The 57671-nt window shown below is 52.3% G+C and carries 48 protein-coding genes (2 of these 48 cut by a window edge); 2 read left to right on the top strand and 46 right to left on the bottom strand.

Annotated elements, in window-relative coordinates:
- The 33 genes from JWJ90_RS03330 to recN form a co-directional block, all read right to left on the bottom strand.
- On the bottom strand, window positions 1–161 hold the beginning of the coding sequence (locus tag JWJ90_RS03330; protein ID WP_205225775.1) for a glycosyltransferase family protein. It extends 916 nt beyond the left edge of the window; 161 of the gene's 1077 nt are visible here — the first part of the coding sequence; it begins with the start codon at window positions 159–161; its stop codon lies beyond the left edge, outside the window.
- Between the two features lie 66 nt (window positions 162–227).
- On the bottom strand, window positions 228–1850 hold the full coding sequence (locus tag JWJ90_RS03325; protein WP_205225774.1) for a sensor histidine kinase: 1623 nt from the start codon (window positions 1848–1850) through the stop codon (window positions 228–230).
- Window positions 1847–3589, bottom strand: a complete 1743-nt coding sequence (locus JWJ90_RS03320; protein ID WP_338032279.1) for a radical SAM protein — start codon at window positions 3587–3589, stop codon at window positions 1847–1849. Before JWJ90_RS03320 ends, JWJ90_RS03325 begins: the two co-directional genes overlap by 4 nt.
- Before the next feature lie 428 nt (window positions 3590–4017).
- Window positions 4018–5226, bottom strand: a complete 1209-nt coding sequence (gene ftsZ / locus JWJ90_RS03315; RefSeq protein WP_205225772.1) for a cell division protein FtsZ — start codon at window positions 5224–5226, stop codon at window positions 4018–4020.
- A 182-nt stretch (window positions 5227–5408) separates the two neighbouring features.
- A complete protein-coding gene (gene ftsA / locus JWJ90_RS03310; protein WP_205225771.1) occupies window positions 5409–6677 on the bottom strand; it encodes a cell division protein FtsA in 1269 nt (422 codons plus the stop codon).
- Window positions 6637–7575, bottom strand: a complete 939-nt coding sequence (locus tag JWJ90_RS03305; protein WP_205225770.1) for a cell division protein FtsQ/DivIB — start codon at window positions 7573–7575, stop codon at window positions 6637–6639. The genes ftsA and JWJ90_RS03305 overlap by 41 nt, the downstream gene beginning before the upstream one ends.
- An 18-nt stretch (window positions 7576–7593) precedes the next feature.
- Window positions 7594–8514, bottom strand: coding sequence for a UDP-N-acetylmuramate dehydrogenase (murB, locus tag JWJ90_RS03300; protein WP_205225769.1), 921 nt, complete (start codon window positions 8512–8514; stop codon window positions 7594–7596).
- 2 nt (window positions 8515–8516) lie between these two features.
- Window positions 8517–9905 (bottom strand): UDP-N-acetylmuramate--L-alanine ligase, encoded by a 1389-nt coding sequence (gene murC / locus JWJ90_RS03295; RefSeq protein WP_205225768.1) that lies wholly within the window; start codon window positions 9903–9905, stop codon window positions 8517–8519.
- A 33-nt stretch (window positions 9906–9938) separates the two neighbouring features.
- Window positions 9939–11024, bottom strand: coding sequence for an undecaprenyldiphospho-muramoylpentapeptide beta-N-acetylglucosaminyltransferase (gene murG / locus JWJ90_RS03290; RefSeq protein WP_205225767.1), 1086 nt, complete (start codon window positions 11022–11024; stop codon window positions 9939–9941).
- Window positions 11015–11248, bottom strand: coding sequence for a hypothetical protein (locus JWJ90_RS03285; RefSeq protein ID WP_205225766.1), 234 nt, complete (start codon window positions 11246–11248; stop codon window positions 11015–11017). Before JWJ90_RS03285 ends, murG begins: the two co-directional genes overlap by 10 nt.
- 10 nt (window positions 11249–11258) lie before the next feature.
- Entirely contained in the window at window positions 11259–12635 is a 1377-nt protein-coding gene (murD, locus tag JWJ90_RS03280) for a UDP-N-acetylmuramoyl-L-alanine--D-glutamate ligase (RefSeq protein WP_205225765.1), read from the bottom strand.
- Window positions 12635–13714 (bottom strand): phospho-N-acetylmuramoyl-pentapeptide-transferase, encoded by a 1080-nt coding sequence (gene mraY / locus JWJ90_RS03275; protein ID WP_205225764.1) that lies wholly within the window; start codon window positions 13712–13714, stop codon window positions 12635–12637. Before mraY ends, murD begins: the two co-directional genes overlap by 1 nt.
- Window positions 13715–13732: 18 nt before the next feature.
- Window positions 13733–16735 (bottom strand): UDP-N-acetylmuramoyl-L-alanyl-D-glutamate--2,6-diaminopimelate ligase, encoded by a 3003-nt coding sequence (locus tag JWJ90_RS03270; protein WP_205225763.1) that lies wholly within the window; start codon window positions 16733–16735, stop codon window positions 13733–13735.
- Between the two features lie 10 nt (window positions 16736–16745).
- Window positions 16746–18560 (bottom strand): hypothetical protein, encoded by a 1815-nt coding sequence (locus JWJ90_RS03265; protein WP_205225762.1) that lies wholly within the window; start codon window positions 18558–18560, stop codon window positions 16746–16748.
- Between the two features lie 7 nt (window positions 18561–18567).
- Window positions 18568–18930, bottom strand: coding sequence for a hypothetical protein (locus JWJ90_RS03260; protein ID WP_205225761.1), 363 nt, complete (start codon window positions 18928–18930; stop codon window positions 18568–18570).
- Window positions 18931–18968: 38 nt separating this feature from the next.
- Complete coding sequence (gene rsmH, locus JWJ90_RS03255; protein WP_205225760.1) at window positions 18969–19856, bottom strand: 16S rRNA (cytosine(1402)-N(4))-methyltransferase RsmH; 888 nt, start codon at window positions 19854–19856, stop codon at window positions 18969–18971.
- A gap of 14 nt (window positions 19857–19870) precedes the next feature.
- Complete coding sequence (gene mraZ, locus JWJ90_RS03250; RefSeq protein WP_205225759.1) at window positions 19871–20320, bottom strand: division/cell wall cluster transcriptional repressor MraZ; 450 nt, start codon at window positions 20318–20320, stop codon at window positions 19871–19873.
- A gap of 435 nt (window positions 20321–20755) precedes the next feature.
- Window positions 20756–23035: a hypothetical protein gene (locus tag JWJ90_RS03245; RefSeq protein ID WP_205225758.1), complete on the bottom strand. Its 2280-nt coding sequence runs from the start codon at window positions 23033–23035 to the stop codon at window positions 20756–20758.
- 195 nt (window positions 23036–23230) lie between these two features.
- Window positions 23231–25042: an ABC transporter permease gene (locus JWJ90_RS03240; protein WP_205225757.1), complete on the bottom strand. Its 1812-nt coding sequence runs from the start codon at window positions 25040–25042 to the stop codon at window positions 23231–23233.
- Window positions 25039–25785, bottom strand: a complete 747-nt coding sequence (locus JWJ90_RS03235) for an ABC transporter ATP-binding protein (protein ID WP_205225756.1) — start codon at window positions 25783–25785, stop codon at window positions 25039–25041. The genes JWJ90_RS03240 and JWJ90_RS03235 overlap by 4 nt, the downstream gene beginning before the upstream one ends.
- A gap of 5 nt (window positions 25786–25790) precedes the next feature.
- The gene (locus JWJ90_RS03230; RefSeq protein WP_240194723.1) at window positions 25791–27989 is read right to left on the bottom strand and encodes a vWA domain-containing protein; all 2199 of its coding nucleotides are present in this window, start codon (window positions 27987–27989) and stop codon (window positions 25791–25793) included.
- Window positions 27990–28005: 16 nt separating this feature from the next.
- The gene (locus JWJ90_RS03225; RefSeq protein ID WP_205225755.1) at window positions 28006–29115 is read right to left on the bottom strand and encodes a S41 family peptidase; all 1110 of its coding nucleotides are present in this window, start codon (window positions 29113–29115) and stop codon (window positions 28006–28008) included.
- 75 nt (window positions 29116–29190) lie between these two features.
- A complete protein-coding gene (locus tag JWJ90_RS03220; RefSeq protein WP_205225754.1) occupies window positions 29191–29685 on the bottom strand; it encodes a hypothetical protein in 495 nt (164 codons plus the stop codon).
- Between the two features lie 11 nt (window positions 29686–29696).
- Window positions 29697–30368 carry a glycine zipper domain-containing protein gene (locus JWJ90_RS03215; RefSeq protein WP_205225753.1) on the bottom strand — a complete coding sequence of 224 codons (672 nt, stop codon included), beginning with the start codon at window positions 30366–30368 and terminating at the stop codon, window positions 29697–29699.
- An 88-nt stretch (window positions 30369–30456) separates the two neighbouring features.
- Window positions 30457–32061, bottom strand: a complete 1605-nt coding sequence (locus JWJ90_RS03210; protein WP_205225752.1) for a formylglycine-generating enzyme family protein — start codon at window positions 32059–32061, stop codon at window positions 30457–30459.
- A gap of 405 nt (window positions 32062–32466) precedes the next feature.
- Window positions 32467–33537: a Holliday junction branch migration DNA helicase RuvB gene (gene ruvB, locus JWJ90_RS03205; RefSeq protein ID WP_205225751.1), complete on the bottom strand. Its 1071-nt coding sequence runs from the start codon at window positions 33535–33537 to the stop codon at window positions 32467–32469.
- 35 nt (window positions 33538–33572) lie between these two features.
- Window positions 33573–34202 carry a Holliday junction branch migration protein RuvA gene (ruvA, locus tag JWJ90_RS03200; RefSeq protein ID WP_205225750.1) on the bottom strand — a complete coding sequence of 210 codons (630 nt, stop codon included), beginning with the start codon at window positions 34200–34202 and terminating at the stop codon, window positions 33573–33575.
- A 27-nt stretch (window positions 34203–34229) separates the two neighbouring features.
- The gene (gene ruvC / locus JWJ90_RS03195; RefSeq protein ID WP_205225749.1) at window positions 34230–34721 is read right to left on the bottom strand and encodes a crossover junction endodeoxyribonuclease RuvC; all 492 of its coding nucleotides are present in this window, start codon (window positions 34719–34721) and stop codon (window positions 34230–34232) included.
- Window positions 34722–34733: 12 nt separating this feature from the next.
- A complete protein-coding gene (locus JWJ90_RS03190) occupies window positions 34734–35483 on the bottom strand; it encodes a YebC/PmpR family DNA-binding transcriptional regulator (protein ID WP_205225748.1) in 750 nt (249 codons plus the stop codon).
- Between the two features lie 187 nt (window positions 35484–35670).
- The gene (locus JWJ90_RS03185) at window positions 35671–36282 is read right to left on the bottom strand and encodes an RlmE family RNA methyltransferase (RefSeq protein WP_205225747.1); all 612 of its coding nucleotides are present in this window, start codon (window positions 36280–36282) and stop codon (window positions 35671–35673) included.
- Window positions 36283–36320: 38 nt separating this feature from the next.
- Window positions 36321–37820, bottom strand: coding sequence for a CCA tRNA nucleotidyltransferase (locus JWJ90_RS03180; protein ID WP_205225746.1), 1500 nt, complete (start codon window positions 37818–37820; stop codon window positions 36321–36323).
- Window positions 37817–38860: a thiamine biosynthesis protein gene (locus JWJ90_RS03175; RefSeq protein WP_205225745.1), complete on the bottom strand. Its 1044-nt coding sequence runs from the start codon at window positions 38858–38860 to the stop codon at window positions 37817–37819. The genes JWJ90_RS03180 and JWJ90_RS03175 overlap by 4 nt, the downstream gene beginning before the upstream one ends.
- Window positions 38853–40550: a DNA repair protein RecN gene (gene recN, locus JWJ90_RS03170; protein WP_205225744.1), complete on the bottom strand. Its 1698-nt coding sequence runs from the start codon at window positions 40548–40550 to the stop codon at window positions 38853–38855. Before recN ends, JWJ90_RS03175 begins: the two co-directional genes overlap by 8 nt.
- 116 nt (window positions 40551–40666) lie before the next feature.
- On the opposite strand from recN, the gene JWJ90_RS03165 reads away from it, so the two are divergent.
- The gene (locus JWJ90_RS03165) at window positions 40667–41182 is read left to right on the top strand and encodes a metal-dependent transcriptional regulator (protein ID WP_205225743.1); all 516 of its coding nucleotides are present in this window, start codon (window positions 40667–40669) and stop codon (window positions 41180–41182) included.
- A gap of 120 nt (window positions 41183–41302) precedes the next feature.
- Window positions 41303–42526, top strand: a complete 1224-nt coding sequence (gene gspF / locus JWJ90_RS03160; protein ID WP_205225742.1) for a type II secretion system inner membrane protein GspF — start codon at window positions 41303–41305, stop codon at window positions 42524–42526.
- A 61-nt stretch (window positions 42527–42587) separates the two neighbouring features.
- On the opposite strand, the gene gspE is transcribed toward gspF, so the two are convergent.
- The 13 genes from gspE to JWJ90_RS03095 form a co-directional block, all read right to left on the bottom strand.
- Window positions 42588–44279 (bottom strand): type II secretion system ATPase GspE, encoded by a 1692-nt coding sequence (gene gspE / locus JWJ90_RS03155; RefSeq protein ID WP_205225741.1) that lies wholly within the window; start codon window positions 44277–44279, stop codon window positions 42588–42590.
- Window positions 44280–44333: 54 nt separating this feature from the next.
- Window positions 44334–46574: a type II secretion system secretin GspD gene (gene gspD / locus JWJ90_RS03150; RefSeq protein ID WP_205225740.1), complete on the bottom strand. Its 2241-nt coding sequence runs from the start codon at window positions 46572–46574 to the stop codon at window positions 44334–44336.
- A 347-nt stretch (window positions 46575–46921) separates the two neighbouring features.
- The gene (locus JWJ90_RS03145) at window positions 46922–47710 is read right to left on the bottom strand and encodes a type II secretion system protein N (RefSeq protein WP_205225739.1); all 789 of its coding nucleotides are present in this window, start codon (window positions 47708–47710) and stop codon (window positions 46922–46924) included.
- A gap of 4 nt (window positions 47711–47714) precedes the next feature.
- Window positions 47715–48539 (bottom strand): hypothetical protein, encoded by an 825-nt coding sequence (locus JWJ90_RS03140; RefSeq protein ID WP_205225738.1) that lies wholly within the window; start codon window positions 48537–48539, stop codon window positions 47715–47717.
- A gap of 339 nt (window positions 48540–48878) precedes the next feature.
- A complete protein-coding gene (gene gspM / locus JWJ90_RS03135) occupies window positions 48879–49418 on the bottom strand; it encodes a type II secretion system protein GspM (protein WP_205225737.1) in 540 nt (179 codons plus the stop codon).
- Window positions 49418–50923 (bottom strand): type II secretion system protein GspL, encoded by a 1506-nt coding sequence (gene gspL, locus JWJ90_RS03130; RefSeq protein ID WP_205225736.1) that lies wholly within the window; start codon window positions 50921–50923, stop codon window positions 49418–49420. The genes gspM and gspL overlap by 1 nt, the downstream gene beginning before the upstream one ends.
- Window positions 50924–50978: 55 nt before the next feature.
- A complete protein-coding gene (gspK, locus tag JWJ90_RS03125; protein ID WP_205225735.1) occupies window positions 50979–51962 on the bottom strand; it encodes a type II secretion system minor pseudopilin GspK in 984 nt (327 codons plus the stop codon).
- Entirely contained in the window at window positions 51952–52641 is a 690-nt protein-coding gene (locus JWJ90_RS03120) for a PulJ/GspJ family protein (RefSeq protein ID WP_205225734.1), read from the bottom strand. The genes gspK and JWJ90_RS03120 overlap by 11 nt, the downstream gene beginning before the upstream one ends.
- Window positions 52628–53137: a prepilin-type N-terminal cleavage/methylation domain-containing protein gene (locus JWJ90_RS03115; protein WP_205225733.1), complete on the bottom strand. Its 510-nt coding sequence runs from the start codon at window positions 53135–53137 to the stop codon at window positions 52628–52630. Before JWJ90_RS03115 ends, JWJ90_RS03120 begins: the two co-directional genes overlap by 14 nt.
- A complete protein-coding gene (locus tag JWJ90_RS03110; protein WP_205225732.1) occupies window positions 53115–53651 on the bottom strand; it encodes a prepilin-type N-terminal cleavage/methylation domain-containing protein in 537 nt (178 codons plus the stop codon). The genes JWJ90_RS03115 and JWJ90_RS03110 overlap by 23 nt, the downstream gene beginning before the upstream one ends.
- A 7-nt stretch (window positions 53652–53658) precedes the next feature.
- Complete coding sequence (gene gspG / locus JWJ90_RS03105; protein ID WP_205225731.1) at window positions 53659–54090, bottom strand: type II secretion system major pseudopilin GspG; 432 nt, start codon at window positions 54088–54090, stop codon at window positions 53659–53661.
- Between the two features lie 283 nt (window positions 54091–54373).
- Window positions 54374–56779 carry a delta-60 repeat domain-containing protein gene (locus JWJ90_RS03100; protein ID WP_205225730.1) on the bottom strand — a complete coding sequence of 802 codons (2406 nt, stop codon included), beginning with the start codon at window positions 56777–56779 and terminating at the stop codon, window positions 54374–54376.
- 605 nt (window positions 56780–57384) lie between these two features.
- A protein-coding gene (locus tag JWJ90_RS03095) for a molybdopterin-binding protein (RefSeq protein ID WP_205225729.1) crosses the window boundary here: on the bottom strand, window positions 57385–57671 show its final stretch. 757 nt of this gene lie beyond the right edge of the window; the window shows 287 of its 1044 coding nt (coding positions 758–1044); its start codon lies off the right edge, out of view — the gene reads right to left on this strand; it ends in the stop codon at window positions 57385–57387.

Raw genomic sequence — 57671 nt, 5'->3', positions numbered from 1 at the left:
TGGAGGGCTGTAAGCGAATCGTGAAAGAGCCAGGGGGGAACTGAGGTCAGGATGATGAAGCGCACATCCATACATTGCTGCAATGCCTGCATCACAGCAATGGCGCGGGTGGCATGGCCAAACCCATGCCCACTGATTACATATCCAATACTGATCGACATTGTCCGCTTTCACCGAAAAAAAGAATGCAGGCAGAGAAAAGTACCACGTTCCTTAAGGGTGTGCTCTCAATCTTCTTCAGCGACAACCACTTCCAGAGGGGCCGTCTCAATGGGTAGAACAAGCCGAAAGGTACTGCCTTCCCCGAGCTGACTGTGCACCTCGATTCTCCCCTCATGCTTCTCGACAATACTCTTTGCTATGGCCAGACCAAGCCCGGTTCCGCGGTGTTTGTCCGTATAAAAGGGGGTAAATATCTGTTCCATCTTCTCAGTCGACATCCCCATCCCCGAGTCGGTGAGGCTGACAAACACCTGCCCACGCTCTACCCTCCCGGTCTCCACCATCAGGGCGCCCCCATCGGGCATGGCCTGGATGGCGTTAAAAGCGATGTTAAACAGCACCTGGTAGATGTGCTCGTCATCAAAAAAGATCTCCGGCAGGTCCACGTCCAGATCCAATTCCACCTGGACCGCCTTAGCCTGAAACTCTGGCTCCATAAAACGCATCAACCGCTCGACCACAGAATTTAAGGAGCCAGCCTTTTTCTCCACATCACGGGGACGGGCAAAATCGAGGAATTCACGGACAATGCCATCTAAGCGGGAGGTTTCCTCAACAATAATGTTGGCAAGGCGCTCATTGCCCGGGGCCACCTTGCCGATACGAGTGCCGAGAATCTCGGCGGTGGAGCGGACAATCCCCAGGGGATTTTTAATCTCATGGGAGACCGCTGCCACCATCTTGCCTAAAGAAGCCAACCGCTGAGCCTCATTGAGCTGTTCTTCCAGACGCAAACGCTCGGCAGCGCGCTGGGCCATGATCCGATTGGCCCGAATGATAATCAGGCTTAAAATAACAAAGAGCACGGCCATGATTGCCAGAGAGAGGATTATGACCCGCGCCTGCAGACGAATAATTGCCTCCAGGTCTTCAGAGAGGTCCTGAACCACCTCGATCACGCCCATAATCTCGCCGGTGCGTTCGCCGAGTTTATTTTCCTGACGAAAGGGAACATAGGTTTTTAAGGTACAGAAGACCTCGGCTGATCCTGGGATAAAGCTAAAAAGCGAGCCTCCGCTGATCAATACGGAATTACTCTCGCCTTTTGAGGCCTTTTGGTATTCCAGCCCCCCCATATCCCTTTTTCCCATGAGATCGGCCATGGTGGAGTAGGCAATCCGGTTCTGGCGTGGCTCGTAGATGGTGACAGAGTCGATGTTCATTCCGCGGGTAATATTGCCAACAATCTTGTCTAGTCGCTCATACTGGGCCTGCTCGGAAAGGGCGATACGTCCGTAGCGGACAACTGTGGGTAAAACAAACTGAAGAAAGACCTGTCGATTGAGGTTATCGGCAAAGAGACGGGAGTAGGCTTCGGAGCGCTGCAACAGCACATTCTTGGCATTACTGGCAATCACCCAGGAGAGGATGAAGGAGGCAATCAAAATCAGAATCAGCGAGGTGAAACTGAAATACTTGACCAGCTCAAAGGGGAGAAGCCCCTCAGATCCTTCACGGTTACGAAAACGGGGTTTCAGCCCGTTGAGAGTGGGATGTGGCAGGTGAATATGCAGTTTAGGCCAATCGAAACGCGAAAAAAGGCCAGAGAACCATTGTCCCAACCGTTGCAGGCAGGAGACACTCGATGTCGATTTTCTGCGCACCACATCAGGTTTCGGTGCTCTCATTGCTCTCCTCCACACACGCCACAACGGCGACAGACAGCTGGTTCACAGGGATGGGTATACTGCCCGGCCAGGGCGCGCTGGCATTCCTGAAAGAGGTGGCCGGGGCGAATCCCATGGTCAAGGACCTCCCAGCACATGATTTCATCCACACTTCGAGGACGCACCGCGTACTGCCAGGAGTCAAGATTGTGCTGCCGCATGGCCTGTTTAAAACCAGCTTTTCCAAGACCAATATCCAAAAGGGCCGGAGCGATATGACGATCGGCTCGCGAAAAAACAGCCTGTTGCAAGGCCTGCTCGGGATGATCGAATTTGAGCTGCAGATTGGCAAGATGGCTAAGCCCCTGCCGCAGAAATCGAATTTTTCTTTTCAGGGCCTTAACTGCCGATTCCACTTTGCCTTTGGTGGCCTCCTGCTCTTCAAGGCCCCCAAAACCACAGTATTGAAACGGCGTCCAGGGCTTGGGGACAAAACAGTTGATCGAGAGTGTCAACTCCGACACCCGGCCCCGTTCTCTACCGATGGGGAGAATGCGGGCCTGCAGCTTTTCCACCAGCTGCACCAGCTCTTCGAGATCTTCCTGGGTTTCGCTGGGCAGGCCGATCATCACATAGAGTTTTAAATGAAAAATTCCAGCAGCAACCAGACGCTCGCCAGCGGAGAGCAGATCTTCTTCCTTCAGCCCCTTGTTGATCAGCTCGCGCAACCGCTCAGAGGCTCCATCAGCTGCGATCGCCACACTCTTTAAATTGGAGGCAGCCAGCAAGGTGAGTGTCTGCTCAGAGATACGGTCCGCCCTGAGCGAAGAAAACGACAGGGCACAGTTATTTTCCTGCAGATATCTGCTGATTTTATCCACGGTTGCAGAGCTGGCCATCTCCATACCGAGCAGGCCAATACGATCAACGGCCTCTGGACGATCCTCCAGCCCCGCAAGGATGGCATCCGCCGACCAGAGTCTGGGGGGACGGTAGATAAAACCGGCGGCACAGAAACGGCAGCCCCGGCTGCACCCGCGCCCCAGCTCCACCATATACATCCCCAGTTCGGCATCGGGCGAAAGCAGGGTTGAGTGCGCAGCCCGCTCCATCTTGGGCGCTATTACCTTGTGTACCCGTGGGGGCAGATCGGCATCCACCTCAATAGTCTCAACCCGCCCCAGCTCATCATAGTGCAGGTGGTAGAACTGCGGCACGTAACAGCCAGGCAGGCTCATAGCAATCTTTTTCAGCAGCACTGTCCGCTCGCTCTGCGCATACCCTTCCAAGAGGGTCATGAGTGGCGCAAGCACCCCTTCCGCCTCACCAATGACCATTAGATCAGCAAAAGAGGCCAGAGGCTCGGGGTTCATAAAAACACCAACGCCTCCCAGAACCACCAGCGGTTCACCGGCAGTAATGGCGGGACCACGATCATCACTGTAGGGCGCAACACCACCTGCGGCCAGCATAGCCGCCAGGCGTGGAAAATCATGCTCAAAAGAGATCGAGCCAAAGACCAGGGGAAAATCGCTTAAAGGGCGAGAGGATTCCAGTGAGCGGTATTCCTCACCGGATTCCGGGTAGACAAACCGTTCGCAGACAACGCCGTCCATGCTATTGAGCAGGGTATAGACCAACTGATAGCCAAGGTTGGAGACGGCCACTGGATAGGTATTGGGGTAGAGCAACGCCACCGGCAGCTGATCTTTCCACTTGGTGCGGTAGGTTCCTATTTCATTGGCTAAACGGTTCGACACGCGATAATGACCAGAGAGCATTGCTTAAAGAGTATGTGTTGGTCGAGGGATTGTCAGCGATCACGGGGCACCAAATCTGCGGTCTTATCGGCCCGTTTACGTACAGGCGTACGCTACACAGGCCGATACCTAGCATCTCCGGCCCCCCGTAACCGCTTACAGATCCGATAATTAGATGTATTTTAGGGGAGTACCCCTTGATCGGTTACGAGGATTTTTTGCCTCGCCTAACTCCGTGAGAGCGGCTTGATAGTAGTCAATCCATCTCTGCAAGTACAGCCTTTTCCTCGTGCTGCCAGGCATTCCCGTCGGTGTTCTGTAATGCTCACGGATTCAAGCATAAAAAAAGGGGGAATATCTGGTAAATATTCCCCCTGCACTCAACAGTTCCTTAGGCCTCCTTCAGTCAAGTAGGCCGCAAAAAGCAATCAGTTGGCTTTTTTCCGCAGATAGGCCGGCTCGTCGTACTCGTTGAACTCGTTGTCATCAAAGACCGGTTTGGGCATATGCAGCGCCCCCTTGGGCCGCGGATTGGGCCGGGCAATGCTCACCGGACCATTATCCAGCACCATATCCTCCTCCTCGGTGGTGCGAACCTGACGGGAACGCGGAGAAAGGGGCGGGGATTGGACCGGACGGCTTCGAACCATATCGATTTCGTTAATCTCGGGTTCCTCGATGCTGGAGATACCGGTGGCAATAACCGTCACCCGCAGCTCATCGCCCAGAGATTCGTCAAAGAGTGCACCGATGATGATATTGGCATCGTCGTGCGCCTTCTCCTGAATCAGGGCCGAGGCCTCCATGAATTCATTCATGGTCAGAGTTTCCTGGGCCGCAGAAATGTTGATCAGGATACCGCGGGCACCGTCGATACCCACATCCTCAAGCAACTGGTTATCAATGGCTCGTTTCGCCGCCTCAGTGGCACGATTCTCACCGGCCGCTGACCCAGTGCCCATGATGGCTGGCCCGACCTGCTGCATGACCGTTTTCAAGTCAGCAAAGTCGACATTGATATGGCCTGGCAGGTTGATGAGGTCGGTAATACCCTTCACCGCCTGCAAGAGCACATTATCAACCATCTGCATCATATCCACCAAAGTGGAATTTTTGTTCATCAGGCTCAGCAAACGATCATTGGGCACAGTGATGATGGTGTCAGAATACTCTTTGAGCCGTTCCCAGCCGGATTCGGCATTGCGCATACGGGTCTTGGCTTCAAAATAAAAGGGCTTGGTCACAACAGAGACGGTCAGTGCCCCAGACTCTTTACTGAGTCTGGCGATGACCGGGGCTGCACCGGTGCCTGTACCACCACCAAGACCGGCGGTGATAAAGACCATATCAGCACCCTTGAGCACGGACTGCAGATCTTCATAGCTCTCTTTGGCTGCTTCGCCCCCCATTTCCGGATCAGCGCCAGCCCCCATGCCTTTGGTTATTCCCGGTCCGAGCTGCAGGCGAATATCAGCACGCGACTTTTCCAAAGCCTGCATGTCGGTATTGGCGGCAATAAACTGCACGCCAGCCAGGTGACTCTCCACCATGGTATTAATGGCATTGCCGCCACCACCTCCAACGCCGATTACCTTGATCACTGCCACGGATTCTTCTTCGGCCATTCTGAACGGCATGTTATTCTCCCCAGAATTCATTTTCTGTTTAATATCCTTTATATACCATCGTCCCAGCGGGACCAAAGGGAAAACTGCTTTACCTTATACAACCAGTTGTGATTATTAAAAGTTATCACAAAAAACTGATCTGCTCCAGAGGGGGTTACTGCTCCTCTACCAGCATTTCCTGCCCACGTTGGCTACACCATCCCCTTCATCCAGTTTTTCAACCGGTTGACCATGCCACCGCTCTCTTTGGGCACATAACTCCGCGCTTTACTCCCGTGCAGCACCAGCCCAACACCGGTGGTACACCGGGGTGAACGGATCTCTTCCACCCGGCCAGCGACGCCATGTGGATAGCCGATGCGCACCGGCAGGTCAAATACCTGCTCTGCCATCTCAACGATGTTGGCGAGCATTGCACTGCCACCGGTGATGACGATTCCTGCATTGATGCGGTTGCGATACCCGGAGGCACAGATATTTTTGTTGACCATCTGCAGAATCTCTTCCATTCGCGCCTCAAGGATCTCCACCATAATTCGCTGAGATACCTTTCGCGGCTTGCGATCCCCCACAGTAGGCACTTCAATGATATGATTTTCCTTAATCATTGAAGACAGAGCCCCTCCATACAGGTACTTGAGCTCCTCAGCCTCCTGTAGCGGCGTCCGTAAACCAACGGAGAGATCACTGGTCAGGTTGTTGCCACCCAAGGCAAGTTCCCAGGTATGCTTGATGGTGCCATTGCAGAAGATGGCCAGATCGGTTGTCCCGCCACCGATATCAATGAGGGCCACACCGAGCTCCATCTCGTCTTTGTTGAGCACTGTCAGCGAAGATGCGACTGACTCAAGGACAATCTCAGAGACATTCAGCCCGGCGCGATTACAGCTGGTGACCACATTATGCAAGGCAGTAACGTCGGCTGTGACAATATGAACATTGGTAACCAGACGCACACCGGTCATTCCCAGGGGGTTCTGAATCCCCACATGATCATCGACCATGTATTCCTGAGGCAGCACATGAATAATCTGCTGGTTGTCCGAGATCTTGACCGTCTGGGCTGCGTGGATCACCGCCTCGATGTCGCGCTCACGGATCTCCTGATTGTTGATGGCAATGATTCCAGGTGAATTAAAGCCCTTGATATGGTTACCGGCTATCCCCACATAGACCGACTCGATATCACAGCCAGCCATGTCCGAGGCGGTTTCCACAGCCTGCCTAATCGACTTGACCGTGGACTCGATGTTCACCACCACGCCCTTTTTCATGCCCGATGAGGCTGCAGTGCCCACACCAATGATCTCCACATGATCGTCAAACACCTCGCCGATCATGGCGCAAACTTTGGTGGTGCCTATATCCAGACCCGCTACCAGTTCACCCGGCTCACGCGGTTCCAGCTCTTCAAACTCCTCATCCGTCAATTTGGGCTCCGGTAACCAAGACTTTATCATCTATGTAATCCATTCGAATTTCTTTAACTGCATCAACCAACTTTTTCGCATACAACTGATCAAGCACCCGCACCAGCCGATTGTATTTCCTGTAGAGTCGATCCGTTCCAAAGTACACTGGAAAGGGATGATCGACGAGATAGAGAATGATCCCCCTCTCCTCATCCAAATGCACCTCGGAAATGGCCTGGATCGGCAAAATGGTACTGCCTCTGGCCACAATTTTTAACAGTTGCCGGGCGAGCATCGCCTTGGAGCCCTGAACAAACCGTCCCGACTGGACATCTCTGCCGGCAAGCACACCGGTTATGACCGGATAATCCAGTTCCTGCCCCTGGTCAGCCTCAGCAAACAGTATGCCTGAAAGGCTCATGTAATACAGGCGCCGCGCCCTGCCCTCTTCCACATTGACCAGGGCAAAGGGTTGAAACTCCTCCACTCGGATCTCAACGGTTGAAGGCCACCGGGTGTGAATTTCCACATGTTTAATCCAGGGCAGCATAGCAATTCGTTTTTTGGCAGTTCCCGCATTAAACTCAGCGAGATTGCCGCCCTGCTGCAACCCGGCCAGGTCAAGAATTTGTCGTTCACTGACCTTGTCTTCCCCGAGAATACGAATATCGGCGAGCCGAAAAACATCGGAGCCAAGCAACCATTTCATCCCCATCCACAGCAGAAAGATGGCGATCACCAGGAGTATGCTGCTAATCAGGAGGTTGCCAAAAAGCTGTTTCCACCGCCAACTACGCTGGGCACCGGCCAGCACCGCCTGGGGGCGTTGTACAGCCTGCCTGGAGCGAGGTCTGGAGAACAGACTTGCTATCCGCTTGAGCAAGGAGGGTTTTCTGCCACCTTTCCGTGGACGGGAAGACGGTTGGCGGGGAGTATAAATCGCCATCAGTCCAACAACGTCCCTCTAAAGAATCCGTACTTCAGGCTCAAGCAGAATGCCGCACCGCTGAAAAACCGTCTGCCGCACCTTCTCCATCAACCCGACAATATCCTCGGGTTGTGCACCACCGGTGTTGACGATAAAGTTGGCATGTTTGGGCGACACCATGGCTTTTCCCTGACACAGCCCCTTGAGGCCTGCCTTCTCAATCAACCGCCCGGCAAAATCTCCGGCTGGATTCTTAAAGAACGAACCGGCCGAAGCCACGCCCTGGGGCTGCTTCTGCTTCCGCTTAGCAATGATCTCCAGACAATGATTCTGAATCTCTTGCTTGTCGCCAAGCGTCAGACGCAGCACCACCGCACTGATAATCCGCCGCACATTCTTATCACCGGGGATGAGGGTAGAGCGATAGGAAAAGCGCAGTCTGTTATGCGGTATCTCCACCACCTCCCCTGTTGAGCTTACGCAGCGGATCGACTCCACCAATTCGCCGATGGCCTGTCCGAAAGCACCGGCATTCATCCGCAGGGCGCCCCCCACAGATCCTGGAATTCCAGCCATAAAACTCAAGCCGGCAAGGTTATTGTTACTGCACCACCCCACCAGTGCCGCAAGACTGCACCCGGCAGAGACGCAAACTGAAACCGTATCTCCATCCTGGCCCACTCGGCAGACATCACGCACCTGAGCTCGCTGGCGAATAAACACGCCCGGATGATTGTTTGAGGCAACAAGGATATTGGAGCCGCCACCGATCACCTGCCAGGGAATCTGCTCCTGCTCAAGCCAGGGCAACAAGCTCACCAGCTCGTTTTCGCTTTGCACCTCCACCAGCGCCTCTACCCTGTTGCCTGCCCGAAAGGTGGAATATGCCGCCATATCGGCATCCCATGTGAGCCGGGGAGTAAGCGTCTGCAGCTGCTGGCGTTGCCGATTATTCATGCTCATTGCGTGGCTTTTGTAGAGAGCAATTGAAGAATATCCTCTCCGCATTTGACGATGTTGCCTGCCCCCAGAGTCAGGAGGAGATCACCTGGTTGCAGCAGGGGCAGCAATGCGGACGAGTTGTTCACCAAGTCAGGAATATAATTGGTCTGCCGCTGGCCATGCTGCTTGATCGCCTCCTGCAGGGATTGTGCGCTCACGCCCTCTATGGGCTGCTCACCCGCCGGGTAGATATCGGTGAGCACCAGGACATCTGTACGACGAAAGGCCGTGGTAAATTCTGCAAACAATCCTTGCGTTCGACTGTAGCGATGAGGTTGAAAGGCAACCACCACCCGTCGCTCGGGGTATCCCTCGCGAATGGCATCCAGGGTGGCACGAATTTCTGTGGGATGATGACCATAATCATCTATGACAAGGATATCACCCAGCTCACCTTTCACCTGCATTCTCCGCTGGACCCCCTCAAATTGTTCCAGGGCTCTGGCAATGACCGGGAAGTCGATTTCAAGCTCCAACCCCACACAGATCGCAGCCAACGAGTTATAGACCAGATGTTTGCCCGGTCTGTTCAGACAGATCTCTCCCAGCTCCTGCCCAAGATAGCGCACAGTAAAACGTGAACTCCCGTTGCCGGTGGTTATCTTGACCGCCTGAAGGTCGGCCTGCTCGGTCAGGCCATAGGTCACAATACGCTTTTGAATGCGGGGCAGAATCTGCGCCACGTTATCATCATCAATACAGACCGCAGCCACACCGTAAAAGGGGAGGCGGTCAATAAATTCAAGGAAGATATCTTTGATGTGTTCAATATCCCGGTAGTAATCAAGGTGCTCCAGGTCGATATTGGTCACAACCTCGATCACAGGGGAGAGCTTGAGGAAGGAGCCATCGCTTTCATCGGCCTCGGCAACAAGAAATTCCCCCTCACCCAGTTTGGCATTACTCCCGAGCCCATGCACCTTGCCGCCGACGACAATGGTCGGATCAAGCTCAGCCTCGCCCAGCACCGCTGCCACCATGGAGGTGGTGGAGGTCTTCCCATGGCTGCCGGCAACCGCGATGCCGTAATTTTTGAGCCGCATCAGCTCCGCAAGCATCTCCGCCCGCTGAATGACCGGGATATGGGCATCAACAGCCGCCCGCACCTCAGGATTTTCAGTGGCAATGGCGGTGGAGGTCACCACCACATCAGCCCCTTCAATCCAATCGGCGTGGTGCCCCTGATGGATACGTGCGCCGAGCCCCTGCAAGCGCTGGGTTATATCTGTTTCACGCAGGTCAGAACCACTGACCCGATAGCCGAGATTCAAAAGCAGTTCTGCTATCCCGGACATACCGATGCCGCCGATACCGACAAAATGAATGTGTTTTGTTTTTCTATACATGAAGGTGCCTGCTGTCGAATTTGTCAGAATGTCTTAATGATCGCTGCGGGCAGCAAGCCGCAAGCACTCATCCACGATCCGGTTTGCCGCCTCCGGCATTGCCATGGTCTTCATGTTGGCCGACATATTATGTAACTCTTCAAAGTTCTGCAAGTATTGGCTGATCTCCCCGGCAAGAATTTCTCCGGTGAGTTCAGCTTCGGGCAGCACCTTGCAACCGCCACCGTTCTCATAATACTTGCCATTTTTTGTCTGATGGTCATCCGCTGCATAGGGAAAAGGGATGAGCAGTGCAGGCAACCCCATCACAGCAAGTTCAGCCAAGGTGGTCGCTCCCGCCCTGGAGATAACCAGATCTGCCTGACCGTAGACATGGGCCATGTCTCGCACAAAGGCTGATACTTCTGCTTTGATGCCAATGCGCGCATAACCTTCTCGAACCGACATCGCATCTGCCTGACCACTCTGATGAATAAGCTGAGCCTCTTTATGCTCCCCCACCAGGATCTCCATGGCCTCGAGCATGAGCATATTCAGACGATGCGCTCCCTGGCTGCCACCAAGGACAAGAAGAGTCGGTACCTGTGCGGGGACATGTTCCTTTTGTGCTGCAGCCAATATTTCCTTTCGAACCGGGTTACCTGTCTGCACCGTCTTTTTGGGGTCGAACTCAGGTTGACAGGGCAGTGAAATAAACACTCGGTCCGCCAGAGATCCGGCCAACCGATTGGCCAACCCCGGCACGGAATTCTGTTCATGAATGGCGATGGGAATGCCCAAACTTTTGCCTGCCAGCAAAACAGGGCCGGTAACATAGCCCCCAACTCCAAAGATCAGATCAGGTTGAAACTCTCTGAGCATACGCCGTGCTTTCAGAACGGCCTGTGGCAGTTGCAACAAGTTGCGCATCTTGGTTATGGGTCCAAGCCCTTTCACACCGCCACATTCCAGCGCTGACAATTCAAAGCCAAGCCCTGCGAGCGTCTGTTGATCAAGCAACCGGGAGGTTCCGATAAAACGCACCTGCGTTCCCGGGACACGATTTCGCAGGGCCGTTGCCACGGCGATGCCAGGAAAGAGATGCCCACCGGTGCCGCCTCCGGCAACGATCAAGCGCATGCGTCCCCCCTGCCGAGTCCTCTTTGTTGCTGAACTTTGCCGCTCTTCATAGCCTTGTTGTTTCCTTTGTACTTCAACACCACCAGCGCCTGCAACTCAAGCATGACAGCCTGAAAACACTCGGGACAGTACCCATGGGTGAGCTGCTCATTCTCTTTGATCGGAACATAGCGCCAAGCCCTTTTTTCCTCTATGCGTTGACAAACGCAGCACATACGTCGCATAGCTGCCACCTCAGGGCTGCTCTTTTTTGTTGTTCAGCCCACGCACAGCCTGGGCAAACACCTCGCCGCGCTCGGCATAGCCAGAAAACATATCAAAACTGGCACAGCCCGGAGCGAGCAGGACCAGATCACCGGGACTTGCCGCTTTAAATGCCTGGATAACAGCAGCTTTCATGGTTGCGGCCAGGTCTGCCTTGGTCACGCTTCCCAAGGCCTCCTTCATCAGCGGTGCGGCTTCCCCCAGCAGGATCAATGCTTTTACCCGCCGCCTGACAACGTCTTGCAACAGGGTAAAGTCACTTTTTTTGTCGCGCCCACCGGCAATGAGAATAACCGGAGCTTCGCACCCATCCAGGGCGGCCTCAAGGGCACCAATGTTGGTGGCTTTGGAGTCGTTGATAAAGCGAACACCATCCACAACGGCCACCTCGGCCATACGATGGGGGGGCGGCTGGTAACGGATAAGCCCCCGCGCTATTCCCGCCTGATCACAGCCGGCCAGGGTCGCAGCCAGCACCGCGGCTGCGGCATTGAGCTGATTCACCGAAGAAGCCAGCTTGGTATCCTCCAAGGGATACACAACGGGCTCATCCCCCCCGAAAGTCGCTCCGATAACTATGCTCCCTGCCTCCACACGGGCAGCACACTGCTCACCGCGCCCAAAACTCAAGGCTGGGACACCGGAGGCAACGGGCGTGGCAAGGGCGGTGGTATCATCCCCACCCAGAATTGCCAGATCACCGGGCGTCTGGTGGGCAAACAACTTCTGCTTGGCCCTGGTATAGGCGGTCAGCGATCCATGACGATCAATATGGTCCGGTGTTATGTTGAGCAGCAGTCCAATATTGGGCCTGAATTCACCCGCCAGATCCAGTTGAAAACTCGAAAGTTCCAAAACAGCGCAGTCGTAGGCTTCAGGCTTATCAAAAAAATCAAGCAGTGGCGTACCGATATTCCCCCCCACAAAGGGGCGTCTGCCCGAGGCCTGCAACAGCTCGCCAATCAAACTGGTGACTGTGGTTTTCCCATTTGAGCCGGTCACAGCAATCACCGGAACCGAAAAACGACCGGCGGCCAGAGCCAACTCTCCGTAAAGAGGAATATTCTGCCCCCGAGCAGTCTCAAGCACAGGCAGATCAAGGGGAACACCGGGGCCAGGTACCACCAGATCAGCCCCTTGAATAAATTCAGCTGAATGAGCTCCAGTCTCCAACACAACCTGATTGTCTCGTAAGAACGCAAGCGTTTGAGGATCAATTGCCTCGATAGCCCGTTGATCAGAGACTTTCACCCTAACGCCCTGGCGCAGCAGGTCTCGCAGAGTCGCCATACCGGCAGTGCCCAGTCCAATGACGACAGCGGTAGTTTTTGAGCTAAGCTGCAGCATTATCGCAATTTCAGGGTTGCCAGGGCAATCAGGCCCAGGATAATGGAGACGATCCAGAACCGAACTACAACCTTGGGTTCCAGCCAGCCCTTTTTCTCAAAATGATGATGAAAAGGAGCCATAAGAAAGATCCGCTTGCCGCCGGTCATCTTGAAATATCCCACCTGCAAAATAACGGACAAGGCCTCCATAACAAAAATACCGCCCACAATGACAAGCAGAAATTCCTGTTTGGTAATGACCGAGATCACACCTAAGGTTCCCCCCAGAGAGAGTGAGCCCACATCCCCCATGAAGATCTCAGCCGGATAACAGTTGAACCAGAGAAACCCCAGGCAGGCGCCAACGATGGATGCACAATAGATAGTCACCTCGCCAGCCCCGGAGACAAAAGGAATTTGTAGATAGCTGGCCACAACAGCGTTACCGGCCACATAGGAGAAAATAAGATAGGTTGAGGCAGTGATGACAATGGGGCCAGCAGCCAAACCATCCAAGCCATCGGTAAGGTTCACCGCATTGGAAGCCCCCACAATAACCACCACGGCAAAAGGAACATACAGCCAGCCCAGATCCGGATGAAAGGATTTAAAAAAAGGCAAACTGAGCACCCCGTCATAGCCTGGAGCCAAAACAAGGAACACCCCGACGACCAAGGCACCAAAAACCTGCAAAATCAGTTTTTCCCGGGGGGTCAGCCCACGGGAATTGCCCTTGCGAATCTTTTTGATATCGTCCATTGAGCCGATAAAGCCAAAAAACAGGCTGATCGCAATCAAAAGCCAGACAAGACCACTGGTGAGATCGGTCCATAACAAAGAGGCCCCGGTCATGGCGCTAAGGATGAGGATACCTCCCATGGTGGGGACGCCTTTTTTTGAAAAATGGGACTCCGGACCGTCATCGCGGATAACCTGCCCAAAGTGTTTTTTCTGAAGCCAGGCGATAAAATACGGGCCTAAAAGCACTACCAATAAAAAGGCAGTTACCGCGCAGCCTATCGAGCGAAAGGTGATGTAACGGAATACATTGAGCCAACCCAGCTCCGTATGATAGGGATAAAGAAAGTGATAAAACATAGGTTCCGTTACAGGGAGTTATTGTTCCAGGTTCTCGAGCAAACGTTCCATACGCATGCCCCGGGAGCCTTTGATAAAAAGCCAATCATCTGTGCCATAGTGGCCCTGCTCCATCAAGGTTGCAAGCCAGGTGGCCATGGCTTTGTGATCAGTAAAGATTTTAATGGTTTCCGGTCGCATTCCAGCGACATTGGCCGCCTTGGCCACGACCTGTCCATACTCCCCCACAACCGCCAGAGCCGTATAGCCAAGTTCCGCAACCAATGTTCCAATTTCGGCATGCAGCTGCTCAGCAGAACCGCCGAGTTCAAGCATGTCGCCCAGTGCTGCTATATGTCGGCTTTCAGGGTTTCCAAAGGAGGCAACGGTTTTTAAACCCGCTGCCATGGAGGCGGGGTTTGCATTGTAGGCATCGTTCACCACCTTGACCCCACGGGCGAGCGTGCCCACAGCCAATCGTTTGTCCACGGCTGGTTGATAGCTGCTCAGACCAAGGGCTATACTCTCCGGCGGTATGCCGGCAGCAAAGGTAATGGCGGCGGCGGCAGCACAGTTACTCACATTATGCTCGCCCAAAACAGGCACCAGGACTCGCTGTTGCCAATCGCCGACATGGAGGACAAAACGCATCCCCTCCTCGCCCAGACTTTCTATCTGCGAGGCCTGAACAAGGGGGCCAAGTTTACGGCCGGATGGACTTACAGCAAAACCGATCTGTTTGCCACCGAATTTTTTCGCCTGCTCTCGCACGAGCCTGTCATCGAAGTTGACGATACGAATGGCATCGTGCCGCATCTCGGCAAAAAGTTCCCCCTTGGCCTTCGCCACCCCTTCCACGTCCCCCAGCCCCTGCAAATGTGCGGGGTGGGCGTTGTTAATACAGCCAATATCCGGATCAGCGATACGGGCCAGACGGGAAATCTCTCCAGGCGCATTCATTCCCATTTCAAGTACGGCAAATTCGTGCGCGTTTTCAAGCGGCAACAGGGAGAGGGGAAGCCCCACCAGATTATTAAAATTCCCTTGGGTTTTCAAAACCGGGTCAAGTCCACTCTGGGTTTGACCGGTGGCCAGATCCAAAACGGCAGCGACCATCTCTTTCACCGATGTTTTCCCTGAGCTGCCGGTAATGGCGACGACCTGCACCTTGGGAGAAAGCAAACGCCGACGGTAGGCGGCCAGCCCACCAAGAGCTTGCAGGCTATCGGGCACCTCTATTGCTAGCACATCTTGTGCCAGCCCTTCTGGGATCTGCTCTCCGATGACGGCCTTTGCCCCTGCGGTGATGGCTGTGTTGATATAGGCATGGCCATCAAATGCCTCGCCTTTGAGCGCAACAAAGATATCATCCTGCCCAATGGTGCGAGAGTCTGTGGAAACCTGGCCAAGCATTCTCTGTTGCTGGCCGGAATGGAGCCTGCCTCCGGATGCCGCCAGGAGGTGACGTGTGTTCCAGCGCATAAGGCCATTGACCGCCTCATGGGTATCGTCAAAAAAATGCTTGGTTGTACCGATGATCTGGTAGTCTTCATGGCCCTTGCCGGCAATGAGGATGGAATCGGTCGGCCCAGCCAGGCTACAGGCCTTGCAGATAGCCTCATGCCGGTTTCTTATGCGGGCAAATCCCTGAGAACGGGCAAGCCCGCTTAACAGTAGCTCCGCCTCTATCTCCGGCTTTCCACTGGAGGCAACTGCCGGAACGACCTCGTCAATAATGGCATCGGCATCCTCGGTCCTGGGATTATCCGAGGTCACGATAACAACATCGGCGTACTGGGCTGCCACCGCTCCCATCAGGGGGCGTTTGCCCCGATCACGATCGCCCCCACAACCAAAAAGACAGATCAGGCGCCCAGGGGCCAGGGTCTTTAAGGTTTGCAGTACATTTTCCAGAGCATCGGGGGTATGCGCATAATCAACAAAGACCGAGGGAAGCTGCTCTATTGCAGCATTGGGCAATCGCACCCGCTCCAGACGCCCGGGAACCCGCTTAACTTGGGCAAGCCCTGCACGAATGATGGATGAGGGGAGTCCAAGCCCCAACCCCACGCCAGCGCTGGCCAGCACGTTGAGAATGTTGTAGCTGCCGGTCAAGGGCGAGGTAAATTCTGCTATCTCCCCTTGCAGGTCAAGGTTGCAGCGAAAACCATCGACTGTCTGGGCGCAGGCCTGGGCATTCACCTCGGCACCTGCAGCCAGCCCGCAGGTCATGGTGGCGACATCCTCTAATTCAGCACAGAGTTCTTTGCCCCAGTTCCTTCCTTCCGCATGGGGACCAGTCACTACCACCGCGATGGCATTCTCTTTAAGATGACGGGTGAACAGTCGCTTCTTGGCAGCGAAATACGCATCCATGCTCGTGTGATAATCGAGGTGATCACGACTGAGATTGGTGAAGAGGGCCACATCAAAAACCGTTGTTCCCAGTCGATTTTGCTCCAGGGCATGTGAAGAGACCTCCATAACCACGTGGGTCACACCGTCGTCGGCCATGGTACGCAGCAACCGTTGCATGGTAATGGCGTCGGGCGTGGTCAAAGGCGCATCCTGAATAACGCGTACGCCTTCGCGTCCATGATAACGGTAATTCACCGTGCCGATCACTCCGGGCCGAGAGCCTGCAGTCAGCAGCATCCCCTCGATCAACCAGGAGGTTGTGGTTTTGCCGTTGGTCCCGGTAATACCTATGAGCTGCAGGGCGTTGGCTGGATAATCATAAAAGGCGGCGGCAAGTTCTCCCAGGGCCTGATGGGCATCCGCCACCAGCACCAGAGGGAGAGAAGCATCTTCAAGCCCGTTGATATCCTCAACCACGACAGCCACACAACCACGTTCCAAGGCATCGGCAATATAGGTGCGGCCATCGATTTTTTCACCGGGGATGGCAACAAAGAGACTTCCGGACTCAACCTGCCTGGAGTCAAGCACGATTGAGGTGACCGGTTCGCGCAACGATTCCGGTGAGAGTCCACGGACCTCAAAGGGGGCAACCGTTCGTATTAATGTTTCCAGGTTCCGCATGGATTTTTCTCTATCGGGACTCCAAAGTGACTACGCACTCCTTAATGCCAAGCAGCGGCTGGCCTGCCAGGGGATACTGGGCCACAATACGCCCACTGCCGTTAATACGTACTTTCAATTTGAGCTTATCAATCTGTTGCAGTCCTTTTCGCAGACTCATACCGTGCATCTGGGGCATCACCCCAACGGGAGTGACCTCCTTGTGGAGAGTCGTCTTCAGACTCAAGCGTTTACTGATAAAAAACTGACGAAGATTTTCCGGGCTTTTCAGCGGTGGTGCCTGGGCAACCAGCGGCGCTTCCTCGCGTTGGACAATATCAGCAAGAAGCCCACGTCCCAGTTTCTCCAGACTGATTCGCCTTCTTCTCTGCCCCGCCGGATCAGGTAGCAGATGATCCTTCTCCGTGGCAATCAACAAAAGATACCTGGGCTGCTCGGCAGGGGTGAGAGCGACAAAGAGATTCTGCATGGAATACTCGGAAAACTGGCCCTCAGGGTGAATCTGCAACTCCTTCCCCGTGAAGATCACACCGTTTTTCTTTTGCCTCTTCCAGGTAGAGAACAACTCACGTCGAATTTGAATACCGAGTGCCGGTGCAAGCACATAGAGTTTGTCGGTTGCATCAGGGCTACGTCCATACCGGGACGTGGTGGCATGATCATAGACCGAATCCACCACATAGGGAGTAATCCTCCAACCACCATTGGCAAGACTTGCCAGGGTGACACCGACCTGTACCCCTGTCACCTCCGATGCTTTTGCCTGGTTCTGCTCTTTAGCGCCTTCGAGGGTCCAGTTGCCGACAACAGCACCATTAAGTTCTATCTGCTGCTCAAACGCCTCAAGCTCTTTCCCGGAAAAGCCATAATCCGGTGCGGCCACAGTGGGGGGCAAGACCTTGGTCCCGTCCAGTCCCTGTCGCTCTATGGCGGCTGCCCGAGCGACAATAGGGCGAATCAGATCCCTTTCCAACTGGTGATTGTAGATCCGATTCACTCGATTGCTCTCATTAGCCTTCCAGAAATAGTTGGGGTCAAAGGAAGGCTGATTCATAAGCGCCAAGATACGACCGGTTTTGGGTTCGATCACCAACCCCATTCCCTTTTCCGTACCACTTGCACTCAAGTACTCGCGAAAGCGGCTCTCAAGCATCTTTTGCAGATCAACATCCAAGGTCAGCACAAGATCCGCCCCATTCTCGCCGAGGTGATCCTGTCCCTGAAAATCAATATCGGGGATATTTCCCTTGCGGAAAACACCCTGCAAAACGGAGTCATACTTGCCTTCGATACCGGAAAGACCAACCCCCTCGCCCATGAATCCGAGGACATGTGAGGCTACGGTATGGCCCGGGTAGAACCGAACCGTATCCGCCTTGCAGGTAATGCCTGAGAGATGAAGGGATTCGACTGCTTTGGCCTGCTCCTCATCGAGATTGGTTGCCAGCATGGTCGAATAGGGAGTAGCCTGCAGACGGGCCTGCAGCTCTGCTGCATCAAGCCCCACCAACGGTGCAAGGGCTTTGGCAATCTGCCCACGATCTGCCATTTCCACCGGATTGGCAAACAGCGAATACAGTTTGTAGGAAACCGCCAGCTCGCGGAGATTACTATCGTAGATGGTGCCTCTTAAAACAGGTTCAGCGGGCTCCGGGCCCGCTGAAAATGACGTAATTTTGCCGACAGCAGACTGTACAATCCTGCCGATATCCTGGAGGGAATGGGGGCATCTAAACAGAATGGCGCCAGCCGCTGTCAGCAAAATTGCCAAGACTGGAAAGAACCACCGTCGTTTTTTTCTCTTAGAGCGTACCGTTCTAACCATTGCGGTCCTACATCCGGCGGACCTGCCCTTTACTCGGCTCAAAAAGATCCAGCCGAACCGAGGCAACCGCGACAATATGCTCTCTGGAACTCAGCAGTTCCTGACGCTCGACCAGCCCCATGTGGGTACTGGTCATTTGAGCATGGAGTTCACGCATCTGTTCTGCCTGGGCGCGCATCTCCATCATCTGTCCGTAGAAATACTGCGTTACAAGCAGACCGGCAACCAGTGCGACCAGACAGCTGATGGCAAGAAATCTTCGTACTGTTTGAGACAGGCACAAAGAAATACGTCTTTTCATTCGTCGGGTTCCTTGAAACGTTCCCATCTGCCGTGGCCGATATGTTCGCACACCTACGTTCGGTACCATGGTTGCCTCCTGCGCCACCTGATCTCTTGTATTGGCACTCACACCCGTTCTGCAACCCGAAGCTTTGCGCTACGGGCACGGGGGTTGTGCTGCATCTCTTCTGTTGTCGGTTCGACCGGCCGTTTGGTGATAACCTTGTAAGCCGGATTTTTTTGAAAAATTTGTTTAACGATCCTGTCTTCCAGTGAATGGAAGGTGATAATTGCCACCCGCGCGCCAACGGCAAGAACCTCTGGAGCCGAGTTCAACAGCTGGGTAACATTGTCAAGTTCGCCATTAACGGCAATCCGCAGGGCCTGAAAGACCTTGGTTGCCACATGTATCTTTGGTGGATGAAAACGTCGGGGTACAGCCTCTGCCACAATGGATGCCAACTGGCCAGTGGTGGTTATCGGTTCCTGCTGGCGAGCGTTGACCACAAACTTGGCAATACGCCTGGCCTGTCGCTCTTCGCCATAGTGGTAAAAGATGTCAGCCAACTGCTCTTCCGGGGCCTGTGCAACCAACTGAGCTGCATTCAGAGGGCGCCGTCGGTCCATGCGCATGTCCAGCTCACCGTCCGTGCGAAAACTAAATCCCCGCTCTGCCCGGTCAAGCTGCAACGAGGAAACCCCCAGATCAGCAGTCAGGCCGTTAATCGGATGCAAGCCGCGTTGCTGCAACTCCGGCACCAGGTCTGCGTAGGAAGCATGAATCAGGGTAAAACGATCACCATAGCGGCTCAAATTCCCGGCACTCACGGCGTCTTCGTCCCACTCAAAGCCGACAACACGACCAGCAGGCCCACTACGCTTTAAAAGAGCTTCGGAGTGTCCACCAAGCCCCAAAGTGCCGTCAACGTAGAGGCCGCCAGAAGCTGGCAAAAGGCCTTCGAGTACTTCTTCGAGTAAAACAGGCACATGGATGGGATATTGGTCTTGCGGCATGCTCGTCTTCGAGGTTAGATACCCAATTCGGTAAGCCCTTCGCTGTAATCGTCAAAGCCTTCGCGGACAAGTTCGGTTTCAGCTTCCCAGGCACCTTTATCCCAGACTTCAAAATAATTGAGCATACCGACCACAACGACTTCTTTCTGCAGCTTCACGCTTGATCGCAGTGCAGGAGTCAATAAAACGCGCCCTTGTTTATCCGGGGAGCACTCGACAACGCCAGCAATGATATAACGGACAAACCGACCTAAATTCGATTGGCTTTTTCCTTTGGCCAGCAACGTTTCCTCAATGGATAACCATTCGGCCATGGGGTACACACGGAGGCATTCTTTCCAATGAGTGACAACCAGCATCTCGGAACCATACTGTTCCTTGAGCACTTCACGGAATCGTGCGGGTATATTCAAGCGCCCCTTAGGGTCAAGACTATGATCCGAGTGACTCCGAAATCGTTGCACGCTGCCTCATCCACCACTATCCGCCACCCGCGTGACGGTTAATCCATAATTTTCCCCTAAACACCACTTTGCACCACCTAGTAACAATTAGTATACGAACCCCATACGGGAGTCAAGGAAAAACACGGAAAAATAAGGCAGATCCATGCCCTGTTGCGACCACTTGCCCAACCAGACAGAAAAACAGCAAAACAGGAAGTTAACCAATCAGTGGCGTTGATTTACAAAACTGAAACTCATCATCTGCGAACACAATCTGAACAGAGGGGGAAAGGTGGGGGAAACACCCGGAAAGGATTGGCAATAGCGAGAAATTGGCAAAACAGGAGAGAAAGGACGCTGAAAAAAAAGCAAAAAAGAAGGCTGTTTCATCAAATGAAACAGCCTTTGTTTACCAGTGACTGAAAAAGAAAAATTCTTTTCAAAAAAAGCGTGTTACTTCGCTGGAGCGGCTCCCTGACCGGAGGCGGCTTGTTCAGGAAAAAACATGGAGGTCACATCTTTTCCGTTAATGATCACTTTCCCTTGAGGATCCAGTTTGGCATCAATTCGATCAACGGTCTTGCCTCCTTCCTCGGTCCGGTTTGCAAGTGCGGTCAACATGCCAAAAGCCTGTTCAATGCCAGGATCCTGACTGTAGGTCTGAAGAACCCGCTTCAACTCCTCGGGATTTTCCAATGCCAGGTTCAGTGTACCGGTCGACATATACTGGGAGCTGGGATTCACTTTCGCCAACAGAGCCAGCGTTATTTTAGTTGCCGGAAAATTGACAAAGGTATCTGAGAGGTTGAGCGTGAGTCCACTCTGCATCAGAGCCCCCATGCCATTCATCATCACCTGCCCCTGAATGGCATCCATATTCCCTTGGGCCAGCGATGCAGGATCAGAAATAAGGTTCAAGAGATTAGGGATTTGACTCAGCTCAAGATGTACTCGCCCGGCATCGGGCACACTGTTCGGGGGGAGCGGCAAACCTTTGAGCCCGGAATAATCAACCAGAGTGTGAATGGTTCCGCCCTGTCCGTCACCAACATCAAAACCAGCGCCAACACTGGCCTTATCCAGGCTGATAGGGGTGGGGAGTGCGTTTGCCACCAGAAGCTCATGAACGCTCACCTCGCCTGAATAACGCTGGAACAGTGACAGAATTTTCTTTCCTAAGGCATATCCTCTCTCTGCTGCAAATTTGTCAGCCTCGTTTGGATCGAGCTTCTGGTACTCCTCAACTCCGGCAAAAATTTCCGCAAAAAGGTTGGGTGGCAAGGCATCCATGGCGCCATCGCCTTTCAGGCCAATCTTATGAAGAACAACGGATACCGGGTTCTGCTTTTTACCTGAACTGTTTTCGTTAAAGGTGAAATCGTTAAACTGGCCATCCGAGGAATAGATAAACTTGCCTGTCGCGGCCTCTTTTTCCACACCACCACGCATGGTGATCGAGGCCAGGGTGGCAACTCCGTCCCGGGAGGAGAGGTGGAAATTTTTCAGATCTGCGCTACTCGTATAGCCGTTAAACAGCTGCATGTATTCATCAATATCACCCATCAGCGGCTTGAGTTCTTCCATGCTCAGCTCATCCAGACGCCCCAAAACCTCCTGCATGCTGGTACGCAGTTCCAGAAAACGCTTGGCATTGGTACCGCTGGCAACGACCTGCCCTTCTATGGAGTCAATCCCAAAGTTGGCCGTCTTTTCCACAAAGGCCAGCTGTTTGAGAGCGCAGTGAATGTCTTCGGTCCAGTTCCCGCTTTCCTGCTCAGTGCGACCTCCTTTGGCGATCAATTGTGCCAGCGAGAGACGTCCTGTTTTCTCAACGTCTTCAATGGCAAGCTCACCCAGGTTCACGTCAAATGCATCGAAGTTCATCAGCTGACGGTTCCACAGAGCAGAAAAATCCTGAGAACCGATGGTCAACAGAGCCTCTTCTTTTCCTCGGCTGGTGATGGGGGCGGAGCTGGCAAGCTGCATACGTACCGCAAGCAGGTCTGGACCTTCTGGTTGCAACCGAAATTTCAGCGGTCCAAGGGCCAGAGTGTCGTCGTTATCGATGAGCAAGGTAAATGGATCCAAGACAACCTCATACTCGGGTCCCACCTTGGTAATGGTGTACTGGCGGTTGGTTTGCAGGCTGAAATCACCTTCCGGATCCTCCGCCGGAAATAAATGAATAAACCAGTCGGTAAAGGCATAGATCAGCTCTTCTTCAGGGCCAGCCGGTATCCTGGGCACCACTGGTGGGGTAACCGCAATCGGAGGGACAGGCGCTCCGCTGCTGTCCAGCTCCGGTGGTGTCAGCACCTGCACAGGAGGATCCTGCCCCTCTGGTGTATCAACTTTCACAGAAGAGGGGATATTTGGGGAGGGCTTGGGGGCAGCAGGATCTGTTGCAGGAGCGACCGCAGTCTCTGCTTTTTGCCCGTCCACCTTTGGCTCCAATCGCTCAATAAGGTCCTCTAATTTCGGATTGGGCTTTAAGGCTACACTTTCACGATATTTCTCCACAGCCCCTGCAAGATTCCCCTGCAGTTGCAGCTTTGCCCCTTCGAGTTGCAGTTTGCGAGCAATAGCTGCGCTATCGCTCGTTTGCTCGACCGCCTGCACCTGAGGTGCCCCAAGGGCCATCAGACTGCAGAAGACCGCACACGCCAGGATTCCGAGAATCCTTCGCTGCAGGCTCACCTTATGCCTTGTTGTTTGTTGCCACGTTTTGTTCATACTCCCTCGCTTCAGTGATAGTAGCAAAGACGCTCCCCACAGGGGAGCGTTGTCAAGACGCCTTCCTATACAAACGCCTGTAATCCATAATATTTTCAAGCACTTTTTGCACCTGAATTCGTGTCACCTGAGTCTGTAGCATTCAGCAGTGCGTCAGATTTATTATTTGTAACATGTCGATGGATGCTCACTGTTTTATTCATCACGCAGTGCCTCAGCCGGATCCAGTCGGGTTGCCCGCAGTGCGGCAAAGGTCGCCGCAATGATACTCAGGCTCCACACCCCCACGAAGAGCAGGAAGAAATGACCTGCTGAGAGGGTGCAAAGGGATTCGGTGCTTCGAAGTTGCTCTTGAAAAAGCTGATTGATCACCTGGGCCACGCCCTGAAAGAGAGCCACGGAAAGCACCAGTGCCCCACTTGAAAGCAGCAAGCCCTGGGCAATGGGAAAGAGCACCAGCTCCTTTTTCAAAAGCCCCAACAACCGCAAGACATTGAGCTCTTTTTTCTTCCGTTCAACCGAGGCATAAAGACTTGCCGTCAGTGCCGAGATTCCGCCGACCACTCCCACGGCCGCGATAAGCCAGAAGATGAGAGAGGTATAATGATCAAGCTGTTTCACCTCGGCAATACGCTGTCTTTCGGTATTTACTGCAATGCCTTCCGCTTCAAGTGCACGTTGCACGGATTCCACCGCATCGATAGTTGCGGTATAAAGCCGGAAACCGGCATAACCCTGCCGGGAAAGCAGCAGACTGCCACTGGCGTTATTGTAGCTGAGATCTCGATAACGAAAAAGATCAAGTGCACCGGCAAATTCCACTTCTGCCAGCGCCCGATCTGGCCCAATGGCATGTTTTTCGACTCGTACCGGGAGCTCAAGCTCTCGTCCATCCATCTGCAGACGCAGCGTTGCTATCCCCGCTGCAAGCGGTAGCTGATCTGAAACAAACAGTGTCCCCACGGGTTGCCCCCCCGCAGGGTTGGTGCCGGTCGTCTGCTTTCCCATCGAAGCACCGGGCATACCTTCTGGCATAACAGAAAGACGAAGCGCATAAACATCTCCCTGCGTGGTGTGTAATTGCACGGCAAGAGGGCGGATCCAGGGGAGGACCTTGGCCCCTTTTCCCCGCAGTTTATTTTGCACGGCCCGCAGATTTGTCTGGGTAACAAAGCGGTGCTTGACCTTTAAGAGATAGGCATGCCGAGAGAGAGACTGGGACGGGGTCAGTTGCTCGGCCTCTTCTGGAGAGAGAGGCTTCACCTGGGAAAATCCGGTGTTGTTAATGAGCAAGACCTGGTCAAGCTTATTTAAGGGGGCTTGCACCAGAACCACGGCCCCCTCGTAGACCGGATAGGCGGTGGGTAGCTCCCCTTTCCAGCCGAATCCAGGCACAGCCCGTCCATCTTTAAAATCCTCCACCGCCTCAATCACCGAAAGGGGCACATAGGCGGTTTTCAGCCCGGATGCCCGTTCATCAAGAATGCCAGCCAGTCGCACGGAAAATCGACCATACTCATACTTGCCGCCTATAATGCGTTGAGCCGTTATCTCCAGCACATCCCCCACCTGCAGCGACAATGACTGGGCCGCTGCCGCTGTGAGCACGCAGCTCTTTGTATCCGGGACGGGGGCACTGTTTTCCATCAGCAAGGGGTCACCGGGCGCGGTGGCCATGAGCGACAACGACTCCTGGAGCTTGGCCTCTTTATTAGCGGCAACCACGGATGAAGAAATCTGTCGGGTCATGGGCACAACGAATTGCACCTCGGGCAGCCGCTGTTGCAACTGGGTAAACCAGTCACGATGAAAGGTCTTGGTGGTCATTGGCCGGATTTCCCGGTTTTGGGGATCTTCAACCAGACGGCTCCGCAGCGTTTCAATGGTCCCGAACTGCAGGCCAAACAAAATGAGCAGGGGGGAGATGATTGAGGCAATGGCCAGTACCAGACAGATACTGAGCAGCCGATCATGAACAACATCTTTATACGCAAGTTTGAGGATCATACGGCCTGCTCTCTTTGGGTAAGGGAGGTCGTTGCCTCGATCTGATTGCGTTTGATCCGACTCAGTGCAAAATGAACCTGAAGATCTGCCACCTCCTCCACCAGAGAACGGTCATGGGTGACCATGATAACAGCCGCATCCATCTGGCGTGCCAAGCTCTGCAACTCATCTCGAATGTCCAGTGCGGTGGGGTAATCCACCGCAGCCGTGGGTTCATCGGCCAGGATGATCTTCGGCCGGTGGATCAGGGCCCTGGCGACAGCCACCCGTTGCCGCTGCCCGCCCGAGAGGTACTGCGGCTTTTTCTCCAACTGATCACCAAGCCCCAAGGTTTCGACCAGGTGCTCAAAATCATCGGTGTCAACACGCAGACGACTTATCTGGGCGGTCAACATGATATTTTCTCGCACCGTAAGAAACGAAAGTAAGCCGCCGCTTTGCAGGACGTAGCCGATATTATGGCGGCGAATGCGGGCAGCCGTATTCTCGGGCAGCCCTTCAACATCACAGGACTGCACACCAGCCAGACTGGGCACATTCAAGCGGAATTGCCCGACCTGGGAGGGCTCCAGCACCAGGGCCAGCATATCCAGCAGAGTCGACTTTCCACAGCCCGAAGGACCGACTACCGAACAAAACTCCCCCTTGTGCACATCAAGGGCAGGTACCCGCAGCGTAAAGGAGGCACCTCCTTTGCTGCGGGTTTTGACCACATCACGAAGTGTATAGACGACATTTCCCATAAAGCTCAGGGCAAAAGCTCCAGGCTGATGGGGTAGACAAAGTCGCCGGGTTCGTCGGATTTGTTCAACTGTACCCAGCCCTCGGGACCGTCATGAATGGTCTCGTAGGCCATGATGCGGGCCTCAAGATCAGCAAGAAACATATCCTGCTCATCCACAGACCAGCTCGACCAGAGCTCGTTATTCATATCCATAATACGACTGGTATAGGGCAGCCCCACCAGAAACTCCGGCACGAGCCCGGATTGGGCCAGCGACTTGGCCCGTTTGATCATTTCCGGATCACGGGCAGTGGTGGCGGCAGCCGCCTGCAGTGAGGAGAAGAAATCCTCTCCGCTGATCTGCCCCTTACGCCCTGCTGCCAGGATTGTTTTCAAGGTTTCCCGCAGGGAATCCAGCTGCTGTTTATTGATTAACAAACGCACTTCCAGAGCCTGAATATCCGTGGTCAACAGGTCCTTATCCGTTACCCAGGCAACCACATCCCTTGGGGCCTGAGCACCGGTCTGGGATCCGATCCACTGGACAAAGGCCGCCTTAAGCGCGGCATCTGTCTTGCTCTGGTTTTCACGCTGCCCGTCTTCTTCCGTACCTTCTCCAGCCTCCTGGCCCTCTGCAAAGAGCTCCAGATTCAGCTTGCCAGCATCGCCAGCGGATTGTTCCGGGACATCAAAATCTGAAACCGGGGCTTTCGTGGAAACGGTGAGCTGAGCTGGGGGAGCGGTTTTGACCGGAGCCTGAGCTGCGGCCACCATTTTTTCTTTTTCCTGCCGGACTTTCTCCAGCAGGTCAATGATTGAGCCTGTGACCATTTTGGTCATTTCCTCAAATCCGGCCAGATTTTCCGAGGAGGTGGCAAAATAGGCGGGCTCCCCTGCAACACCCCGATTGGTGGAAAGGGTCATGAACTGATCTTCAGCCGTGTAGTGATATTCTTCAGCCCGGGGATCGGGGTCCTTAATATGAATGGTCAAGAGCGTAATATTGCGATCATTGGCAAGATTACGAAGCGTTGCCGCGCCCTGGCCGGAGCTGTTCCACTTATGGCCAAGCTCATGGGCAGGCGCATCACCAACCAAAATAACAAAACGAAGCGCGTTGGGGGTCCAGGATGTTTTATCCACGGCGCCATTCACACCGGCATACACGTCTTCGGCATATCCCTGCGAGCCAACCTTGGTCACATCCACGCTCTTAAGGGTGGTCATGAACTGCTCAATATTTTGCAACGCAGGGGTGTAGTTGTTGACATTGTAGCCAATATCGGGGATCTCCACCGAGTCGCGGTAGCCCCAGATGCCAAAACGCACGGCCTTGGCCAGATCAGCGTTGGCTGAAATCTTTTTCGAGGCATCCTGCACCACCTTCATGGTCTGGTTGATGTAGGGCATCATGGAGTTGGTGGTGTCCATGACCCAGACAATATCCACAGCGAGCTTATCCAGGGTCTTGGCATCGACCGCGTTTTTTTCCTGAACAGCCTTATGCAAATACTCCTTATTCTTGCGAATATCGGAGCTGATTCGAGCATCGGCCTCTTCACCGGTCACCGCTGCCAGCTTCAATAGCCGCGCTTCCCGGTTATCCAGCTCAATCTCCTCGAACTGGAGGATGGGCAACAGATAAAACTCTTTGGTGATATCAATGGCCTTTTTGGGTTCAACCGTAACAATGGGAAAATCAGACGGCAGATCCCCCATGGCGATGTTGAGGTAATACTCTTCCACCGCTGCCTGACGCGCTTCCGGGTCCATTGCGGTCAGCTTTTCCAGCTCCGTCCGGTGATCAAACATCAGAACCGGATAGCGTCCCTCAGGATGGGTATAGGAAAGACACATGGTCTGTTTCCATTCAAAGACATCATCCGAGGACATCCAGCCAAGCACTGTTCCCCGGTTATCGGAGCCAACCTCATACCAGATTCGAGTATCAAGATCGCTCTGGCCACCTTTTTTCTGATAAACAAAAAAAGTCTGAAAGGCTGGCACATTTTCCATGACTGTACCGCCTTCTGTATTGGCTGATTTATAAATGGTGGAGAAAGCACGGGATAAAACGCGAAGTGGTAAAGATTGCTTGCCTTCAATTTTCATGGGCAGACGTTTTTCGGCAGCTCGAGCTGGGGTGGACCAGCCCTGCCCTGCCATCACAACCGCTGCAGCCAACAGCAGGCTCAAAGCCCGCCGGATTCGTCTTCTTTGCATACATTTCCCTCCTCTATCAATTATCTTCTACCTGCGCGTAGTTCAGCAGGCGCTTTATCGTGTCCTCCTGAGACAGATCAGCAGTCAACATTTCCTTGGGGAGTTCCCGATCAGGGAACAGTCCCCGACCGTGGTAGCTCACCCCATCTGCAGCTAGAATTTCAGCATAGGTCAAACGCAGTGCCGAGCCATCAGCAAGGGGCAAAAAACGCTGGGCCAGCCCTTTGCCGTAGCTTTTGGCCCCCAGAGACAGAGCGCGATGGTTGGAACGAAGGGCCAGAATAAAGGCTTCTGCCGCGCTGGCAGTCGCCGCATCCTGTACAAGCAGAACCGGATTTTCCACCAAGGCTTGCTGGTTGGAGACGATCAGTTTTTCTTGCTTGCGTCCACGAAGGCAAAACAGCACACGCCCTTTGGCAATAAAGAAATCTGCACACCGCCTGGCGTTCACCAGGCTGCCTCCCTGGTTTCCCCGCAAATCAAGAATCAAAACCACATCCTTTTTGAGCTGGGACAGAACCTGTTCAAGCTGGTCAGCCGTATCCTGGGTAAAACGCGTGATCTCAACAAGCGCGACCCCTGCGACCATCGTATATAAAACGGACTGGTAATGTGCCCGTGAACGCCTCAAACTGAGGGTTCGGCCCAGAGATTTGCCGCTTCGCAGGGTCAGCTGCACCGTTGTCCCCTCTTCACCACGAATATGGGATCCCACCACATACACCGACTTGCCATACACCGGCATGCCATTCACTGCGAGCAGTTCATCGCCCGCACGAATCCCACTTTTAGCCGCCAGCCCGGCCTTAAAGGGGAAGAGCAGAAGCCGCCCCTCTTTTTCCTGCAGATCCATCTGCACGCCAAAGTAATCCGAGCTGGTTGATTCCTGAAAGCCACGATACTCAGGTGCAGAGAGATAATCGGAGTACGAATCAAGCGAACGGCTATAGGCACGCAGGATATCACTGCGCACTGTATTTGGTGAAGCTGGAATCCGCAGACCGTGCTCACGAATCTGACCGATGGCCTCATTCAAAAGCTGCAACTGTTCCTGGGGCAGTCCCTGCTCCTGGGCACAGAGAGTAGCGTAGGGAAAAAAGAGCAGCAGAAGTCCTACTGCATGCAAAATTCGACACAGCTTACCGACATGCCCCAATGCACAGCCCCTTTTACTGGTGAGAAATAACACAGATACGGCCAATTAAAGAAACATCAGACTGGCCGCCTCTTTTTCCAACTGGTCGCGCCTTTTTTGCAAACGCTTGATCTCCAATCGCTTGCTCGCAGGATCTTCAATAAAATCTGAATTGCGTGATGAAGCCTTAAGCTCTTTGAGCTTGGCAAGGATATGCGTTCGCTTCTGCTGCTGGGCAACACTGGTCGCCTCTTTGGCCAGGACATCCTTTTCCAGAGAGGCTATGGAAGTATTGAGCTTGCGAACCTGACGTCGCAGAGAGGCCATCTCTTTTTGGCGTGTGGCCCGCTCGGATTGCAGTGCTGTCGATTGCGCCTGTTCCTGGCGATTGCGCTCCTCAACCTGATCCAAATGGGAACGACGGTCTTGCAATCGCTGCTCATAGGCATTGGGGTTATAGCTAAAAAGCCCCCCCTGGTGTGGATCGGTTGTTTGTCCGGCACACCCGGCCAGCAACAGGGTGCAGCACACAACCACGATCAGTCTCGTATTCAGTTTCATAGCGTTTCCCCTTAAACAGACATGCTCGCGGACATGGAGGCCAGCTCCTCAGTCCGTTTTTCAAGCTCTTTGATATTGCGTTTGAGTTGAACGATCTCAACGTCAAGCTCTTTAGCATAGTCGTCCTTGCCACTTTCAACCGCGTCGGTATGTACGGATTTCTGAGCTTTGAGCTCATCTTCAGCAGAGGCCAACTCCTTATTGGCCGATTCAATCAGGGAATCTGTGGCCGCTTTTTTATCCTTAAGCTTGACGGTGCGAACTTTTTTATCCTTGTACTGCTTTTTCAAGAGCGCGGTTTCCCGTTTGAGCTTGCTAATTTCTTTGCTCAAATCCTGATTATAGGCGACCATTTCCGCATTTTTCTGCTGCGCCTGGGCGATGCAGGCATCAAGCCAGTCTTCTTCCTGGGCATATTTGGCTTTTTGATTGGCCACATGATTGCCGTAGGCATAGCCTCCTGCTCCCCCCACCGCGGCACCAATGGCTGCCCCGACCAGAGTCCCCTGTGTATCCCCACCAATGAGCTGGCCAAGAATACCTCCGGCAACTGCGCCAATGACCGCGCCTGTTCCAGCTCCCTCTGCCCGGGTTCTGGTTCCGTCATCCTTAATGTTGGCGCAGCCGCTCAGGGCTAACAACGCACAGAGTACCACAACGATTATCGATCTTTTCCCTCGCATATCCACTCCTTTTGGAACGCAATACATCAAAAAAACGCCCCCTCGCACCGAGACTGTGGGGCGCCTGTTTCACTTGATCACACGTTTGTTAATTTTGAGTTGTGGACCACTCAAAAAACTGGTTTTTCCACAATTCATCATTGGTTCGTTTTATTTTGAGATACTCTTGTGCCTGCTTCCGCACAAGTGTGAGCAGTTGGCTTTGCCGCTTGGCTTTTCGCTTGCTGAGAAACTGGGTATAGCGTTTAAACCCTCCTTCAATAGCCAGCTCCGATGCTGTGCCCAACTGACGGATGGAGTCGGTATACGAAGACATGGCCTGGTCAATATTCTGCTGAATCTCTGCCTCCCGTTGCCTGTATTTGTCAACAATGGGCTGACGGTTCGACTTAAGTGCCGAGGCGATCAGTTGCTCGAGAATTGGTAACTTGCGCGCCTCTTTTGTAATAAAAAAGGCCTGTTCAGCACCGATTTTAACCCAGGAATAGGCTGAATCCTGCTCAGCCTGTTTAATGGTGAATTGAATATCTGCAAGAGATGTGGCCAATAAATCCAGTTCCTGCTGAACAGGAGCGGAGACCGTCCCCCTGCGGGAAAGTTCGTCCTTAAGCCGCTTGAGATGCGTCCCGGCATCTGTTTTCGAAACTTCGGTTTTGGCACTGGTCGCGCTGGTAGAAACTGCCGCTGGCAGACTTTGTCCTGCCCCCTGACGATAGTTTTCCCACTCCTCATGCATACGGTTGGCCACCTGCCGATTGGGAAAAACCAGTGAGGAGAGTACGGGACGAAATCCCAGGGTCTGTTTTTTGGCGGGCTCCACGGTTTTGGTTGCACCATTGAGGGAATAAAACTCCTGTTCGGTGCGCAGGGAAGAACGAAGACCACGGGCATCGGAGAGATAATGCCCGCCTTTAGCGACATACCCGCCGCTGCGCCCCTGGTAATATTCAATTTGGTAAAGACTCGCGGTCATCTCGGCCACGTTGCCCAGCATATCGTGAACCCCGAGGACATTTGGCTTTAACAATCCGATTTTTTTTACCTTATTATGCGATGATTTCGGTCCGGAAAACCATTCGTACTGGGCGAGCTTTCTTCTCTTGTAGGGCAACTTTCGATCAAAGGCACCGCTGCTGACCTGCGCGCCCCCGCGCGCTGCAAATTCCCACTCGGACTCGGTGGGTAATCGCAAAAATCCGGGAACACCGCCGTAGGCGGGAACCTTTTCTGAAGCGTTTGCATAGAGCCATTTATTATAGCTGCGCAAAAAGTCCTCTGCCTCAAACCAGGAAAGATTTCTTGCCGGCAGTTGCGAGTTTTCATACTCCTTGGGGCCGCCAAGCACGGCAAAAACCTGATCCTCTGATATTTCGTATTTTCCCAGGTAATAACACCAATCCTGCTCCTCGCCCTGCCCTACTTCAAAGGCACCACCCAGGGCTACGCCGGTTGGCGACTCCTTATAGCCACCGGCGGGATCACCGAGTCGAAAACGTTTCCAGGCATAGGCGGTGTTGCCCTCCCCCAAACAAACAGGGCGAAGTGCCAGTACACGACCACCAGGCATCGGCAAGACCACATCATCCTTCAAGGGCTGCGGATTCCCCGTTGGTGCCTTGGCCACGGTGGGTTGGGGCAAGAGACTTATTGCCAGCAGGCAAACCGTTGCGGTAAGCACAGAGGTCAACTTCATAAGGCTACCAATCTCCAGAACGCAAACATTTGGGTATCTTGAATAATTAGATTTTTCAATCAAGGCCAAGGATTGGCAGAAAAAGCAATTATTCAAGATGCCTATTTGATACTCAAGCCGCCCCCGTACGCAGAGGCTGTTCGACTCGAGAGTGGTTTTACTTTGGCATTGTACGAGGCACGCAAAACCTGCCCCACCGAGTTCACCACTTCAAAAAAGCAGACAAGACTGTAGAAATTAAAGAGGTTCTCCCAAGAAAAATCAAGATGTTATCAAGATTTTTCAGCAGGAAGGAGATTTGTCAAAAGAGTTGGATACTTCGGCAGGGAACCATTCTATTGGTGACAATGATGGCAAGGCCAGCTGAGCGCGGCCAAGTCTCTCCGGTTCTGCACATAAAGAGGATCAGGCTTTGCGACCACCGAGTTCAAAAAGTCCCGGTTGTTCCTGGGGCGGTGCGGAAGGAAGGGGAAGCTGAAAATGTTCATAGGCCGCGGCGGTGGCCATGCGACCTCGGGGAGTACGGATAAGAAAGCCAGACTGAATGAGAAAGGGCTCGTAGACATCTTCAAGCGTGGTTTTCTCCTCACAGACGGCCGTAGAAAGGGTTTCCAGGCCGATGGGACCACCTTGAAATTTTTCAATCAAGGTCAGAAGGATGCGACGATCCATCTCATCAAGGCCAAAGGGGTCCACATTGAGCATGGTCAGGGCGGCATCAGCGACCTCTTTGGAGACCACATCATGGCCTCCCACTTCGGAAAAATCGCGAACGCGCCGCAATAGCCGATTGGCAATACGAGGGGTTCCTCGAGAGCGACGCCCCAACTCCATAGCGCCCTCGTGATCGATCTTGATCTTAAAAAGCCCTGCTGTCCGCTGGATAATATTCACCAATTCTTCGGGGCTGTAATATTCCAGGCGTAAAATCACGCCAAAACGATCACGAAGCGGCGGTGTCAGCAGGCCGGTGCGGGTGGTGGCTCCAACCAGGGTGAAACGGGGCAAATCCATCTTCACCGAGCGGGCTCCCGGCCCCTGACCAATCACCAAATCAAGCTGATAATCCTCCATGGCAGGGTAAAGGATTTCTTCGACCACATGATTGAGGCGATGAATTTCATCAATAAAGAGCACATCTCCAGCCTGGAGGCTGGTGAGGATGGCAGCCAGATCGCCGGGTCTCTCTATCACCGGACCGGAGGTCACCTTGATGCCTGCGCCCATTTCATTGGCTATAATATAGGCCAGAGTGGTCTTGCCCAGACCGGGAAAACCGTGAAAAAGAACATGATCCAGGGGTTCTTTTCGTTGCAGCGCGGCCTGCATAAAAATCCCCAAACTCTGTTTCACCTGCTCCTGGCCAATGTATTCTTCAAGCCGTCGGGGACGGACCTCCACCCCAAGGCTGAGGTCTTCAGCGCGCTCATCACCAGTGACCAATCGTTTTCCCGTGAGTTCTTCTTCCTGTTTCATGATCAAGATTCCTGCACGCCTTCCATGGATTAGGCTCAGCTTCGCGTGGCCAGTGATTGAAGAGCCAGGCGAATTAATTCCTCAACCCGCACAGAGGCAGCGTCTTTGCCCAAACCTTTTTCAACCGCCCGCAGGGCTTGCCAGGCCATTGACTGGGGATAGCCAAGATTGACCAGCGCGGAGGCAGCATCTGCCAGCACATCGGCTTCAGTCACTGTGACCGGAGCAGAACCCGCGCCTGCGACTTCTTGATCGGCCTCAAAGGAGCCAACTTTTTCTGCAAGCTCCACACAGAGCCGCTGTGCTGTTTTCTTACCGACCCCGGAAATGGAGGTCAACTGGGCGATATCCTTCTGGCGGATCGCCTGGCAAAGTGCGGCAACCCCTATGCCGGAAAGGATGGTCTGGGCCAGTTTGGGACCGATGCCAGAGACGGCCACCAGGAGGAGGAAGAGTTCTTTTTCTTCGGGTTGATGAAATCCATAGAGAAGGATCGCATCTTCACGCACCACCGTCTGAATGAGAAGAAAACAGGCTTCCCCCACCTCGGGCAGGACATCAAAGGTCCGCAGAGAGATATGGACCTCATAGCCGACCCCACCGACATCAAGTACAAGCACGGATGGATTTTTTAACTGAAGCTGACCACTAAGTGAGGCGATCATGGGCAATATTGAAGCTAAGCTGGTTATTCATGAGGAGCAGCCCAGACGGCTGTAGGCACTCTGATGGGCATGACAGATGGCCACCGCCAGGGCATCGGCGGCATCCTGAGAGGGGATGGCGCTGAGTTGCAGCAGGCTCTGCACCATGTGCTGCACCTGCGCTTTTTCAGCCTGGCCATAGCCAGCAACAGTCTGTTTGACCTGGCGGGCAGGATAATCAAAAACCTGGAGGTTATGATGGAGAGCAGCGACCACGGCCGCACCGCGCGCATGCCCAAGTTTCAGGGCAGAACGGGGATTTTGGCTGATAAATATATCTTCAACCGCAGCAACCTCCGGTTGATGCGTAGAGATTACCTCGCTCAGATCCTGAAAAATGGTGAGTAAACGACGGGAAAAATCGGTTTCATTGCCAGTCCGAATGGTACCGCAGGCAATAAAACCGATTTCATGCCCATTGGTTGCGATCACGCCATAGCCTGTGATCCGTGATCCAGGATCTATGCCGAGAATACGCATGCAACAAGAAGATCAGTCAAGCGAATCCATCAATGCATCATCGATGTCGAAGTTGGCATGTACTTTCTGAACATCGTCATGATCTTCCAGGTTATCCAGAAGACGCAACAACGAACGTGCGGTCTTCTCTTCACTGACCTCAATGGTATTCTGGGGAATCATGGCGATGGTGGCCTCGGAAAATTTCACCTCAGCCTTTTCCAACTGATCAACCACATCATTGAAGGCCTCGGGCTCTGTCAGCAACTGAAAGCTCTCCTCGTCATCCACAACGTCCTCGGCTCCGGCCTCCAGGGCAAGATCCATCAGCTCTTCTTCATCAACCCCTTCTTTCTCAACGGTGATGGAGCCCTTCTTGTCAAACATCCAGTTCACGCAGCCTGACTCACCAAGGTTCCCGCCGCTTTTGGCAAAGTAATGACGGATATCGGCAACTGTCCGATTTTTATTGTCGGTCATAGTTTCCACAAGAACCGCCACACCACCGGGGCCGTAGCCCTCGTAGAGGATCTCCTCGTAGATGGCGCCGTCAAGATCACCGGTTCCCTTTTTAATAGCCCGATCGATATTGTCCTTGGGCATATTCTCGCTTTTGGCAGCTGTGATGGCACTACGCAGTCGGGGGTTGCCATCAGGGTCACCACCGCCCATCTTGGCAGCAATGGTGATTTCCTTGATCAACTTGGTGAAAATTTTACCGCGCTTGGCGTCATTGGCCCCTTTCTTGCGTTTAATCGTGCTCCACTTTGAATGTCCCGACACGCTCCGACTCCTTTTCTAGTTCGTGCCCATCCATAAACGGTCTTTTTGCCCAATTTCGGCGTTATGCTCAAAATTTTATCCTCGGAATATTGTCTCTATGCCTGTGGTAAAATTTTTCGCGTGCCTTGAACTTGAACAAAACCCCTCAGTTCTGGACGGACACTAATTCAATAATTTCTTGTTTCTACTATTTTTTGCGAGTCTGCCTGCGAAAACCACGTCCCAGTACAAAGACCTCCCGGCTCTCATGGCGCGAACTCTTTGGTTTCACCACTTTCACGTTGTTAAACAGCGGTTTGCATTCCTGGAGAAATTCGGGGAAGTCCTCCCCCTGAAAAACTTTCACATACAGGGTTCCGTTTTCATGCAGGAATTGGGCGGATAATTCGAGGACACGCCGACAGAGTCGCAACGAATGCTGATGGTCGGCGTACTGACTGCCGGTGGTTCGCGGTGCCATGTCACTGAGCACCACATGAAAGCCCGGCCACTGTTTTTTCAGATAATCGACGAACTCCTCCGAGTAGACATCATAACAGAGCCAATGAATTTCGGCATTGGGTTTTTGAACCGGTATATCAGTCCGCTGCAGATCAGCGGCAACAACCACCCCTTTGGGCCCCAGAATCTCAGAGGCATAGATACTCCAGCTGCCGGGATGGCATCCTAAATCAAGAACCCGCTGTCCGGGTTTTAAAAACTTGTGCTTCTGCTGCGCTTCCTCAAGCTTGTACACCGAGCGCGCCGGGTAGTTGTCCTTTTTTGCCTTTTTAAAATAAAAATCCTGCTCTTTTCGCATAACTCGCTCACTCGTGAGGGCCTGGTGTTGAGTGCCCTTTATTCATCTCTCTGGATCGCAGAGGCTATATCTATTGCAAGCTGCAACCCCTGTTCTTTTGAATGCACCCTTCCTTCCATCTGGGCCTCCTCAATACGGCGGAGTATCTGTTTGAAAAGGGGGCCAGGCGTAAGCCCGAGTTGTGCAATCAGATCATGCCCGTTTACCAGCGCTTTAGCCTTCACCACCGGAGCGACATGATCACGATGCACGGCTTGCAAATGACTGTAGAGAGCGCTGAGTTCCTCTTCCATTCCGGCAACGCTCTTCTCTCCCTTTCCCGCCAGACTGTCTGCCATGGCAAGCAGGAAAAGGCCGGGAAGACGGGTGCCCATCTTACGCAACAAACGGATAGAGGCCCGCAGGGTGAGCTGCCCGTCACGAACGACATTGGCCAGAAAAAAAGGCCGCATATGGTGCTTGACCAAAGAACTTATATATTCCCGATCATCATTGCTCCAGCGAAACCGCACAGCCAGTTCTGCAACCATGCTTGCTCCCACATGGTCGTGATGGTAAAAGGTGATACGGTTGTCCTTATCCGCCCGCCTCATATAAGTTGGTGGTTTTCCCAGATCATGCAGCAGTGCTGCCCAGCAGAGCCTGGTGCGCATATGCGAAGATCCACCATACATTTGCAGTTCAGCAGCCCCTGTTTGAAACCAACTCCCAGGAGAGGCAAGGATTCGCTCCATCTGTTTGAGCGCCTCCAGACTGTGGCCAAAAACATCAAGGTGATGGCTCTGCGGCTGCTCCATGTCAACACCTGCCACCAATTCTGGAATCAGCTCCCAGAGCAGGCCGCTTTGGGCCATGGAACGCACGGTTGTCCATGCATTGCCAGAACTCATGATAGCGTCAAGCTCATGGGTTATGCGTTCCGGGGCGGGTTGCACAATCAACCTGCGTTGCTCTCGAATGCGAGCAAAGGTCGACTGTTCGATTGCAAAACCGAGGGTCGCTGCAAAACGAAAGGCGCGAAGCAACCGGAGAGGATCATCGGTGAAGCATGACTCCGCCGCGGCTCGAATCAGTCGTGTCTGGAGATCAGGTAGGCCTCCGATAGGATCAAGCAGCGCCAACTGATCAGTATCGCTCGGATTAACCAACCAATGATCGATCTGCACCGCCATAGCGTTGCAGCTGAGATCACGCAAGCCGAGATCCGCTTCAATGGTTGCAGCCCCCAAACGGAAGGCGGAAAAATCGACACTGAGCCCACCACGCACCACACGGGCCGCATCCTCCTCACGGCCAAGGGGAACATAGGCCCCACCGGTGTGTTCGGCCAGCCTCTGAGCCCAAATGCGCGCGCCGCAAACAACGGTACAGTCGATATCTGCGGGTTTCTTTGCAAGCAGCAGATCACGGACTACACCACCAGCCAGATACAGAGGGCCACCCAGTTCGCTCAAAAGAAGTCGCAGTTCCGCCTGCAGCCACCTGGGGACAAGTGATGCGAGCTGCTTTCCTGTGATATGGCATCCGGGCTTTGTCAAATACGCCAGTCCTCTATTTCATCACCGAGCAGGGGTTCCTGCCACTGAATCTCGGTTTGCTCTCCCCGATCAATCAAGACATCCGAGCCCAGCGGCCCTTCTTTGACCTTTTTCCCATAGCGAATGACAATGCCCGCCAAGCGCTCAAGAAGAAGTTGTTCCTCCGGGCTTCCCGACTCAAGAGCCGGAGCATGGCGAAGCAGGCCGAGAGGGCCGGGACGAACCGTCATGCGCATGGTCCAGTCATCCGGGCCGCGCATGGCCTCCAGCCGTTCGTTTTCCCGCTCATCACGGCCTATGATAAACCAGACATGCTCACTGAGGCGAAACTGGCGGCCAATACTCAAAAGACGAATATCGTCAACCGCCCGCTGTTGATCAAAGGCAAAGAGACCATGGTAAAAATGTTTGATGCGTGCCGCCAGGTTGGGATCGGTGAGCATACAGCCGCCGGCGGGTGCCGGATAATCCTGAATACCAAAAGCGGCGGCGAGCTTTTTCTGTTCCTTTCTGCCCCGACCAGAAAACCGGTGCAGTTGTTCTCGATCCACCAATCCTTGCGTTTCCGCCAGGGTTGGATTCATAAGTTGGGCGCAAAGAGGCCGCAAAAGCAGTCCCTCACATCCCGAATCCCGCTCAATAACCCGCAGGGTATCACGACGCTGGGACATGGGCCGCTGACCAAGCACCTCTCCCGTAAGAATAAATGAAGCCTTATATTCGGCCATCAGTTCTCGTGCCCTACGCAGCATGAAAATTTTGCAATCCACACAGGGGTTGAAATTTTTACCAAAGCCGTGCACTGGCTGTTCCAGCATACGCACATAGCCCTCGGAGATATCAACCACACGCGCGTTAATCCCATATTTGCGATGCATCTCCTGCCTATAGGCAACCTCATCGGCCAGAAGATCATGGTCAAAAAAGGGGGTCACAAATTTCAGTGCTACCACCTCAATGCCCTGAGCCATAACAACCCGGCAGGCCAGGATAGAATCCAGCCCTCCGGAAAACAACCCGATGGCACGCACATCACGCATGGGGTTTTCTCCCACGACTGCGACTGATCAACTCTCCGGCAAAAGCCAGAGTCTGGAGGGTAGGTTTCTCTCCTCCCAGCATTCGGGCCAGCTCCTGGGGTCGTTCCTGTTCATCCAACGCTTTAATCACTGTTCGGGTACGTCCGTTCTCTACCTGTTTTTCAACCTTGTAATGCAGATCCGCCCAGGCAGCGATCTGCGGCAAATGAGTAATACAAATGACCTGATGATGTCCTGCCAGCTCACCGATCTTCTCGGCAACTGCTTCCGCTGCCTGCCCACCAATACCGGCATCGACCTCATCAAAAATTACAGTATCCACCTGGTCGCGCCGCGCCAAAAGGCACTTCATCGCAAGCATTAAACGGGACAACTCTCCCCCGGAAACAATCTTTGCCAGAGGCTTGGGGGGCTCACCGGGGTTGGCGGAAAAGGTAAACTCTATCAGATCACGACCGGTGCTCTGAATTCCATCAAGCCCCAGCCCTTCAGGCGTCGACATGGACACCTCAAAAACCGCCTGATTAAAACTCAGTGATGCCAACTCCTCCTCCATCCCCGCCTTGAGCCTTTGGGCAACCTCGCGTCTGGCCTGACTCAGCTCCGTTGCAAGCAACAGGGCCTCTGTGGAAATTTCCTCCAGCCGCACCTCAGCCGCGCTGATCTCCGCATCCAGACTCTCCAGTACGGAAAGCTCTGCCTCTGCCTCCTGTGCAAAGGTAAGCACCTCTTCCAGAGTTGGCCCGTATTTCCGCTGAAGTTGTTTCAGCTCGGTCAACCGCCCGGAGATCCATTCCAACCGGGAGGGATCCATGGGAATGCTCTCCCGGTACTGATCAAGGACGGTTGCCACGTCCTCAAGTTCATAGCCTGCTGAACCGATGCGCTCGGCCAGGGGGGCCAATGTATCGTCAATAGTGGCAGCCTGCTCGATATTTTTTCGAATGTCCACCAATGCGTTGGTAATGGAGCCAGAAATTTCTCGCCAACTCTCTCCCACCAGCCGCACGAGCACATCGGAGGACTTGAGCTGATCCCGCTCCTTAATAAGCTGCTCATCCTCTGCGGGCACCGGTTTGCATTTTTGAATTTCATCGAGTTGAAATCGTAGAAAATCACGGTGTTGCTCTTTATCCTGCTCCTTTTCCAACAGTTGGCGCAGCTCAGAGGAAGCCTGCTGCCAGCGACGAAACAACTTGGAAAATTGCTGCCGCATCCCTCGTAAATCGCCGTACAGATCTAAAAAATCAAGATGATTACGATTACTCAACAACTGCTGTTGATCGTGCTGACTGGCTATGTTGATCAAATTTGCACTCAACTCCCCGCAAAGACGGGTGGTGACCGTTTGATCATTTATGTAGAGCTTGGAACGTCCAGACTTGGAAAGCACCCGGCGAATGATGCAATTTTGCCCATCTTTCAGGGAATGCTCATGCATCAATTCATTGATCTCGCTGTGGTTGGGCCGCAGTTTAAAGGTGGCTTCGATCAAAGCCTGGTCGCAATCGTTGCGTACCCAGGAGGTCGCGCCCCGGCCTCCGGTGAGCAGGTTGATTGCCTGCAATATGATCGACTTACCAGCACCGGTTTCACCTGTGAGGACAATTAATCCGGAGCTTCTTGCAGACAGGTCCAGATTAAGAGCATCAATCAGCGCTAGATTTTGTACACGAAGTTCCTGAAGCATGGCATATTACAGGTAGTGAGAGGAGGAGCAAGCGGGGACATTCTTCTTGACGCCCCACATACAAAATTGTATCATCCCGAAGATACATGAAAAATTCATTTATCTGGAGCAAAACGATGGCGGAGACGCAACAACTCAGCGCAAGCCTTGAAGATTATATTGAGACAATTTATCATATTATCACCGAAAAGCAGGTTGCACGCGGCAAAGATATTTCAGCCAGACTGTCGGTCAGCGGTGCCTCTGTCACAGAGGCCCTGCGTGCGCTTTCTCGAAGGGGATTGATCAACTATGCCCCCTATGAGGTGATCACCCTCACCGACGAAGGACGACTTGTCGCCGAAGATGTCATTCACCGCCATAACTCGCTCAAGCAATTTTTCACTGATGTCCTTGCCATAGAAGAAGCGTTGGCCGAGGAAGGTGCCTGCAAAATTGAGCATACGGCTCCACCTGAAATCATCAATCGCATGGTCGAGTTTATCAAATTTCTCGAGGTCTGCCCACGGGGTGGCGATGAGTTGATCAACGGCTTTGCCAGTTTCTGTCAGCGGGGCGGCACCACCGCCAACTGTGCCAACTGTATTTCCCAATGTATGGATGGCAACAATCCCTCGACACGAAACGAATAAGACGTACCTGAAGCCCATCTGCTGAGCACGCATGTAACCCGGTGTGTATATTAGCATATCCAACAAGCGACGCAACGGATACCTCTGCAATTCCTTCCCTTTAGCAAAAGGCTCGTTATCATGCCCGTCTTTGAATACACCGCGCTGAATGGATCCGGAAAAAAAATAAAAGGGATCATTGATGCTGACTCGCTTGCTGCCGCCCGCCAGAAAATTCGTGGTGGTGGCAACTATCCGGTCAACATCAAAGAGAGCGTTGCAAAGAAAGAAGGTGGCAAGGGATCCTTCTTTACCCGGCAGCTCGGCACAAGCATCAAGCAGCAGGAGATACACCTGGCCACCCGCCAACTGGCCACCCTCCTTGGTGCGGGTATTCCCCTGGTGCCTTCTATTGCCGGACTCATCGAGCAAACTTCAAATCGCAGCCTGCAAACGGTGCTCGCCCAGATCAAGGATGCTGTCAATGAGGGCAACTCCCTAACCTCGGCGCTTGACGAACATCCCCGGCTTTTTTCCAAAATTTATATCAATATGGTTCGGGCCGGGGAAGCCTCTGGTTCCCTGGATGTGGTTTTAGACCGCCTGGCCGAATTTGGTGAAAATCAGCATGCTATTCGCAGTCGCGTCAAGGCTGCCATGCTCTACCCTATCTTCATGGCTCTTGTCGGGGTTGCCGTCCTCTTTCTTTTAATCACTTTTATCGTTCCCAGTATTACCTCTGTTTTTGAAGGAACCCAACAGGCGCTGCCTCTGCCCACAATTATTCTGATTAGCCTCAGCACCATTCTCAAACAGTTTTGGTGGGCTGTACTTGCCTGTATTTTTGCCTCTGTAGCCCTGGTTCGCTGGTACATCGGAACAACTGCGGGACGACGCAGCTGGGATCGACTTAAACTTACAGCTCCCGGCATTCGCGATTTAACCATCAAAACCGCATCAGCTCGCTTCAGCCGCACCCTGTCAAGCCTTCTCCAATCTGGAGTCCCCCTCTTTAGTTCCCTGCTCATCGTCCGGAATATAGTCGATAATGTACTTCTGGCCGAAGAGATTGGAGCCGCGGGAGAAGAGCTGGAGAAAGGTGCAAGCCTTTCACATTTCTTCCGTGGATCTGAATACTTCCCCCCCATGTTGGTGCAAATGATGGCGGTGGGAGAGCAGAGTGGAGCGCTGGATACAATGCTTGGGAAAGCAGCTGAGAGCTACGAAAAAGAGGTGGAAGCCAAAATTCTTGCTTTGACCTCAATGATTGAACCGGTGATGATTCTCACCATGGGGGTGGCGGTCAGTTTTATTGTTGTATCAATCCTCTTGCCCATCTTTGAGATGAACCAGTTGATCAGATAAAACCGTAAAAAACCAGGTGCAGGGGACTTACGGATTCAGGAGCTCATTATTCAAGCCCCCCTTAGGTGACGCGAAAGACCTCCTCGAGTGTTGTCAACCCTGCAAGGACCTTGCGCAGGCCATCTTGCCGCAGGGTCAACATTCCCGTTGCCAGAGACGAAAGAGCCTGCTTCTTGATTTGCCCAGCGTCTGAGGTGGTCAGAATCAAGCTCTTCATGGCTGGTGTGAGTGACATCAACTCAAAAATACCCACCCTGCCCTTGTATCCGGTCTGGAGACATTCAGGGCACCCCGCCCCTCGATACAACTCGCGCTCGGCAAATTTAATTGGCGAGAGTCCAACTTTTTCCAGATAAGCATTGGAGGGCTGGTATGCCTCCTTGCAATGGGGGCAGATTTTACGCACCAGTCGCTGGGCCATTATAGCGTTGACCGCAGAAGAGACCAAAAATGGCTCAACCCCCATATCGATTAACCGTGTAATTGCACTGGCGGCATCATTGGTATGCAGGGTGGAAAAAACCAGATGACCGGTCAGCGCCGACTGAATGGCGATCTCGGCAGTTTCCAGATCACGAATCTCCCCCACGAGTATAACATCAGGATCCTGACGAACAATGGTTCGCAGGCCATTGGCGAAGGTCAAGCCAACTTTGGCGTTCACCTGGACCTGGCTGATGCCGTTCATCTGGTATTCAATGGGATCTTCCACCGTGATAATATTGATATCAGGCTGATTGAGCACACCAAGCGCGGAATAAAGGGTGGTTGTTTTACCGCTACCGGTGGGGCCGGTCACCAGAATAATGCCATGGGGAGCTTTGATCATGCGCAGGAAATGATCCATATCCTCCTTGGCCATTCCCAAGGCTTGCAGGGGCACCAGCGAACTGGATTTATCCAGAAGCCGCATAACCACACGTTCGCCAAAAGAGGTTGGCAGTGTAGAGACACGGATATCGATATTTCGATCTGCCAGACGGATCTCTATGCGGCCATCCTGGGGAAGCCGCTTCTCGGCAATATCCATCTTGGCCATAATTTTTATACGTGAGACCAGCTTGCTCTGCACATGCCGAGGCGGTGAGTACATATCATAGAGCACCCCATCAACACGTTTACGGATCTTGACCCGATCTTTATAGGATTCAATATGGATATCCGAGGCATTATCACGTACCGCCTGGGAAAGGACCAGGTTTACCAGCTTGATGACCGGCGCATCACTGGTATCGTCCAGGAGGTCTGCAGTCTCTTCAATTTCGGTGAGGATACTCTCTGGATTTTCCTCATCCATATCCTGCATAACCCGGTCGGCAGCATCTTTTCGAGTGGTATCGTAGGCCGCATTAATGGCGACAAAAATCTCATTTGAAGGGGCCAGTACATTGCTAATGCCTTCCCATTGCAGCAGACGGGTTAGATCATCAAGCTGTTGAAAGTTGGCTGGCTCGGCAAGGGCAATATAGGAACTCTCCGGTGTTGCCACGGGAATCATTTTAAATTTTTTCAAAAAACCAATGGGAACCCTGTCGACAAAAAACGGGTCCGGCTCGGCAGGCAAATCATAGACGACCTCCAGACCGCACTGCTCGCTTCTGGCCCCTAGGAGATCCTCTTCGGAGATTTTACGCAGTTGGGTTAAAATCTCACCGATCCTGCCTCCGCGCTCACGTTGCAGCTCCAGTGCAGCCTCTATACTCTCAGCGGTAACACCGTAATTTTCCATAAGGATTTCACCAAGTAGTCGCATCAGTGAAACTCCTGTCTAAAAAAGGATGGTGAACTGGGGCCAGCTGATTTCATCTTACAGACCTCGCTGGTTAAGCCTTTTCAGCGCAGTGCTGGCCACATCTTTAAGTGGATTGGCTGCTTCTGCATTTCCCATTTGCTCTTGGGAGACAGGAAGGGTCAATACACGCTGATAATAGGCTGCCGCCTCCTTCCATTTTTGTTCACGCTCGCAGATCACCCCCAGGTTAATTAAAGCGGCTCCATTCTGCGCGTCATTTTTCAGCGCCTGAACAAAAAACTCCCGAGCCCGCAGCAAATCATTTTGCATCAGTTTCTGCATGCCTATATCAGAAAGCGTACTGGACTGAACAGGATCGGATTTTGGATGAAAAAACTGATCTGCAATGTCACCGGCTTCGCGATGCAGCTTCTCCATCCCAGAACGCTTCTTATGATACAAATCCGCAAGTTCAGCCGGATTTTCAACAATATGAGGCGTGATAAAGATATAGAGATTTGTTTTTTCCAGGCTGTTACTATGCGATTTAAACAACCAGCCCAGTACTGGAATATCTCCCAAAACAGGGACCTTGTACTCTCCTTTGGTCGTGTCCTGACCAATCATACCGCCAATGACCACAGTTTCCTCATTATGGACAATAACCGTGGTATCGGCTGTTCGCGTGAAGGTCGAAGGAGTGGTGGTCGTTTCCGTATCCTTGAGTTTGACTACCTCAACGCCAATTTCCAGACGAACGATATCGGCCTGGTTGACCTGCGGAGTGATGGTCAGGCTGGTGGCGACATCCTTATACTCGTAATTGGTATAATCCTGCTCGGAATCAGTCGTGTTTTTACTGGTGATATACGGCACATTCTCCCCCACCTTGATGGAGGCCTTTTTATTATCCGTGGTTAAAATCTGAGGGGTGGCAATGACATTGACATCATCATCACTTTTATAGGCGTTCAGCACCGCTCCGAGATTGGGGAAGGTCACATCACCGATAGTGATTCCGCCGCCGAGAACGCCCAGAGTAAATCCAGAGGGGAGACTGCCATTGTATAGGGTATTGAGAGCATTGTAGCTGTAGTCGCCAGCCCCCCCACTGAAGCCGCCAATAACCGAGCCATTGCCGTCTGACCAACTCACCCCAATGTTGAAATCCTTGGAAACCTTGACCTCCATGATCAATGCTTCGAGATAGACCATGCGCCTGGGGATATCAAGCTGTTTGATGACGTTTTCAACCACCTCGTAATCTTCGCGGGGACCGGTAATGATCAAAGAGTTTGTTTCCTTATCCGCAACAATTTTTATTTCCTTGGAGATGGGGGGAGCCGAATTGTTTCTCAGCTTCCCGCTTGGTGCAGAGGTGCTGCGCGTCGAGGAAGAACTCTCGCTGGGTAAATTCATCAGCACATTGACCAATTCTTCAGCATTGGCATGTTGGAGATACACCACATGGATGTTGCCTTCTCTCCTTGGAACATCAGCATCCAGTTTTGCAACCACGCCACGCACGCGTTCAACTGAGGACTTGGAGGCAAAGACAATGAGGGTGTTGGTTCGTTCAAAGGGAATTATTTTCACGACCTCAGCCCGGACCCCTCGTTTGGTTCGTGTGGTTACAAAAAGTTGATTGAGTGCCTTGGAAACGTTTGCGGCAGAGGCATGATACAGAGGAATGATAACCATCTCCTCACTATCAGGCGGCACATCGACGGCCTTGATAATATCCAGCAAGCGATTGATATTGGATGAGTAGTCGGTAAGAATAATCATACCCGATTTGGTGTATGTCAGCACGACGCTGGTCTTGGAGACCAGGGGATTGAGCATGGCTTTGATCTCATCGGGGTTGGCATATTTAAGTTCAATTATCTGGGTGACAACTCTGTCTTCCCCCGTCGCGCGCTGACCTTGTTGCAACGTGGCGATAGATTTGGAACGGGCTTGTACGGAAGGGACAATTTTAACCACCGTACCACTGGGAACGGCAGCATATCCATGCACCTCAAGGACGGATTCAAAGACCCGGTAAGCATCCTCTGCTGATACCTGCGTCGGCGAGATGACGGTCACCTTCCCTTGCACCTGACGATCAACGATAAAATTCTTTTTCGTCAGTTCACTGATATATTTGATAAAGAGGTTGATATCCACATCATTGAAATCAATGGTGACAAAGCGCTGCGCCCCTTGGCTGGGTTGTGAAATTTTGGGATTGGCCGCATGAGCGGGTAGGAGCCCCATTGACCATATCACCATACTCACCAAGAGCAGCAAGCTTAACTGTCCAATTTTTTTCATGCGCATTCTCATCATCAAAAATCACCATTGAAACAGGCGGTTTGCATTTGTGTTTTCATACTCCTAAATCCGGGGGGAACAAAAAAAGCTCGTTGTTGAGCAAACGTCTGGTTTCACGAATTCAGGGAAAAGTGCCGTTTTAAAGCCTGACACAGTAAGGCTCACATTTCCATGAGCGGGAAAGCTTGGTCCAATCTGAATCTTCAATCTGGATCCGTGAATGCCCCAAAGGGCGGCGGGTGAAACTGAATAGCAAATAAATTAGTTTGAAAATTTCTGCATTATCAACTGAATATGTTATTCAGAGACCATCCGCCGTCACGGATTCAGGTTCAAGCCAGCAAGCCCTAATCAAGAACATCCCCTTCTTCCAAAGGAACGGTGGACTCCAGCTCAACGGGCGTATCATCAATTGCATTATCAACAGAGTTATCGAGCACGTCATCTCCCGGCTCTACATCAAGGGGTGCCTCAATCAATTCCCGAGGATCGGGCCGCGGAGGTGTGCGACGAGGACTACGGAAACTTATTCTTCGTCGAGGGACGGCTCTGGGGACGGAACGAACTGATTGTTCATCCGACCTCTTGTTCAGTGTTACGGGAGTTCTTTGACGCATAGGAATCGGTGAAGGCCCAGTATTTTTATCCCTGTCTTTTATTACCAGGACCTCCTCTCGACCGTTGACCAAGAGGACCACCTTACCTCGGGCAATACGATTGATGATTGCGCCTTGGATTTCACTCCCCACCCGAAAAAGGTCCTCGAGACGAGTTTTATCATCACGAATGATCGCTCGTGCATCTTCTCGCTCTCCGGATACGGTTCCAAGAAGAGAGAGGCTGAGTTGAGTTTTCTCCAACTGGTCAATATCGGACTCAGCCTCTTTGCTGCTCTCTGCTGCTGCGCCTTCCTCACCCGCCTGAAAGATATTTCGTTGCAAGATTACCTTACGCTCATCAACAGGAGAGGCCTCGACGACCTCCTCTTCCTGGACATTTTTTTCCTGTTCAAGCTGTACAGTCGTCTCTGGTGGCGCCTGCGGCTGAAGGCGCTTTTCCACATTCCCGTACCACAACTGAACACCAGCATAGACAGCCAGGGTAATGATGAGTAAACGAATCAATAAGGTACGCACAGCCTTATTCCCTCTCCTTATCCAAAGCGTAGATCTGCATGGCTAAATTCTCAAAATGAATTGCCGGAGACTGCACAGTTCCGGAAAGGTCAAACGTTAGCGGTTCTTCCTCGAATATTTCTTGAAGCTCACTCAGCACTGGAGACGCCTTGATCCCCTGAAAAAAAAGTGGCTCGGGGGAAAGTCCGCCACGCAGCTGCAACTGCGACTGCAAAAATGGACGTACCAACTGAACACTCCCGTTAAACCAGCCATCTCCCAGAATCGAGGCAATTCTCCCCTCGGTAATGCGGACACTATTCCCTGTGCCGCTGACAAGCATACGCACCTGGGAAAATGGTAATTTCTGGTGTCGCAAAATGGGGTGCAGTAAAGCAAGCTCTCCCTCTTCAACCCTGCATTGCATTTTCCAGGAGCAATCAGCACGAGAATAGACATTTCCCTCAAAGGAGGCATTCACTGTTCCTTGAAGAGAACGTCCAAGCCAGCCTGCAAATAATGGCATGGATTGTAGGCTAACGCCTTCCATACTTCCCAAAATTTGAACGACCCGGTTTGTTTTCTGCCAACACATTTGGCCCTGGACAATGCCTGATTGTATGTTGAAGGTATATCCAGAACAAAACCTTTTTTTCCGAATAGATGCGTCCCAATCCGGCCAGAGGGTGAGGTGCTTCAACTCAATTGAGGCCTGGGTTGCATGTTGCCCCCTGTCCCCTTTCAAGTCATCCACCCCGAGCGCAAGCGGAAACTGTAAATGCACCCGACCAACATGCCAGTCTACGCCGGGAACCACTTCTGCAAGAGTGCGCTCAAAATAGTCTTGCAAACTTTCCCGCGGAAAAAGAAACCATAACGCGAGAACACCAACAGCTACAATATACAGCAGGTAGCCAAATGTACGGCGAAACCTTTTGGCCCCCTCTCTGAATTGTGACTTTTGCCTGAATCCGTGACGGCGGATGGGCACTGAACAACGTATCCTTTTAAAGGGGCGAATATTTTTAAACAAATTCATGTATTGTTCAGTTTCACCCGCCGCCTTTTGGGACATCCATCAGCACGCCACCTTCATTGTTCGTAACAAGCCGATAAAGTGCACTTTAATCGGCATGCCACAAACAACAAAACTGACGCACTGATGAATGCTCACGGATTCAGGTTTTGATTAACGTTCATCCCCAAGGGCCGGTTGATCGACAGAGATCATACTAAAGGTCGCGTCCAGCGTGCCCTTTTCTTTACCGTTCTCTTGAATTGTCATCTTAGCGATGCCCACCAGATGGGCAGGCGATTCTATTTTTTCAATAAATTCGAGAAGTTGAGACAGAGAAACACCTTGCAGTTTCATCTCTACCCGCGTTTGGGAAAAAGCCTCCCCTTCTTTGGACTCGGAGGGCTTCATATAGGCAATCTGCTCTTTCACAGAACTTTCATCGGCATTTTGTTCAAGAAAGGCAAAAAGACTAAAACCTCTTTCACGTCTCTCAAGTAAACTTGCTATAGACCCCGACTGCTGAGATAGCTGTCGATACTGCTTTTGTAACTGCTGCATATGTACAAGGGACTTTTTCTGGGTAACCAACCTTTGCTGCAGTCGACCTCGTTGCTCAACAAGGGGGGAGAGAATAAATTGGAAAAGTATATATAATACCAGTGCAATACCTGCCCCGATCACCATGTTTCTTTCTCGACCGGTGAGTTGCATTAGATATTCTCCAGTTGCATTTGCAGCTCAAACCGAATGGCACCATCTTTTTTCCCTTTATCTGCTGTTGCCGAAACAATACGTACAGCATTCAGCTGCTGTGAACCAGACAGAGCCGTTTTCATCATCTCGACGCTATTAAATGACTCCGTGGTGCCCTTCATAGTCACAGCTTTTCGGTCAATGGTAAACCGACTCACCTTGAGTTTGAGAGAGGAAGGAATCCTACCAGAGATATCTGCAAGCACTGGTAGGATCCAGCGATCGGTTACAAAATAAGGGAGAGGGGACTCCGGCCCCTGCAGAGTCCTCAACTTTGCCTGCATCTCAATGTAGGGGGCCTGAATTCTGGTTACATCAGGAAAGGTTTCTTGATAAAGAGCCCGCATTTGACCATCAATGACTGCATTCTCTTGCCTTAATTGATAGGTATTTATGCCCAGGTATCCCAGTCCAAAAACAAGAAGGATACAGACGGCAGCAACAGGCAACAGTAATTGCCGACGTCTGGAAAACAGGCTCTTTTTTTTGGCAAGATGGTGCGTGCGGAGCGTGAGGCCAGCTTTTTTCTTTCCGTCAAGCGCCAGAGCCAGGGCGCGGTCCATTTGGTTTGCAGACCATTGGTCTCGCTGTTCATCAGTGAAGACTATCTGCGCCTGCTCAAGTAAATCCATTCGAGTGACCGACATCTGCAACGCCTGCGACATGTGGGCAATGAGTTCATCATCCATACCTGCCAGTGGCCCTGTCAAGACGACAGTTTCCAGTTCAGCACTGACTCGATTCTCCATTCGGAAAAAATCAAGACTCTGTAGAATCAATCCAGCGATAACGTCTACACACTCTTGAGCGGCCGGCATCTCGCCTTTCACCGTATCCCCTTCTACCTCAAAAGGCGGATGAAGAATCATGGTCTCGGGATGGGACAAGCGGCGAAAGAGCATGGGGCGCCCGTCAATCACCAAAGATATACTCATAGAGTGCTGATCGGCATGCACCAGCAAAAAAGGATCGTCATCCGGGCGGTAACGAGAACACTGCTCAGCCAGAGATAACATGGCAGGAAGAACACGATCCGGATCCACAGCACTGGTCGTTTCTGCGAGTAATGCTGCAAGCCAATCTTGAGCAACGGCAAAAACCACCAGTAAACAGCCATTCCCATTTTTCCGGGCAATACGATAATCGTAACAAAGCGAATCAGGGGGCGTGAGCACCTGCTCTTCCAACTCAAAGGGAAGCGCCTGTGTTATTTTTTTGACATCTGCAAAGGGGAGAATAAGGTTACGAATACTTAATAGTGACAGAGGCAAGCCGCATATACAAACCTCTCCACTCCAGGATAACTCATTGCACAGTTGCACAATTGCAGTGGCTGGATTTTCACGCTCCTCTCTGGGAAGGCAATGATAGGCCTGCAATACGGTGGCCCCGCGTTGCTGTTCAAGCACCACTCCGGCAATGTGGCTATCACCAATATCAATCCCCAGAGTCCTTCTACCCATAAATTAGTATTCGTTTGATTTTATTGAATATTGACTAAAACCTGTATCAGGTTTGTCAGAGCAGCTGCCAGGAAACGACCTTGAGTCCCTTCTCCGAGCGCACTATCCGGGCAAGGCCTGTCCGCTGATAATTATTATGCGATGCCCGTATACGGGCAAAAAACGAGGAGGATTGTTCCCCAAGCTCAAGACTGCTCAAATCAATTCCCGAAGGCACTCCAGGAACACGATTGTACCAGTCTGGAGAGGCGAGTTTCTCTCGATTGTTTGCATTCTCCCGATAATCAATCAATTCCTGTGCCACTTCTGCAGTCATGTCAGGATGCAGAGCCATAAGTACAGGGAGTGAGGCTGTATTGAGATTAATTTTGACGTCCTTACCTGTTACATCGATGTAAGCAAGCAGCCCCTCATAAGAGTGGTCGCCGTAGGCAATTTCAGGAGTCATCCCCCTGACAAGAAGGATTTCTTTTTCACTGAGCATGTTTCCATTCCGGCAGCTATACGGTGATTCCAACCCCTGGTAATAACCACTTTCAGCCCCCATGGGATTTTCTTCGTCATCCTCATCTATCCAGTCGATCAGGGCATCGAGAAGCGATTCAGCCTGCTCCTGGCTCTTGATGGCAAAACGCCCTGAGGTGAGCAGCCGTAACCATATCGCCCGATAGTGACTGTCGCTATCCCCCAATAATGTACTCAAAGAAAGCTTTCCGGAGAGATCCTCGACCGAAATTTCAAGCTGTATATCTTCTGTTAATTCCTGCAGTTTTTCCGAATCAAAGGTTCCCCAAAGATCTTGTTCGGAATCAAAATGATTTTCCTTTTGATCTGCCTGTAAGGCAGCCAGCACCAAATTCAAGCCGCCAAGGACCATGCCATCAAGTCGCACCCGTTCCTGAGAGTTTGCCGCGACAGTCATTTGACGATCAGCGCTCATCATTACCTGCAACGTCAAAGCAACGAGAAAGCTGATGATAAGCAGCGTCATCACCAGGGCCATGCCTGACTGGTTGTGCACAATCGATTTAACGCTCACTCCCCACTCCTACAGGGACAACAACCCGAGTACTGAAAAGCACTGTGGAGGTGTGCTCGGCATCTTTCCAGAATTCGAGGATACAATGGACTGCTGCCGGAAGTCTGCCGACAGCCTCTTCTCCTTGCTCCCCATCCTCCTGCTGTTCTTCTTCCGTCCCCTGCCAGTTGTCAAATTCCTGACCGCTGGAGTCAAAATAAGTCAACTGCAACGAACGAAGGTTGTCAGCAAGAATAAATCCAGGAGCTTTGCTCTCCCCATCCTCCTCCTGTTCCGGAAGCAGGAGTTGATCGGAGCGCAAGAGACGGTACGATTCGTCCAGATCCTCGTTGAGTTCCACCCTGTACCTTATCAGTGCAGGTCCATCCTTTTGTTGTTTTGGGTTAAAGACGACATGGGCCAACGAACAAAACTGGAGAGTATCGGCTCGATGCCCGTTTTCCAGGCCACTTTCTCCCTCAAAGGAGCACTCCTGAGTTGCAAAGGCCCCGGCCAGATCCTCTGTTATTCGTTCCATGGCGGTTTGCGCCATGGTGTATATTTTCTCTTCCTCTTCTGTCCCCTCAAAAACTCGAATTGATCCAGAAAGAGAAAGAGAGAACATGGCGACAACAACGGCCAACACGGTCATGGCCAACAGTAACTCAAGCAGAGTAAAGCCATGCCTATTGCTCGACATTGTTTTCCTCTACAGACGACTGCTTTTGGGCGGGATCCGCTTGCTCGTTCAAAGGCTGCTCTTGCTGGGCAACATTGGCAATAAAGGTGCGAAGACTGTATGAAAGTGCATTTTCCTGACTTGCGTAGACTATAATATCAAGCATTTTGATCTGATCAGAGGTTCCGGTTAAACCGGTGTCATTTTCGCCCAGATCAGTGACCCGCAGTTTCCAGCGATACTCCGGATAGTCCTCGCCAAAATTTCCTTCATCATCGACAAGCCCTGTGAATTCCTGGAGTTCCAGGTCAGCCATCTTCCATCTGGCAAGCAGGGAAGCCCTGGTATCAAATTTTGCGCTGGCTGCAATGGAGACACTCTGCGATTGAGCCCCTAAAAGCGTCACAACCGCAATGGCGATGATGGCTACAGCAATCATTACTTCAAGCAGGGTAAAACCGCTGCAGCGGCATCCCTGCTTCATCACCTGCCGTTCACTGAGCAAAAAGGGAAGCATCGGGAACCACATGGCTGTCCAGCACGCGAACGGTTGCTAAAAATGGTGAAAGAACGAGGGACATCTCGTGCCCATCGTCACGCTGCAGGTAAAGGACTGTGGGTTCAATATACCCCTGTGGACTGAAACGGATACTCCCTTCGTCATTTCCCTGGACACCACCATACCAGGACCAAATTTGCCCGACCATGACTGATTCCGGCACAGAAAGCGACAGGGTTTTGTCGTTTTCTTTCTGCCCTGCCCCTTCCGCCATTGTCTCTGGTACTGCTTCAAAGCGATTTTCCACTGCCTTGTAGCGCAACAGGTAGGCGACCTGTCCCCGTCGAGCAAGCTCAGAGGTCTGGTACACAATCCCCACCAGTCGTCGCATGGTGGTTTTCATCTGGTCGGCAACAAGAAATCCACCGAGTTGTGGGACGGAAAAGCTCGCGGTTATGCCGATTAACACCATGACCACGATCAGCTCCAGCAGAGTAAAACCACTTTGCCTTAGAGGGACCCAACATTTCACAATGGGATTACTCCAACTCCCAGTTATTGATATCAGCGTCCATCCCCTCACCACCGGCCTGGGCATCGGGGCCGTAGGAACTCAAATCAAAATCTCCATGCAGGCCTGGGCTGATATACATAAATTCATTTTCCCAGGGATCTTTAGGCACCTTTCCCTTTTCCAGATACCCACCACTTCGCCATTTTTTTGCCAGATTGCCCACGGCCGGTGGCTCGACCAAAGCCCGCAACCCCTGTTCAGTGGTTGGGTATCGACCATTGTCAAGCTTATAGAGCTGAAGGGCTTGTTCAATAGCCTGAATCTGCACCCCTGCCTTGGTTCGGCGAGCCTCCTCCGGCCTATCCATAATTCTCGGGACAATCAAACCGGCCAAAATGCCTAAAATCACCATAACCACCATAAGCTCTATCAGGGTAAAGCCGTGATGTGTACTCATTTTCCATCGCAAGAAAGAAGGTGATGTTTTCATAAGGGAACTCTCATAATTAACAGATTATTAAAAGGGTGGCTCGCAGCGGAGCTGGAGCTACCTGTTGATTCTTGAGGGAATCTTGAATAATTGCTTTTTCTGCCAATCTCCCGGTGTCTAGCGCTTATCTGACCTTGATTGAAAAATCTAGATATCCAAGACACCTTTGACTAAATCCGTGACAGTGGGGGGGGGGCACGGAACATCGTCCCCGATTAATAAGACATATATTTTCAAACATATGTACTTGTCATTGAGCTGCACTCGCTGCCGCTTTGGCAACATAGAGACGTCGAGCAACAAAGGGAATTACAACAGCAAGGATCAGAGCGGGGAACAGGCCCAGATGCAAAACCAGCCATGCAAAAGCGATACATGGCAACAGTAAAATGCGAACAACTACGGCAAGGCCAGGATGCTCAGCAATTGACGCGGCCACCGGTGGAGATATCGTATAATAGAGATGAACAAGTTTTTGTCCCCACACTGTTGGCATGAGATACGCATCACGGAAATTTCGGAGCGTTTGTACGCAGGGATGCAGCAGTGAGCCAAAAGAGGCGGTGGCTATGAAACAGGCATCGGCTGTACGCACATATATCTGATCACCATAATAAATGGCTCCGTCTGCAGTCATGGCGTAGGCGCGTATAGAGTAAATACTGCTGGGGAAAAGGTTTTCAAGCCGGGCGTAAAAAACACCTGTTCCTCCCCCGTTATCAGTAATCCCCTCTTCAATCGATTGCGCACTGGACACCTTCTGCTTGACCGGAAGGGGAGATTCGGCAGCAACCGCCACAGGAAAAAAAATATCTGCCAGAAAGTCTCCACCAGAACGGAGTACGTCGGCTGCACCGTCGTTGTTATTTGACCGGGAGGACTGACTCGATCTGAGACTAAACAGGACCCCACGCCGAACGACCTCTTTGGGAAACTGCGCACTGATCTCGCCGCCTGTGGTCAAAGAGGTCTGGGTCACATCCATAGAGGGCAATGTAATAATTTGACGGGATCGATGCCCTGGGCTATCACTCACCTCATCAATCACCTCATCGGCAACATAGCGCGTGGCAATGACTGTACTTAAGTCGGCATCCCCTGCTATCCCCACTGCAAGCAACTGGCCATATTGGTCGATTGCCAAAGCGTAGCAAACCGCCTCTAACCCGCCAAAATCTGTAGTCAAAATTTGTACTTCAAATTGATTCTGCTTGCCCACAGCAGGAGGAGGGTCTTCCAAGGTGGCTGCATATGCGGGTTTAGGTGTCAGCCAGTTCTTTAGAGGAAGAAAAAAAACATTTTCTCTCTGTTTATGCTCTTTTCGTCTTTGCGCCGATGGTTCTTGTAAAATAGACTGTAGTAACTCCATTTTCTGGAAGAGCAACGCACTCGTCCACGTTTGCATTTTGCGTATCTGGACACGAGTATTGCCGTTAATACGTATCTCCTGAATAGGGGCAACATCCTGGTAGCTGAAAAATCTTTTCCTCTTTTCAGCCTTCTGTATTCTCGGCTGCAGGGAAGCCAGAAGAAAATGCCGAGTACCGTTTGTTGTGGTAAATCCTGCGACACGGATTGTTTCACGTTGGACAACAACATCGTAGAGGACATCATCCTCAGGACTTTGCCCAATAAGCATGGCACCGTTTTCCCCAAAAGCAAAATCCAGTGAACCATTGGTTGTAAAACGAAACAAAGCGCCGGTCCGCTCTCCCATCTCGCCGACGGATCCGGCAAGATACAGCAATCCATGGCGGTCCTGAGCCAGGGCATAGCCTTCGCTGGTGGCGAAAGTATCCATAAGGCTCACCACCCCTTGGTCACCAAAACGCGTATCTAAAGATCCATCACTGCGCAGCCCGACCAACATCGCAGCCTGCTTGTGCTCTTCGATATACGAGCCGGATAATATGATGCTCCCATCCGTTCTAAGCAAAACGTCTTCAACATTGGCATCATCCCCCACTCCAAGAAGAGCAATTCCTTCCTCTCCAAAGCTGGAATCAAGCTTACCACTTGGCAGGTAACGGGCAGCAACAAGAATCTTCCCCACTGTTCCCTGACTGGCACCGACCACGATGATATTATCAGCGGGATCGACTGTCAGGGCTGTTATTTCCTCATGCCCACTGCCAATGGCACTGAGCGTCGCCCCGTTATCCCCAAAATCGGTATCAAGCTTCCCGTCAGAAAAAAAGCATGCCAGGGCAAAATCTCGATCTTCGCCGTTAGAACTATACCCTCCGACGACAAGACGCCCATCACTGAGCTGGCCAATAGCCAAAGCTTCGTCATCACCATGCACCAGCGAACTGACTGTGTACCCTTCCTGGTTAAAACCGGGATCAAGCTGTCCGTTCTGATCCAAACGCAGTAAAGTGAAATTTTGAGGACCGTTTGGTTGCCCAGAAGAAGAACCGGCAATGATTACCGTTCCATTGGCCTGTGGCAGTAGGGCATAGCCACGGTTTTTCTGTCCAACCTCAACCGCGACTCGGCCATTTAAACCAAAGGTACTGTCAAGCAGGATTGAGGCTTCCGCCCCACTCCAGCCAGCAACAACGAAAAACCAAATCCATATTGCGGTTATGATGCGATACAGATCAAGCATGATTTTTTTTGGGGTGAGAGAGACATCATATAAGGAAAACGACATTAGTTATAATATCCTATATTTCAATCAACACCATTGACGAGTTTTCCTCAAGTGATATTCCTGCTAAATAGTGTCCGTTCAGAAATGAGGATTTTTGTTCAGGCTCAGGTAAGTCCCGGCTCCGCGGTATTGGCAGAAAAAACAATTATTCAAGATTCCCTTGAGACATGTCCCTCCAAAAGCAGTGCGCGAATCTATAGGGGCTTTGTTTCTCAACCATTTACGATTTATTAATTTCAAATCATTACCTTGTTTGAATTGTTTGAGTTTTTTGTTTCAGGCCACCTCAGGGGCAGGTTAAAAGGGCAAAAAAAACCGTTTATTTCCTTCACGAGGAAACAAACGGTTAAGAACGTCGTACATACCGGTTGCTGACTGTTTTCTGGATCCGTGACAGCGAGTGGTCACAGAACACGGTCGCCTATTCATGAGGCGGAAATTCTTAAACTAATTCATTTATTTAGTTTCCCCCGCCCCCCCTGAGGACATCCATCCGCACGCCACCTTCATCATTCGTAACACGCCGATAAAGTGTACTTTAATCGGTATGTCACAAACAACGAAGCTGACACACCGATAGATGCTCACGGATTCAGGTATTCGTTTTAGCCTTTGCCGAAACTGCAAACGGGATACTGGCATTTCGGACAGTTGCGGCACAAACCGCCGTGGCCAAGTGCTGCGAGTTCTTCTCGCCCTATTTGCTCTCCGATAAGCACCCGGGGTAAGATGAGGTCAAGTACGGTTATGGCGTGAAACATACCGCAGGCAGGAACACCCAGCACGGGAACCTCTCCAATTTTCCCCACGAGAAACATAGCTCCGGGGAGAACAGGAGTACCATACTCGGTCATTTCAGCTCCAGCTTCTTTTATGCCCATTCGGGTAAGAT

The sequence above is a fragment of the Desulfobulbus rhabdoformis genome (assembly GCF_016919065.1).
Classification (GTDB): domain Bacteria; phylum Desulfobacterota; class Desulfobulbia; order Desulfobulbales; family Desulfobulbaceae; genus Desulfobulbus; species Desulfobulbus rhabdoformis.
The sequence above is the reverse complement of the archived record's forward strand: the minus strand, read 5'-3'. Positions and strand labels throughout refer to the sequence as shown.

Excerpts from the sequence above, each read along its gene's own strand:
- JWJ90_RS03260 (WP_205225761.1), bottom strand. The coding sequence starts at position 18,930 with ATGGTACCGAACGTAGGTGTGCGAACATATCGGCCACGGCAGATGGGA.
- ruvC (WP_205225749.1), bottom strand. The coding sequence starts at position 34,721 with ATGCGTATTCTCGGCATAGATCCTGGATCACGGATCACAGGCTATGGC.
- ftsA (WP_205225771.1), bottom strand. The coding sequence starts at position 6,677 with ATGATAAAGTCTTGGTTACCGGAGCCCAAATTGACGGATGAGGAGTTT.
- JWJ90_RS03305 (WP_205225770.1), bottom strand. The coding sequence starts at position 7,575 with ATGGCGATTTATACTCCCCGCCAACCGTCTTCCCGTCCACGGAAAGGT.
- murG (WP_205225767.1), bottom strand. The coding sequence starts at position 11,024 with ATGCGCTTGATCGTTGCCGGAGGCGGCACCGGTGGGCATCTCTTTCCT.
- gspF (WP_205225742.1), top strand. The coding sequence starts at position 41,303 with ATGCCCGTCTTTGAATACACCGCGCTGAATGGATCCGGAAAAAAAATA.
- murC (WP_205225768.1), bottom strand. The coding sequence starts at position 9,905 with ATGTATAGAAAAACAAAACACATTCATTTTGTCGGTATCGGCGGCATC.
- gspL (WP_205225736.1), bottom strand. The coding sequence starts at position 50,923 with ATGGGTAGAAGGACTCTGGGGATTGATATTGGTGATAGCCACATTGCC.
- JWJ90_RS03240 (WP_205225757.1), bottom strand. The coding sequence starts at position 25,042 with ATGATCCTCAAACTTGCGTATAAAGATGTTGTTCATGATCGGCTGCTC.
- gspE (WP_205225741.1), bottom strand. The coding sequence starts at position 44,279 with ATGCGACTACTTGGTGAAATCCTTATGGAAAATTACGGTGTTACCGCT.
- JWJ90_RS03235 (WP_205225756.1), bottom strand. The coding sequence starts at position 25,785 with ATGGGAAATGTCGTCTATACACTTCGTGATGTGGTCAAAACCCGCAGC.
- ruvB (WP_205225751.1), bottom strand. The coding sequence starts at position 33,537 with ATGAAACAGGAAGAAGAACTCACGGGAAAACGATTGGTCACTGGTGAT.
- JWJ90_RS03270 (WP_205225763.1), bottom strand. The coding sequence starts at position 16,735 with ATGCGGAACCTGGAAACATTAATACGAACGGTTGCCCCCTTTGAGGTC.
- JWJ90_RS03175 (WP_205225745.1), bottom strand. The coding sequence starts at position 38,860 with ATGCGTGATGTGCGTGCCATCGGGTTGTTTTCCGGAGGGCTGGATTCT.
- gspM (WP_205225737.1), bottom strand. The coding sequence starts at position 49,418 with ATGCAACTCACCGGTCGAGAAAGAAACATGGTGATCGGGGCAGGTATT.
- murD (WP_205225765.1), bottom strand. The coding sequence starts at position 12,635 with ATGCTGCAGCTTAGCTCAAAAACTACCGCTGTCGTCATTGGACTGGGC.
- JWJ90_RS03100 (WP_205225730.1), bottom strand. The coding sequence starts at position 56,779 with ATGTCGTTTTCCTTATATGATGTCTCTCTCACCCCAAAAAAAATCATG.
- JWJ90_RS03285 (WP_205225766.1), bottom strand. The coding sequence starts at position 11,248 with ATGCGACGTATGTGCTGCGTTTGTCAACGCATAGAGGAAAAAAGGGCT.
- JWJ90_RS03245 (WP_205225758.1), bottom strand. The coding sequence starts at position 23,035 with ATGAACAAAACGTGGCAACAAACAACAAGGCATAAGGTGAGCCTGCAG.
- JWJ90_RS03185 (WP_205225747.1), bottom strand. The coding sequence starts at position 36,282 with ATGCGAAAAGAGCAGGATTTTTATTTTAAAAAGGCAAAAAAGGACAAC.
- mraY (WP_205225764.1), bottom strand. The coding sequence starts at position 13,714 with ATGTTTTATCACTTTCTTTATCCCTATCATACGGAGCTGGGTTGGCTC.
- ftsZ (WP_205225772.1), bottom strand. The coding sequence starts at position 5,226 with ATGCCGTTCAGAATGGCCGAAGAAGAATCCGTGGCAGTGATCAAGGTA.
- murB (WP_205225769.1), bottom strand. The coding sequence starts at position 8,514 with ATGAATAATCGGCAACGCCAGCAGCTGCAGACGCTTACTCCCCGGCTC.
- gspD (WP_205225740.1), bottom strand. The coding sequence starts at position 46,574 with ATGAAAAAAATTGGACAGTTAAGCTTGCTGCTCTTGGTGAGTATGGTG.
- JWJ90_RS03115 (WP_205225733.1), bottom strand. The coding sequence starts at position 53,137 with ATGCTTCCCTTTTTGCTCAGTGAACGGCAGGTGATGAAGCAGGGATGC.
- JWJ90_RS03325 (WP_205225774.1), bottom strand. The coding sequence starts at position 1,850 with ATGAGAGCACCGAAACCTGATGTGGTGCGCAGAAAATCGACATCGAGT.
- JWJ90_RS03265 (WP_205225762.1), bottom strand. The coding sequence starts at position 18,560 with ATGGTTAGAACGGTACGCTCTAAGAGAAAAAAACGACGGTGGTTCTTT.
- JWJ90_RS03165 (WP_205225743.1), top strand. The coding sequence starts at position 40,667 with ATGGCGGAGACGCAACAACTCAGCGCAAGCCTTGAAGATTATATTGAG.
- recN (WP_205225744.1), bottom strand. The coding sequence starts at position 40,550 with ATGCTTCAGGAACTTCGTGTACAAAATCTAGCGCTGATTGATGCTCTT.
- ruvA (WP_205225750.1), bottom strand. The coding sequence starts at position 34,202 with ATGATCGCCTCACTTAGTGGTCAGCTTCAGTTAAAAAATCCATCCGTG.
- JWJ90_RS03120 (WP_205225734.1), bottom strand. The coding sequence starts at position 52,641 with ATGTCGAGCAATAGGCATGGCTTTACTCTGCTTGAGTTACTGTTGGCC.
- JWJ90_RS03210 (WP_205225752.1), bottom strand. The coding sequence starts at position 32,061 with ATGAAGTTGACCTCTGTGCTTACCGCAACGGTTTGCCTGCTGGCAATA.
- JWJ90_RS03230 (WP_240194723.1), bottom strand. The coding sequence starts at position 27,989 with ATGCAAAGAAGACGAATCCGGCGGGCTTTGAGCCTGCTGTTGGCTGCA.
- JWJ90_RS03215 (WP_205225753.1), bottom strand. The coding sequence starts at position 30,368 with ATGCGAGGGAAAAGATCGATAATCGTTGTGGTACTCTGTGCGTTGTTA.
- JWJ90_RS03220 (WP_205225754.1), bottom strand. The coding sequence starts at position 29,685 with ATGAAACTGAATACGAGACTGATCGTGGTTGTGTGCTGCACCCTGTTG.
- gspG (WP_205225731.1), bottom strand. The coding sequence starts at position 54,090 with ATGAGTACACATCACGGCTTTACCCTGATAGAGCTTATGGTGGTTATG.
- rsmH (WP_205225760.1), bottom strand. The coding sequence starts at position 19,856 with ATGCCGCAAGACCAATATCCCATCCATGTGCCTGTTTTACTCGAAGAA.